This window comes from Vibrio splendidus (genome assembly GCF_001557875.1).
Lineage (GTDB): Bacteria > Pseudomonadota > Gammaproteobacteria > Enterobacterales > Vibrionaceae > Vibrio > Vibrio splendidus_F.
In genome coordinates, this window is the sequence record NZ_LNRF01000007.1 from 170,773 (window position 1) to 228,443 (window position 57,671).

Here is a 57,671-nt window from a genome sequence, read left to right on the forward strand (position 1 = left end):
CATCACTTTCTTATCGAAGCCACCGCACTTACCGTGCATGCCTTTGTGGTCGCCTTTATCGCCACCGCCGTATGCGTATGCACTTGCTGTACCTAAAATAAGTGGGAGTGCTGCAGCTGCTAGTACAATTTTCTTAGTCATTTTCATAATCTTTGCCTCAATTCGGTATAATAAGTCATGTGTTGCGTCTGTTTCTCAGCGCTTGAATATAGATTAGTCTTTTCCTCGTAAAGTGACGTTTAGAAAGCGTAAAGAATCGTAAAGAGTGAAAGCTGACCAATAATTAGCAGTATTATTAACCTAACTAAATGATTAAGGCTTCCCAATGGCGAACATTCTTCTTATTGATGACGACACCGAGTTAACTAGCTTACTCAAAGACATTCTGAGCTTTGAGGGCTTCACTGTTTCCGAAGCCAATGATGGCTATGCAGGGCTTGAAGCTATCAATGATGAGATTGACCTGATTCTTTTGGATGTGATGATGCCGCGTCTTAATGGCATGGAAACGCTAAAGAAACTGAGAGAAAATTGGGAAACGCCAGTGCTGATGCTGACAGCCAAAGGCGAAGAGATCGACCGCGTTATTGGTCTTGAACTTGGCGCTGACGATTACCTACCTAAGCCTTTCAGTGACCGCGAACTGTTAGCGCGTATTCGAGCTATCTTGCGTCGAACGCAAACCACCAGCGTGCCTAAAGCCGTCAGCGATAAGGTTCAATATCAAGACATTGAGGTATTCCCTGGCAAACAAGAAGCTTACTGTAATGGCCAGATTATCGACCTAACTACTACCGAGTTCGCCTTACTAAGTCACCTAATCCAGAACCCAGGGCAAGTGATCACCAAAGAAACGTTGAGTTTAGATGTGCTCGGTAAAAGACTAGCAGCATTTGACCGTGCGATAGATATGCACATCTCCAACCTACGTAAAAAGATTCCTGAACGCAGTGACGGTAAACCTCGCATTAAGACCTTGCGTGGTCGTGGTTACTTATTAGTAGAGGAAGATTAATGCGTATACCTAAAATCACCAGCTTATATGGACGTATCTTTGCTATTTTTTGGTTCACCATGTTACTGGTGCTTTTGTCGGTACTGTCGCTTCCCCATTTAGACCCGCGTGTAGCACGCGATGTGCCCGCGGATCATCTCAATAAATTAGAGCGTATCGCTAAATTCACAGAGAAACGCTACGCCAAAGAACCGAATCTGGGCAAAATTGTATTCCAACTTGAGGCACCACGTAGCCGCAAGGACTCACGGGCTCGCATCTACTTAACCGACCTTGAAGGAGCCGTCCTTACCTCTAAGAGACATTCAGACTACAAGTTGAAGGCAATTCGCAACTTTGTGACCTCAATTGAGAACCCTGAAGTGCCGAAACAAAAGCTCTACGGACATTACATGGTGGCCGGTCCAGTACCGATCAAACTGGCAGGTGAAGAGTTGTTAATGTATGCCGGAGTGAAATGGAATCAACCACCGCCATTCTTGTTACGCCTGTTTGATAGACCTTTACAGCTATTGCTTGCTGTCATGTTAGCGAGTACTCCGCTATTACTTTGGCTAGCTTGGGCACTGAGTCAACCAGCTCGCAGGCTAGAACGCGCTGCGCAACGTGTAGCGAAAGGCCAGTTTGAGGTCGACCCAACACTTGAAAAAGGTACCTCTGAATTCAGACAAGCGGGTGAAAGCTTTAACCAAATGGTCGAAGCGGTAAACCAGATGATTTCGGGGCAACAGCGACTGCTCTCTGATATATCACACGAGCTCCGCTCACCACTGACTCGCCTACGCATGGCCAATGCACTTGCAATTCGTAAGCAAGGTGAGAGCCAAGAACTTGAACGTATTGATACCGAAGCACAACGTCTTGAACAGATGATCAGTGAGCTACTGACGTTATCTCGTATGCAAGTCGACAGACACATTACTCGTGAGGTTCAGCCTATCTCGAGCCTATGGGAAGAGATCTTGAAAGACGCACAGTTTGAAGCCGAACAGATGGGCAAACAACTGACGTTCTCAGAGATCCCTGAGCGTTCTATTTCGGGTAACCCTAAGCTGCTGATGAGCGCGCTAGACAATATTACGCGTAACGCTATCTACTACGGCAAAGACCAAGTGGATGTGCAATTCCATGTGGTTCAGGATCAGCTAACAATTTGCGTCAATGATAATGGTGATGGTGTACCAGAGGATGAACTGGATTCTATCTTCAGGCCTTTCTATCGTGTTTCCACTGCTCGTGATCGTAATACCGGAGGCACAGGGCTTGGGTTAACCATTACTGAAAGTGCGATTCGCCAGCACAGCGGAACCATCACTGCAAGCCGCAGCCAGCTCGGTGGATTACAACTCGAAATAACCCTGCCTATCTTACCAGTGTAATACCCCCACAAAGATCGCAGTTGATAATGATTACCACTATCATTATGGTAAATCCTCTAATTACGGAGGATTTACCATGTCTCACATTTTCCCTGAACTACCCTATGCTTACGATGCTTTAGAACCGTACATCGATGCTAAAACGATGGAAGTGCACTACAGCAAACACCATAGAACCTACTACGATAAGTTTGTTGCTGCGGTATCGGGCAGTGAACTTGAGCAGCAATCTCTGACCGAGATCTTCGCTAATATTTCTCAGCACAGCCCTGCTGTTCGTAACAATGGTGGCGGCTACTATAACCACATCTTATATTGGAACTGCATGTCACAAGACGGCGGTGGCGAACCCACGGGCCAGCTTGGCGAGGCTATCAAGAGTACATTTGGAGATTTCGAAGCCTTCCAAGATAAGTTCGCTCAAGCGGCAATAAACACCTTCGGTTCGGGCTTTGCTTGGTTAGTGGTAGAAGACGGACAACTGAATATCATCTCGACCTCGAACCAAGATAATCCGTGGATGGATACAGTGGCGAGTGATGGCGAACCGATTCTTGCGCTCGACGTTTGGGAACACGCTTACTACATCAGCTACCAAAACCGTCGCCCAGACTACATCAACGCCTGGTGGAACGTGGTCAACTGGAATACCGTGTCTGAAAACTACACACAAGCACTCGCCAACCAAGCCTAAGCTGATGGTGGTGAACTGTACTCACTCAGCTTGCCACCGTATACTCTGTCTATCTTTGATTATTCTTGTGAACCAACATGTTTGATATCGCTCTATACGAACCAGAAATTGCACCCAATACGGGTAACATCATCCGCCTATGTGCTAACTGCGGCGCAAACCTGCACCTTATCGAACCACTTGGTTTTGATTTTGAAGAGAAGAAAGTTCGTCGTGCTGGTTTGGATTATCACGACCTAGCGCGTGTGAAGCGTCACAAGAACTTAGAAGCCTTCCTTGAGTATCTAGAGAATGAACGCGAGGGTGGCTTCCGCATCTTTGCTTGCACCACTAAAACGACAGGTCACCACGTTGATGCGAAATTCCAACAAGGTGATGTATTGATGTTTGGCCCTGAGACTCGCGGCCTACCTGCTGAGTTCATCGAAAGCATGCCAATGGAACAACGTATTCGTATTCCAATGATGCCAGACGCGCGCAGCCTAAATCTGTCTAACGCAGTGGCAATCATTGCTTTTGAAGCATGGCGACAAATGGGTTTTGAAGGCGCGGTATAATACCAATCGCAGTAAACAACCGCTCATCCGCCCTGTTATCTATTACTTGATATCACGAGTAAGTAATACTCAATAAAAAAGGCTGTTACCGTTATCACTTTCTTACGAAGGATAAAAGTAACAGCCTTTTCTGTTTTCCCCTCTATATAAAGAAGAGGAAAAGTGGATTAGTTTAATCGGTTACGATCGTTATCGTCGTCTTTCTTCTCAAACTCACCTTCAAAGGTGTTGCCATCTTTTGACTGGTCAAATGGGTCGCGATTGAATGGGTCTTGTCCAAAATGGCTCTGACCAAAGCCGGTTTGTCCACCCGCATGGAAACCACCAGACATATTTTTAACCACCATTTTTTCCATCATTTTCTTGGCAATCATCGCTCTTGGTGCTGGTAGCAACACCAACATACCCAGCGCGTCTGTCATGAAACCCGGAGTCAGTAGTAATACGCCTGCAACCGCAAGCATCACGCCTTCAAGAATCTGTTGTGCCGGCATTTCGCCTTGTTGCAATCGACCTTGAACAGACATAAGTGTCTGAATACCTTGGCTACGAACAAGAGATGCACCAACAAATGCAGTAATCAAAACCAACGCAATAGTTGGCCACAATCCTAAGAAGCCACCAACTTGAATAAATAGCCCAATCTCAATGATGGGTACGAAGATAAATAGTAATAATAAGATAGGAAACACACGCCCTCCTTTGTTACTTCCAGTTTACGCTGAAAGCCCTACCAATCTCAAATTTATCCTGTAAATAAGCGTGTTTATTGACCCGGAATAAGTTTGCTGAATATTGACGAAACAAAACCGAAAAAGGTGATCAACTTAATATTTTTATGCGCTAAGTACAGTATCATGTGCCACATAAGTCAGGACGGATTTATCAGCCCAATATTCTAGCGAACGGAGTATTTGCACACAGAATAGGCTAATAACTAACTATATAATCAGAATAATTCTCTAAGGATCCTGTTATGGCTACTCAATCAGAAGCTCAAGTTGAAGCTCCTCAAGCTACTCGTCTCGAAGAAGATCTATTAGGTCAACGTCATGTTCCGGCTGATGCTTACTACGGCATCCACACTCTACGCGCAGTTGAAAACTTCAACATCTCAAATGTAACGATCTCAGATGTACCTGAATTCGTTCGCGGTATGGTAATGACCAAGAAAGCGGCGGCTTTAGCAAACAAAGAGTTAGGTGTAATCCCAAGCGAAGTGGCTAAATACATCATCCAAGCTTGTGACCTAATCCTAGACACGGGCAAGTGCATGGATCAGTTCCCATCGGACGTTTTCCAAGGTGGTGCTGGTACTTCTGTAAACATGAACGCGAACGAAGTTATTGCGAACGTGGCACTTGAACTTATGGGCAAAGAAAAAGGCCAATACGAGTTCATCAACCCAAATGACCATGTAAACCGCAGCCAATCTACAAACTGTGCTTACCCAACTGGCTTCCGTATCTCTGTTTACAACAGTGTTCGTAAACTGATCGACGCTATCGAATACCTAAAAGGCGCATTCGAGCTTAAGAGCCAAGAATTCAATACAATTTTGAAGATGGGTCGTACTCAACTTCAAGACGCAGTTCCAATGACGGTTGGCCAAGAGTTCCATGCTTGGGCAGTAACCATCAATGAAGAAATCAAAAACCTAGAATACACTTCAAAACTACTGCTTGAAGTAAACCTAGGCGCAACAGCTATCGGTACCGGTCTGAACGCAGCACCGGGTTACCAAGGCCTAGCAGTGAAACACCTAGCAGAAGTAACAGGCCTAGAGTGTGTTGCGGCTGAAGATTTAATCGAAGCAACGTCTGACTGTGGCGCATACGTAATGACGCACGGCGCACTTAAGCGTCTAGCGGTTAAACTGTCTAAGATCTGTAACGATTTACGTCTACTTTCTTCTGGTCCTCGTACTGGCCTGAACGAACTGAACCTACCTGAACTACAAGCTGGCTCTTCAATCATGCCTGCTAAAGTAAACCCAGTTGTACCTGAAGTAGTAAACCAAGTTTGCTTTAAAGTTCTAGGTAACGACAACACGGTTTCTTTCGCTGCAGAAGGTGGTCAACTGCAACTGAACGTTATGGAACCTGTAATCGCACAAAGCATGTTTGAGTCTCTAGATATCCTAACAAACGCATGTGTGAATCTACGCGACAAGTGTGTAGACGGCATTACTGTAAACAAAGAAGTATGTGAATCACACGTATTTAACTCTATCGGCATCGTAACTTACCTAAACCCATACATTGGCCACCACGAGGGTGACATTGTCGGTAAGATCTGTGCTGAAACAGGTAAGAGTGTGCGTGATGTGGTTCTAGAGCGCGGTTTATTAACCGAAGAAGAGCTTGATGACATTTTCTCTGTTGAAAATTTAATGCATCCTCAGTATAAAGCAAAACGCTACGAATAACGTTAGCGAAAAAGGGCTCCAAGCGGAGCCCTTTTTTAGGCTCCAATACGGTTAACCCTGCTTATTATGTGGATTTCCATTGGTTGCGTTTTTGCTAAATTGAATCTAAATCATAGAACTATTATGTGAACATTCCATCGGCGAATGTTCACATAATAAAATCTAAATGAGGTGTTACTTATGATTGCAGTAGAACTATTTATCGTCCTGCTCTTTATCTTTTTGGGGGCCAGAATTGGCGGTATCGGTATTGGTTTTGCCGGTGGTGCTGGTGTTATTGCCCTTTCACTTATTCTTGGCGTTCCAACAAGCCAATCTTTCATCCCGATCGACGTAATCTTGATCATCATGTCGGTTATTACCGCTATTGCTGCAATGCAAGTTGCTGGCGGTATGGACTGGTTGGTGCAAATTGCAGAAAACTTTTTGCGTAAACACCCTGAACGCATCACCTTTTACGCGCCGATTGTGACCTTTGTAATGACACTAATGGCGGGTACTGGTCACACAGCATTCTCTACGCTTCCTGTTATTGCAGAAGTAGCGAAAGGCCAAGGTGTTCGTCCTTCGCGTCCACTGTCTATCGCGGTTGTCGCTTCTCAAATTGCTATCACAGCTTCGCCAATCTCGGCTGCAGTTGTCGCTTTCGCAGCAATGCTGGCACCATTTGGTGTTGATTACCTAACGCTATTGATGGTTTGTATCCCAACAACCTTCATCGCTTGTATGGTTGGTGCTGTTGTTGCGAACTACATGGGTAGCGAACTGAAAGACGATCCTGTTTACCAAGAACGTCTAGAGAAAGGTCTAATCAAACTGGCGACAGAAGAGAAACGCGAAATATTGCCAACAGCGAAGAAAGCAACGTACATCTTCCTAGCTGCGATTGGTTTCGTGGTTTGTTACGCAGCGGCTATCTCTAGCTCTGTTGGCCTAATTGAAAACCCAGCGCTAGGTCGTAACGAAGCGATCATGTCTGTGATGCTGGCAGCAGCAGCGGCTATCGTGATGTTCACTAAGATTGATGCAGCGAAGATCTCTTCAGCGCCAACGTTCCGCTCTGGCATGACAGCGTGTGTATGTGTACTTGGTGTGGCTTGGTTAGGTTCAACGTTTGTAAACGCACACGTTGCTGAAATCAAAGACGTAGCAGGCGCTCTACTGGCTGATTACCCATGGATGCTGGCTCTTGTTCTGTTCTTCGCTTCTATGCTGCTTTACTCTCAAGGCGCAACAACGGTTGCACTGATGCCTGCAGCACTAGCGATTGGCGTAGCACCACTAACAGCCGTTGCTTCTTTTGCTGCGGTAAGTGCGCTGTTTGTACTGCCAACTTACCCTACGCTACTAGCGGCAGTTGAAATGGATGACACAGGCTCAACACGTATCGGTAACTACGTATTCAACCACCCATTCTTCATTCCAGGTGTGGTAACAATCAGTACTGCGGTAGCACTAGGCTTCGCATTCGGCGGTTTGTTTATCTAACATACGCTGGCGTATTGAACATTTAAAAGGAGGCTTCGGCTTCCTTTTTTGTTTTCTGCTAAATGTATTATTTGATACGCATCAAATAACCATTATAAAATTCAAAAACGGCTTAAAAATAAAGTTTGAATAAAATTCCAAGATTATTCTAACCGTTCATAAACAACACCTACCAAATCAATCCTCCCCCACTTACCCTTAATCCACAACGAATATTAATCCAAGCTAACTAACCAAAAAACCTTGCCATTTTTTTACCATTTTCTAACCCATTCATTAGCCATTATTTTTGTGAACAGCACCAAACTTAAATTCCAACGTAAGGAATAAAATAACCGCAGCTAAAATAAATCTAACTTCATTTGGATTGGTAAATATAAAAACATTAAATTAAAACATCCAACTTTATATCGTTGAATATTTTATAAGTGTCAAGGTATTTACAATCTATAAATCATTAGTCGCTAATTCACATCACTTCTATTGAAGATGATGTAAGGAGATAGCCATGACAACTCAAACGATACCAAGCGAGAAAAAAAAGGGCGGCTTCTTTGCCAACTTTAAATTCCCTTCTGCCTATACCATTCTATTTATTCTCATTGCGTTCGTCGCTCTGCTTACCTGGATTGTTCCAGCAGGCCAATACGACCGCGCAATGAATGAAGAGCTAGGTCGAGAAGTACCCGTAACCGGCACCTATCAAGCGGTAGAAGGTAACCCTCAAGGCGTGATTGATGTACTGCTAGCGCCTATTGATGGCTTCTACGACCACAATAGCTATGAAGCGGCAGCTATCGACGTTTCACTATTCATCTTAATCATCGGTGGCTTCTTAGGGCTAGTAACCAAAACAGGCGCCATTGATGCAGGTATCGAACGCGTTACCGCCCGCTTAGAGGGGCGAGAAGAGTTGATGATACCAATACTGATGGCACTGTTTGCCGCTGGCGGTACTGTCTATGGCATGGCGGAAGAGTCACTGCCCTTCTATACATTGCTGGTGCCTGTAATGATGGCTGCTCGCTTTGACCCTCTTGTTGCAGCTGCGACCGTACTACTTGGTGCAGGGATTGGGGTACTGGGCTCAACGATTAACCCATTCGCAACCGTGATCGCTGCTAACGCCTCTGGTATTCCATTTACAGACGGTATCGTGTTGCGTATTGCGATGTTGATTATTGGTTGGGGGATTTGTGTTGCCTACGTGATGCGTTACGCAAGAATGGTTCAAGCCGACCCAACAACATCGATTGTCTACGACAAGTACGAAGAGAACAAAGCGCACTTCTTAGGTAATGCAAGCGGCGAAAAACTTGAGTTCACGGCAACTCGCAAACTGATTCTGACCATTTTTGCTGGCTCCTTCGCTGTAATGATTTACGGTGTATCTGTTGCTGGATGGTGGATGGCTGAGATCTCAGCGATGTTCCTAGCAGCGACCATCATCGTCGGTATTGTCGCTCGTATGAGCGAAGAAGAGTTTACCACCAGCTTCATTGACGGTGCCCGCGACCTACTTGGTGTAGCGCTTATCATAGGTATTGCACGTGGTATCGTAGTTGTGATGGACCGCGGTATGATCACCGATACGATTCTCTTTTCTGCAGAACAAATGGTGACTGGCCTTTCTTCAGTTATCTTTATTAACGTTATGTTCTTCTTAGAGATTCTACTGTCATTCTTAGTACCGTCGACGTCAGGCTTGGCAGTGCTCACTATGCCAATCATGGCACCGCTGGCTGACTTTGCAGGTGTAGGTCGTGACCTTGTTATCACGGCTTACCAATCGGCATCTGGCTTGGTGAACCTAATCACCCCAACCTCTGCGGTGGTAATGGGTGGCTTGGCCATTGCTCGTGTCCCTTATGTACGCTGGGTTAAATGGGTAATGCCATTAGTCGGTATCTTAATGGTGTTCTGCATTGTTGTACTGAGTATTGGTGCGCTGATCTAATTCAAAACACCCTATCCCATTATCATCCCAAGCCGCTTCTATAGCGGCTTTTTTTATTAGTACTTCTTGATGTAGTCCCCATCATTCAAACACCCCTCAAAGCTGTACAGTCGATATTTAAGGCATGTTTCCTTAGTAGCAAAGTTCAACTAAACCCAAAACACTCGCAATAGAAGAATCTATCCTATTTTTAAACATCAAATTAGCTTGATGAAATAACACTCTATTTTCAGCCATGATGTTTAAAAAAATAGTTAGTCACTTATTAGAGTTAATTATATTTAAAGTAATTTACAGTCTAATAAATAGATGAGGGTTAATGCCATTTTTTATCAAAAAACACTCTTAAACAGCCGATTTTAAAATGTGATCACAACAGCTTTATTCGCATTTACTTTGTTAATAAATAATTAATTCCACATTCAAAATTAAATATCTAAATAGAAACATTGCATACTTCCAAACTAAGTACACTCTTATCAATAAAATTATTCTGCATATAATCCCTAGCAAATTAGATTCTAGGAAGCTTCATCAAAAAAGCGTGCATAAAGTTCCCTATCAGCTAACTATTTAGAATGTAATCGTCATGACTAAAAGTGCATAAAGTTTGTTAAAACCCTTAATTTCAAAGGGCTGCAGGATAAAAATTGATTTGTGATAGATCTCTAAGAATACCTGACTAGCAGGCGTAATATTAATTCCAGACAAGAGACATGAATAAAATAATTCATTCTTCTCAACTGAAAATAAATAATTACTCTTAGCGATAAAAGTAATTCAAATATATAAGAGAGAGACGATCATGAGTAAGTTCTATGTAGGTTCTGAAATAGGTCAATTACGCCGCGTTCTAGTTCACCGCCCAAGACGTGCACTGACTCACCTAACACCCTCTAACTGTCACGATTTGCTATTTGATGACGTACTGGCTGTTGAGCGTGCAGGTAAAGAGCATGATGCATTTACTAAAACACTACGTGATCAAGGTGTTGAAGTTCTTCTTCTTACTGACCTACTAGCAGACACACTAGCAGTGCCAGAAGCAAAAGATTGGCTTTTGAATCATCAAGTTTCTGATTACCGCTTGGGTAAAACTTTTGCTAACGATGTGCGTTGCTACTTAGGCGACTTACCGAACCTTGATCTAGCAAAAATCCTAACGGGTGGTCTGTCTTACGCTGAGATGCCAATGAAATCATCTTCAATGATGCAAGGCATGCACGCACCGACCGACTTCATTATCGAACCGCTACCAAACCACCTATTTACTCGTGACACATCTTGCTGGGTATACGGTGGCGTATCTATCAACCCGATGGCGAAACCTGCTCGCCAACGTGAAACCAACCACGTTCGCGCTATTTACCGCTGGCACCCAACATTCGCTGGCCAAGACTTCATTAAATACTTTGGTGATGAAGAAAATATCAGCTACGACAACTCAACGATTGAAGGTGGTGACGTTCTTGTTATCGGTCGTGGCACAGTTCTTATCGGTATGTCTGAGCGTACAACAGCACAAGGTGTTGAGCACTTAGCGTCTAGCCTATTCAAACACGGTCAAGCGAAACAAGTTATCGCAATGCAACTACCAAAACACCGCTCTTGCATGCACTTAGACACCGTTATGACTCACATGAACGAAGATACCTTCTCTGTTTACCCTGAAGTTGTAAGTAAAGACGTGCAGTGCTGGAACCTAACTGGCGATGAGTCTGGCGCAGTGAAAGTAAAAGAAGAGGGCTACTTCGTAACGGCTATCGAAAAAGCACTTGGCGTAGACAAGCTAAACCTAATCACGACCGGTGGTGACAACTTCCATGCAGAACGCGAACAGTGGAACGATGCGAACAACGTTCTTACCGTTAAACCAGGCGTTGTTATTGGCTACGAAGGCAATACATACACCAACGAAAAATACGACAAAGCAGGCATCACGGTTCTTCCTATCCCTGGAGATGAACTTGGCCGCGGTCGCGGTGGCGCACGCTGCATGAGCTGCCCAATTGAGCGTGATGGTATCTAATCACTAAGACGAAACGGCCAAGTTGAACAACCTTAAATAATCTCAGCTTGGCCAAATGAGAGAACACAATTATGACTAAGCAAACTGTTGTTGTCGCACTCGGTGGAAACGCCCTACTTCGTCGCGGTGAGCCGTTAGAAGCCGATGTTCAGCGCCGTAATATTGAAACAGCTGTTAAAACCATCTCTGAAATCGCGAAAGTGTACAACGTGGTTTTAGTTCACGGTAATGGTCCACAAGTTGGTTTACTTGCTCTGCAAGGTTTGGAATACAAAAAAGTAAATCCGTATCCGTTGGATGTGTTGGGCAGTGAGACTCAAGGCATGATCGGCTACATGTTGATGCAGGAGTTCAAAAACTATCTGCCTAACCGCAACATCTCATGCATGTTGACGCAAATGACAGTTGATCCAAACGATCCTGCGTTCGCAGATCCAACCAAGCCGATTGGCCCGATCTACGAAGAAGCTGAAGCGCGTGAATTGGCAGAGAAATTCCACTGGATCGTTAAACCAGACGGCCAACACTTCCGTCGCGTGGTGCCAAGCCCACGCCCTACTGGCATTGTTGAGCACGAAGCAATCACCCAACTTATCGATGCAGGCCACCTAGTGATTTGTACTGGCGGCGGTGGCATCCCAGTCAAAAAAGAAAACGGCAAATTAGTCGGTGTTGAAGCGGTTATCGACAAAGACATGTCAGCGGCTTTCTTAGCGAAACAACTGGATGCGGATGCGCTGCTTATTTTGACCGATGCTGACGCTGTTTACCTTGACTGGGGAAAAACGACTCAACACGCACTGCGTAGCACTACACCAAGTGAACTGGCGCAATTCGAATTTGATGCAGGCTCAATGGGGCCAAAAATTGAAGCGTCGTGCGAATTCATCCAACAAGGCGGCAAGGTCGTCGGTATCGGTGCGCTCGAAGATGGTTTGCAAATCCTGCAAGGCCTGGCGGGCACCAATATCACCAAAGATTAATCCACTCGCGAGCTTTTCAAGCCTTGCGAGAAAACTGAATCACCGTTTGAACTGAAATTAATACACAAAAATTGAATCGCGCTTTCTTGAATTTTCTTTCCCTGTAACAGGAAAGCGCCTAAATCTAAGAAGGAATACATCATGGCTTTTAACCTACGCAATCGTAACTTCCTAAAACTACTAGATTTCACTCCACGCGAAATTCAACACTTGTTAGATCTTTCTATGGAGCTAAAAAAAGCGAAGTACAACGGTTACGAACAGCCAACACTGACTGGCAAAAACATTGCACTTATCTTTGAGAAAACCTCAACTCGTACTCGCTGTGCATTTGAAGTTGCGGCATTCGACCAAGGTGCTCGCGTGTCTTACTTAGGCCCATCTGGCTCTCAAATTGGCCACAAAGAATCAATGAAAGATACCGCTCGCGTTCTTGGCCGTATGTACGATGGCATTGAATACCGCGGCTTCGGTCAAGAAATCGTTGAAGAGCTAGGCGCTTACGCTGGAGTTCCAGTATGGAATGGTTTGACTGACGAATTCCACCCAACTCAAATCTTGGCTGACTTCCTAACCATGACGGAATACGGCCGTGGTAAACAACTGCATGAAATCAGCTTTGCTTACCTAGGCGATGCTCGTAACAACATGGGCAACTCTCTGATGGTTGGCGCAGCGAAAATGGGTATGGATATCCGCCTTGTAGCTCCAAAGCAATTCTGGCCACAAGAAGAGCTACTAGCTCAATGTCGTGAAATCGCAGAACGCACTGGCGGCAAAATCACGCTAACAGAAGATGTTCAAGAAGGCGTGCAAGGTTGTGATTTCCTATACACCGATGTTTGGGTATCCATGGGCGAAGCGAAAGAAGCATGGGCTGAGCGTATCAACCTAATGATGCCTTACCAAGTGAACATGGAAATGATCAAAGCAACAGGCAACCCACATGTGAAATTCATGCACTGCCTACCGGCTTTCCACGGCGAAGATACAACAGTCGGTAAGCAACTTGCTGCTGAATATCCGCAACTTAAAGATGGCGTAGAAGTGACAGATGAAGTAGTCGAGTCTGAATACTCAATCGTATTCGATGAAGCAGAAAACCGCATGCACACCATCAAAGCAGTCATGGTTGCGACACTAGGCAGCTAATAAGTTAATAAATTAAAAAGTTAAGCACTCACTTGTTCGCAAGACATTGACAAGTTAAGTGCAATAACAGGGAAATGCGGGTGGCGTTCTTGGGATTTTGACCTTGGATAAAACCCGCATTTTTTTTCATGTACTAAAAAAGATTATTACCTGAAAAACCCTGAGATTCGCAGTTCCGACAAAGGCTTAAATGAAAGCTATAAACGGACGTAATTTCGCATAAAAATCCATTAAATGAATACTTTACAGAAAGTATTGCATGGCCTTTTTATCTGAGTATAATCCTCCGCAATTTGTCTAAAGAGAGCAAAAAATGAACCGCAATTCTGTCGCACATAATTGTCAAACTACACGCCAAAGAGTGGCGTTAGTGTCATTTTTATTTTGCTCTATTGATCGTTTTGAAGCCTCCTATTTTTAGGGGGCTTTTTTTTGTCCGCAATTTGGCTGTATGCATAGAAAAAGGAAGACCCGTTATGGCGCATTCGTTATTTAACAAGCACATCATCTCCATTCCAGAGCTCTCTCGTGATGAACTGGAGCTTATCGTCGATACTGCAGCAAGACTCAAAGCAGAGCCAAACCCAGAGCTGCTGAAAAATAAGGTGGTTGCGAGCTGCTTCTTTGAGCCTTCAACTCGAACTCGCCTTTCATTTGAAACCGCAGTTCAACGCCTAGGTGGCACGGTCATCGGTTTTGATAATGGCGGTAACACGTCATTGGCGAAAAAAGGCGAAACACTTGCCGATTCGGTGCAAGTTATCTCTTCTTACGTTGATGCCTTTGTGATGCGTCATCCACAAGAAGGCGCAGCACGTTTAGCCTCTGAGTTCTCTAACGGTGTGCCAATTGTGAATGGTGGCGATGGTGCCAATCAGCACCCAACGCAGACCTTGTTGGATCTATTCTCGATTTACGAAACGCAAGGCACGCTCGACAACCTCAATGTGGCATTCGTTGGTGACCTAAAATATGGCCGCACCGTGCACTCATTGACGCAAGCACTATCAAAATTCAATAACGTACGTTTCTTCTTTATCGCGCCAGAAGTGTTAGCGATGCCTGATTACATCTGTGAAGAACTGGAAGAGATGGGTATCCAATACAGCACCCACAGCAGCATTGAAGAAGTGGTGCCTGAGCTGGATGTGCTGTACATGACTCGCGTACAGAAAGAGCGCTTTGATGCATCAGAATACGCGCACATGAAATCGGCTTACATTCTAACGGCTGATACGCTGAAAGATGCACGCCAAAACATGAAAGTGCTTCACCCACTACCACGTGTCGACGAAATCACAACCGATGTAGATAAAACGCCACACGCTTACTACTTCGAGCAAGCTGAAAATGGTGTGTATGCTCGCGAAGCCCTATTAGCCCTAGTTCTAAACGACACTTTATAAGCAGGAGAAACAGTCATGGTTAAACAAACTCAGCTACAAGTAGAAGCCATTCGTAACGGCAGCGTCATTGACCACATCCCTGCTCACCTTGGGATCAAAATCCTCAAGCTGTTTAAATTGCACAAGACCGAGCAACGCATCACCATGGGGTTAAATTTGCCATCATCAGCACTGGGTCATAAAGATCTGATCAAGATTGAGAACATCTTTCTAACCAAAGAACAAGCCAACCAATTAGCTCTGTATGCTCCGCAAGCGACGGTGAATCAAATTGAAGAGTACAAGGTGGTCAACAAGCTAACACTGGTACTGCCAGACCAAATCAATAGTGTGTTCGCTTGCCCAAATAGCAACTGTATTTCGCATGGTGAGCCTGTTGAAAGTAGCTTTAAAGTGCAGCTTAAACAGGAAAACGTGCAGCTAAAATGTCACTACTGTGAAAAAGTATTCTCTCGCGAGATCATGAGTGAAATTCGCTAAGCCTTAGCGCCATTATCTCGGCCTCCAAAGCACCCTAATATTAATGGATATTTATGCCAAACTCGGAATAAATATCCATTCCACAAAAGAATAAAACTCCAAAATAAAAGCGATTAACTAGAATTTTATTTGGTGATCCCCTTCAAAAAGATAACTATCCTTTAGTGGTAGACTAAGTGAATAGACGATCATATATCACGCATACCTTACCTCTTCATTTCGAGGTTCATCGGTAAGCCTAATTGACAATCGTACTCTACGGCTTTGGGAGTACGCTCAGCGCTATGGACAAGCGATATTCACATGTTGACCTTAAGGAGTTGTTCATGAACCCAATCACTGAGCACGGTTGCTTGTATTCAGCTGAAGATAAAACACTGACTGCAGCGTGCAAACGTTTACTACAACAACAAAGCTTCTCAACCCAGAATCAACTGCGAGAGAAACTCGTCGACATTGGCTATACAGGCATTAGCCAATCGACCGTATCTCGGATTTTGTCACAGCTTGGCGTTGTCAAAATTCAAAACGCTTGCGGTAAAAAGGTTTATTGCATCACCGTAGAAAGTGCACCGGTACGTGTCGATGCCTCCATCTCATCACAAATCGAATTCATTACTCATAACCAAGCAATGGTGATCGTAAAAACAAACCCTGGTTGCGCGCAACTAGTGGCAAGGTTAGTTGATATCGACCCACATACCGAGATTATCGGTACCGTTGGCGGCAATGACACTGTGCTCATTATTCCGAAAGACACAATGAACATTGATGCTTGCGAACAAGTAGTAAGAGCACGCTTAGGTGTTGCTTAAATGTCTTATTGGCAAGTGCTATTCACTGCAGTAGCGCTGCTACCCCTCTCTCGACAGCCTAAGAAAGTGGCTCACCCGCCCTAGCGGATATTTGCTGGTCGATGAAACTAATCACAAACTATTACGGTCTGATTGAGTTAAGATACCTTCAACTCCATTTTGATGACTAAACAGTATGCGACGACTTGCCACATTACTTTTTGTTTGTGTTTCCCTGTTCACCCAGCCTGCGTGGGCGCTTTTTGGGAATGACAACGCCGAGCCAAGCTTCGGAGGCAATAACAATGGTTTTGTCCCTGTAGACCAAGCTTTCCCTTTCAATTACTACCAGCAAGACGGTAAAGTCCTTCTTGATTGGCAAGTAAAAGAGGGCTACTACCTCTATCAACATAGCCTCTCGTTCACCGGGCAAAATCTCGCTATCGGTAATGTTGAATTAGAAGATGGTAAGCCACACCAAGATGAATTCTTCGGTGAGGTGAGCATTTATACTCAGCCGTTATTCGTGCAAGTTCCTCTACAGAGTTACCAAGATGGCTCACGGCTGATCGTTAAGTATCAAGGCTGTGCAGACGCAGGGTTCTGCTACCCGCCAGAGATTCGAGTGATCGACATTGAACCGTTTACAGCAACAGGTTCTGCTAATTCGCAAGGTAGTGACTCACAAGCTTCACCTTCTGCTAGCAACGAGACCGGTGTCTCTACGCAAACAACATATCCGGAAGCAGACGTTGTAAGTAACACCACTCAACAGCCAAGTGCCCCTGTTTCAAAAGAAGCAGGATTAGCCGATAAGCTTGGTGATAGTTGGTGGACCCCTCTATTATTCTTAGCACTCGGTGTTGGTTTAGCCTTTACGCCGTGTGTGCTACCTATGTATCCGATTCTAACGGGTATCGTGTTAGGTGGTGGCAAGCTCAGCCAAGGTCGCGCTTTGATGTTGTCCTTCATCTATGTGCAAGGCATGGCGTTAACCTACACCTTATTAGGTTTAGTGGTTGCTTCTGCAGGCATGCAGTTCCAAGCTGCTATGCAGCACCCTTACGTGTTGATCGCGCTGAGTGTTCTGTTCGTGGCGTTAGCGATGTCGATGTTTGGCGTTTATAACCTGCAACTGCCAAGCAGCATCCAAACTTGGCTTAACAATCAAAGCAACAAGCAGCAAGGTGGCAATAGCTTGGGCGTGTTCGCGATGGGCGCTATCTCTGGCTTGGTGTGTTCACCTTGTACCACCGCACCACTATCTGGTGCGCTGCTGTATGTGGCTCAGAGTGGCGACCTATTTACCGGTGCGATTGCTCTGTATGCGTTGGCTATGGGTATGGGTATTCCGCTGATTTTAGTTGCGGTATTTGGCAACAAGTTACTGCCAAAAGCGGGCAGCTGGATGGACAAGGTGAAGATCGTATTTGGCTTTATCTTGCTTGCCGCGCCTATCTTCCTGCTAGAGCGTATTATTCCTGAGCTGTGGGCAACCGTGCTTTGGTCTGGCCTTGGCTTCATCGCCTTTGGTTGGCTTTACCACAGCAAAAATGCACTGCCATTTGGTGGCTGGAAGCAGAGTGCTGTGGGTATCATCGCGATGCTTGGCCTGTTCGCATCAGCTCAACCTGCGCTAAATTACTGGTTTGCAGAAAAGAGCATAACGGTAGAACAGCACATCCAATTTGCACGCATCAATACGGTTGAAGAGCTCGAAATCCAGCTCATCGAAGCCAAGAAACTCGGTAAGCCTGTGATGCTCGATTTCTACGCCGATTGGTGTGTGGCGTGTAAAGAGTTCGAGAAGTACACCTTCCATCAAGCTGATGTGGAAAACAAGCTTTCTGACTTCGTACTGCTACAAGCGGATGTAACGAGAAACATGCCTCAAGACATTGAACTGCTTAAACAATTACAGGTACTTGGCTTACCGACGATTGAGTTCTGGGATGGCGAGGGTAACCATGTTCCAAATGCTCGTGTAACCGGTTTTATGCCTGCCGATGTATTCTTAAAACACATGCAAAACCACCAGCTATAACGACAATATTCACTAAAATATAGCCGAATCGAAAGCCGCACCGCCCCTCCGTAACGAGATGGCAGTGCGGCTTTTTTGCTATTCAGAGTAATGATTTCTTATTCCGGGGATAAAAGTCGATATGGTTCAGACTTTTAATGCATAGATATTGTCCACATACTCAATCAGGATGATAATAAATATTAACTAAATTGTTAAAAGTATGAACGTCATGGACTCGACCTATACCATCATCATTGCTGATGACCACCCTCTCTTCCGCAACGCCCTGTTTCAGTCAGTTCATATGGCGATCAGTGGTGCGAACCTGCTTGAGGCCGATTCTCTCGATGCCTTACTGACTCTACTAAAGAAAGAAGACGAGCCGGATCTATTACTGCTCGATCTGAAAATGCCGGGTGCCAATGGCATGTCAGGCTTAATTCAACTACGCGCTGAATACCCAGATTTACCGATAGTGGTGGTCTCTGCCAGTGAGGATGCCAGTGTGGTCACACAGGTGAAGAGCCACGGTGCGTTTGGCTTTATTCCTAAGTCGAGTGATATGCGTGAGTTGGTGAGTGCACTGAATCAAGTGCTAAATGGCGACCCGTTCTTCCCTGAGGGGCTTATCACTAATAATGCAGCTTGTAGCGACCTTGCGGAAAAAATTTCCACACTGACACCTCAGCAGTACAAGGTATTAGGGATGCTTTCTGACGGCTTGCTTAATAAGCAAATCGCCTATGAATTGAATGTTTCGGAAGCGACCATCAAGGCACATATGACGGCCATCTTCCGTAAACTGGATGTGAAAAATCGTACTCAAGCGGTTATCTTGCTACAAGAAGTCCACAATTAAGCTTCACTGATATCCTCTTCTAAAGTCGTCTTAGGTAAACATAAGCCCAACCTGACGACTTTATGATCATCTATCTCTGCAACCACCCAAGTGATGTCATGCCACTCGAAGCTATCGCCCAATACAGGGTGTGCGCCAAGCTCTTGAGCAACTAATTGTTTTAGAGTCATTTCTCGCTCTTCTTGCAAGCCAAGTTCAATACCATAACAATCACTCACTGCAGCAACCGATAGCTCAACATCCAAGAAGAAATCACCAAAGAATCGAGCCGCTTCTTCTGCTAGAGGTGCCTCACTGAACAACGCACTTAAGCTGTCCAAATCTTTGTCTTGACCAAGCACACATAGGATATCGTTCGCCTCTAACACAGTGCTGCCTGATGGGTGAAGCATGGCATCTTGTCGAAACAGTGCCGTAATCCGCGTCCCTTCTGGCATAGATAAACGCTTAAGCGGCTCGCCGACACACCACTTCTCGTCTTTCAATTTGTAAACAAACATCTCCCACTCACTGGTCGGATAAATCTCCATACCGGTACGAGAAATCGGTGTTGGCGTCGGGGGTAAAGTCACTTGAGCGAGTCTTGCGACTTTCATCAAGCTACCGCCTTGAACAATCAACGAAACCATAACCACGAAGAAGGCGATATTGAAATACAACTGAGCATTAGGCAGGCCTGCCATCATCGGGAATACAGCCAAAATGATCGGTACTGCACCACGCAAACCCACCCAAGAAACAAACCAGCGTTCCTTGGTGGTAAAGCTTCGAAATGGCAGTAAACCTAACCAAACCGACAGCGGACGAGCAAACAAAATCATACCGAAGGCCAGTGCTAGCGCAGGCAGAGCAATATCCATCAGCGTCGATGGCGTCACCAATAAACCCAACACCAAGAACATCACGATCTGGCTTAGCCACGTCATGCCATCAAGGACATTAAGAATCGAGTGTCGAGAGCGTGTCGGACGATTACCAATGAACAAGCCCACTAAGTAAATCGATAAGATACCGCTGCCGCCAAGCATGTTAGAGAAGGCAAACAGAGCTACACCGCCACTAAGCACTAGAATCGAATACAGGCCATCAGCCAGCTGCACTCGATTGATTAAGCTCCACAGCACCCAACCACCACCAAGGCCGATAAGCGTGCCGACACCAAACTGCATCGCGAAACTTTTCAGTAGGAAGTTCATTCCCATCTCGGCATCTGGGGTGCCAAGTAGCGCAATTAAGGTCACTGTCAGGAAGACTGCCATTGGGTCGTTGGTACCCGATTCGATCTCTAAGGTTGAGCCCACACGCTCATTGAGGCTTTGCCCTTTCAACAAAGAGAATACCGCTGCCGCATCGGTGGAGCCAACAATCGCGCCCACCAAAATGCCCTGCATCAGTGACAGGTCGAACAGCCAAGCAGCCATAAGTCCGGTTAAGGTCGAAGTACAGGCCACGCCTATTGTGGCTAGTGAGAGCGACGGCCAGAAAGCGACCTTAAAGCTTGCAACCTTGGTTCGCATACCGCCATCAAGCAGGATCACGGCAAGTGCAAGATTACTCACCAAGTAAGTGAGGGAGTAGTCGTCGAAATTGATGCCACCGGGCCCATCTTCACCGGCTAACATGCCAACGAAAAGGAAGATCAAAAGAATAGGAACGCCCAATCGAGAGGACACTTGCGAAAAAAGCACACTGATGGCGATGAGTACGGCACCAGTTAAAAATAAGTGGTTGATGGTTATTGCGTCCAATTCGTCCCCCCAAAGAATAAAACCCGAGTTTTAAGCATGTTGAACTTCTGCCGCCAAGCAAGGTGCGGTCGGTAAAAGTGCCGCAGATACTATAACAAACTTATGTTTCGCTTCGTGTCATATGCAGGACTAAATACCGTTTCTCGGTCATTTAGTTGTTAAATTTTATGACTCGCCCCCTAATTCATGCGTTTTTGTTAGACCTTAGGCTAATTTAACAACATTGTAACATCACATTTTTCTATGGTTATACCTTCTAACTCCCATATTTCAGTGAATTAGCGCTAGTAGCGTCCCGACTAAAGTTGCACAGATCCCTTTACTTATCCTTGCTACATTCTAAATCGTAACATTACGTTAACACGGTAATTTTCTACAGAAACAGTTTCTACGGAAACGAAATAAAGGAGAAGGCAATGGCGTTCGAATCTACGGAACATGCTCAAGCCTACTGGAAGGAAAACTTGGGAATTATGGGAACACTGCTCGCGGTCTGGTTTGCAGTGTCTTACGGCGCTGGCATCTTATTTGTGGATGCCCTCAATACCGTTCAGTTTGGCGGGTTCAAGCTAGGGTTTTGGTTCGCTCAGCAAGGTTCGATATACACCTTCGTGGCGCTGATATTTATTTACGTTGTTCGCATGAATGCGCTCGATAAAAAATACAACGTACAGGAAGACTAGAGGCTAGAACATGGATATTCAAACTTGGACGTTTATTCTCGTCGGTATTACTTTCGCGGTATATATCGGCATCGCAATCTGGGCTCGTGCAGGGTCTACTAGTGAGTTCTACGTTGCTGGCGGTGGTGTACACCCAGTAGCAAACGGCATGGCGACCGCCGCTGACTGGATGTCGGCAGCATCATTCATCTCAATGGCAGGTATCATCTCATTCGTTGGTTACGACGGTGCGGTTTACCTAATGGGTTGGACAGGTGGTTATGTACTACTTGCGCTATGTTTAGCACCTTACCTACGTAAGTTTGGTCAGTTTACGGTTCCTGATTTCATCGGTGAGCGTTACTACTCGAAAACAGCACGTATGGTAGCGGTATTCTGTGCAATCTTCGTATCGTTTACGTACGTTGCAGGTCAGATGCGTGGTGTGGGTGTTGTATTCTCTCGTTTCCTAGAGGTCGACATTAACCTAGGTATCATCATTGGTATGGGTATTGTGTTCTTCTACGCAGTACTTGGTGGCATGAAAGGCATCACTTATACGCAGGTAGCTCAATTCTGTGTCCTCATTTTCGCCTTCCTTGTTCCAGCAATCTTTACCTCAATCATGATGACAGGTAACCCACTTCCACAAGTTGGTATGGGCTCTACGCTATCAGGCACGGATGTTTACCTTCTTGATAAACTGGATGGACTGACCGAAGAACTCGGATTTACCGCCTATACCGAAGGTAACAAGAGCATGGTGGATGTATTCTTCATCTGTGCGGCTCTAATGGTAGGTACTGCGGGTCTTCCACACGTAATCATTCGTTTCTTCACTGTACCAAAAGTACGTGATGCTCGTATCTCAGCGGGTTGGGCACTATTGTTCATCTCATTGCTATACACAACAGCACCAGGCGTTGCAGCATTCGCTCGTGTAAACATGATCGAAACAATCAACGGCCCTGACATGCAAGGTGTCGCAGCAGCAGACGCACCAAGCTGGTACAAAAACTGGGAAAGCACTGGTCTAGTAGGTTGGGAAGACAAGAACGGCGATGGCAAAATGTTCTACTCGGGCGATGAGCGCAACGAGATGAAGATCAACCGTGACATCATCGTACTGGCTTCTCCAGAGCTAGCGAAACTACCAAACTGGGTTGTAGCACTACTTGCAGCCGGTGGCCTAGCAGCCGCACTATCAACTGCCGCAGGTCTACTACTGGTAATCTCAACGTCGATTTCACATGACTTGTTGAAGAAAGGCTTCAGACCAAACATGACCGACAAGCAGGAGCTGTTAGCCGCTCGTTTGGCAGCTATGGTCGCGATTGTCGGTGCAGGTTACTTGGGTATTAACCCACCAGGCTTCGTAGCACAGGTAGTAGCGTTTGCCTTCGGCTTAGCTGCAGCATCCTTCTTCCCAGCGATTATCCTAGGTATCTTCTACAAGAAGATGAACAAGGAAGGTGCAATTGCAGGTATGTTGTCAGGTATTGCCTTCACAGCAAGCTACATCATCTACTTCAAGTTCATTAACCCAGCAGCAAGCACACCTGAAAACTGGTGGTTTGGTATCAGCCCAGAAGGCATCGGTACGCTAGGTATGTGTCTAAACTTCGTAGTATCAATTGCTGTAAACAAAGTAACTGCTGAAGTGCCACAAGATGTACAAGATATGGTTGAGAACATTCGTTACCCGAAAGGTGCTGGTGAAGCTCACGACCACTAAGCAGAGATGTTTAGCAAAAAATGAATCAGTACTTACATTGTAGGGATTAGGTACTGAATCTCAGAAAGCCGATACGTTATGTATCGGCTTTTTCTTTTCCCGTTTCATTTTATAAAAAGACAAACAAAGGGTTGTTTTTAATAATCTCATTTGATAATAATTATCATTACCATCAAGTAAAGAGATGCAGATGATGATGAAAGAACAGCAGGGTCTCTATTCAAAGTTTTACAAAGCACAAGATCGCTTTGCTTCATTAGAACAAGTTCAAGGCCATGAGCCATTTGTGATTCGAGACTACATCGAGTGCGCACTCACGCTTTCCTCTTACTATGAAAAGCACGCCGCCCAAGAAAACATCTTGTTGTGCGAGCTGTACCTGCGCCAAGTTTTCTTTCATTTGATTGAAGCGATTGAGTCTCCTGAGCGCAGTTTCGCCTTTCGTCATATCTGCCTAGACTCAATTCACTCACCACTATTTTATTTGAAACGCCACTACTGCCAGCAGCCTCAAGGCCAAGCGCGTTTTTTGAATCTCAGCCAAACACTACAACAAGTCCAAGCCCCACTTGGCTAACAAGGATAGAACATGACCCTACAATATCGAATTGAAAAAGACAGCATGGGCGAAGTAAAAGTCCCTGCTGATGCGCTCTACCAAGCACAAACCCAACGTGCCGCAGATAACTTCGCATTTAGCTCCCACAAAATGCCCACCAGCTTTATCCAAGCACTGGCGCTAATCAAACAAGCTGCTGCTGACACCAATGCTCAACTAGGCTTATTGGAAGGCGATATTGCCAATGCGATCGCCAATGCGAGCCAAGAGATCATTGATGGCAAACACCTCGATCAATTCCCGATCGATGTTTATCAGACCGGCTCTGGTACTAGCTCCAACATGAATGCCAACGAAGTGATTGCGACACTCGCTTCAAGAAGTTTGCAAGGCGACGTGAACCCGAACGATCACGTCAACATGGGCCAAAGCAGTAACGATGTGGTGCCAACCGCGATTCAAGTCAGTGTCGCACTCACTGCGGAAAACAAACTGCTACCAGCACTAACCCACCTGACTGAAGCCCTGACCGTTAAACAGCAAGATCTCGCTAAAGTAGTAAAAACAGGCCGTACTCATCTAATGGATGCGATGCCAATTACCTTTGCTCAAGAGCTTGGTGGCTGGAAGTTCCAGATTGAACACGCCAAGCAAGCCATTGAAAGCACCCTGCCCGCTATCAAGGCGCTCGCTCAAGGTGGAACAGCGGTAGGAACCGGGATCAATGCCGACCCACGCTTTGCCGATAAGTTTGCAAGTAACCTATCTCAATCGACAAAGATCAGTTTTAACTCGAGTGAGAACTTCTTTTTCAACCTCAGCAGCCAAGATGCGATCGTTGCCTTTTCAGGGCAGCTCAAAACTGCAGCAGTTGCGATCATGAAGATCTCAAACGATCTTCGCTGGATGAACTCAGGCCCGCTAGCAGGTTTAGGTGAGATCGAATTGCAGGCGCTACAGCCGGGCTCTTCTATCATGCCGGGCAAAGTGAACCCTGTGATTCCAGAAGCCGCAGCGATGGCAGCAGCACAAGTGATTGGTAACGACACAACGATTACTGTGGCAGGCCAATCAGGCAACTTCCAATTGAATGTGATGCTGCCAGTGATTGCTCATAATGTGTTAGAGAGTATTGAGCTATTGGCTAATAGCTCAGTCGCTTTAGCGGACAAAGCCATCGCGACCTTCACGGTACGCCAAGATAACCTCGACTTAGCGCTGTCAAAGAACCCGATTCTGGTGACAGCGCTCAACCCTGTAATTGGTTACCTAAAAGCGGCGGATATCGCCAAGAAAGCCTACAAAGAGGGATTACCTATCCTTGATGTTGCCGAACGAGAAACGGACCTCAGCCGGGCAGAGCTCAGCAAGCTGCTTGATCCAACCACATTGACGCAGGGTGGGATTGCCGGTTAATTAGAAAACTGACAGGCATTTGCTGAAACTCGCTGAAATAGCAGAGACAAAAAAGGCCTCACCCGAGGCCTTTTCGCTAATCCGAACGTGTTAATCCAAACTAGCTCACTCGATTCAAAACCGCTCTTAACTTGAGTGGCTTCACAGGCTTAGCAATAAAGCTAAAGCTGTTGGCCTTTATCGCAGCCAACATGTCATCGGTTCTATCGGCACTGATGATTACCCCTTCAAAAGAGTCTCCAAGGCGCAAACGACACTGTTGCAACACTTCCAGACCCGTTCGACCATTGTCGAGACGATAATCCGAGAAGATAACATCCGGCTGCCAACCATCGTCTAGACACTTCAAGCTTTCAACCAGATCAACCGCCGTCTTAACCTCACAACCCCAACGACCGATCAGGTTCTCCATCCCGACCAAAATCTCACGCTCATTATCGACACATAATATTTTTAGATGTTCGATGTCGCTGGTCGCCATTGGCGCTGAAGCTTGCACAACTGGAACCACTTTTTCCGCTCGAGCTAAGGTGATGGAAAAGACGCTACCTTGACCCGGCCATGAGCGCATCGAAATTTGATGACCAAGTACATGAGCAATACCTTTCGAGATAGCTAACCCTAACCCCAACCCTTGATCAGAACGCACTTGGCTGCCACGAGTAAATTCTTCGAAGATCTCTTGTTGCTTGTCTTCATCGATACCGGTTCCGTTATCCCACACATCGATTCGTACCTGGCCGTTCACTCGCCTTGCACCCAGTACCACTTTTCCTTCCGGGTTATAACGGAAAGCATTGGTCAAAAAGTTCTGAATCACACGCCTTAATAACTTAGGGTCTGAATGAATGAACAATGACGACGGAATCATCTGAAACTCAATTTTTTGTTGTCTCGCTAAGGCGCTAAATTCCGCGTTCAAGTTGGTTAGCACATCGTGCACGGCAATCGCGTGAATGTTGGTTTCTAATTTCCCTGACTCCAAGCGAGAGATATCCAACAAGTCGCCGATCAGATCTTCTGCAGCCCCTAGCGCACTCTCGATATGAGATGAAAGTTGTTTCACCTCTTGCTCTTTTGCCACCTCAGACAGTGACGAAGCAAATAGACGTGCGGCATTGAGCGGCTGCATCAAATCGTGGCTTACCGCGGCTAGAAAGCGACTCTTGGATTGTGATTCTTGATCCGAAATCTGAGTTGCTTTTACCAAGCGATGGTTCAGTTTTTCGAGCTCTTGAGTTCGCTCATGTACTCTCGACTCCAAGCTTTCATTAGCATCTTTTAGCGCTTGCTCTGCTTGTCGGAATACCGTGATGTCGGTAAAACTCATGACGAAACCACCACTTGGCATCGGGTTACCTTGCACCTCAATCACTCGACCATCAGGACGAATACGAGAAGAGGTGTGTCGAGTGCCTTGTTCAAGGTGATAAACACGGCGGCGAACGTGATCTTCTGGGTCACCTGGGCCACATAAACCTTGCTCGGCATTATGGCGGATCACATCAGAAATGGGGCGCCCAACCTGAATCAAGCCAGCAGGGAACTCAAACAGTTCTAAGTAACGTTGATTCCACGCCACCAGCCTCATTTGTTTATCGATCACTGCGATGCCTTGGCCAATATGTTCAATTGCACCTTGCAACAAACCACGGCTGAAATCGTACAGCTCAGAGGCCTCATCAACAATGGTCGCCACTTCTTCAAGCTGCATGTTCCTTCCCTGCAAAGCGGAAGTAAGTACTAACTTAGCAGACGATGCACCAAATACACCGGCGAGTACGCGCTCTGCATGACGAATCAAACTCGCAGGCGCTTGTTGATTAGGAAGCAGCGGTTGACCGTGTTGTTGCCAATAGCTGTGTAAGGCACTTTTTGCACGCTTACGACCGACAAAACGCGACGCCAACATCTCTAATTCAGCGACTGTCACACGGTTCTGATAGAGGCTGATATTTTCGTTTTCAGGTAGTGGCGTACCAACAAATGCCGCTGATTGTAAGCGCTCACTTAGGCTTGGGCGAGTTGTCATCGAAACTACGGCATAGCACAAGGTATTGAGCACAATACTCAACACAATTCCCCAGTTTGAGCTACTGATATCCCAACTGCTGAGCAACTCTGGTGGCGTGATAATCCACAGTAAAAGGTTACTTTGGCTGTCGCCTGCCAACATGCTAGTTTGGCTCATTAGGGTGATAAGCCAAATCAACGAGCCCACCATTAAGCCAACATACACACCCTTGCGGTTACCCGGGCGCCAGTACAACCCACCGATAAGTGCTGGCGCGAATTGAGCGATTGCAGCAAAGGAAAGAAAACCAATCGCTGACAGTGAATGAATGGTATCGAGTGCCTGATAAAACAACCAAGCACCAAGTAACAGCAGTAAAATTAGCCCACGGCGAATCACCAATAACAGGCCAGAAAAGTGTCGATGTGTTCTTTGGGTTAGGCGCATACGACGCAGCAGCAATGGCATCACTAAATCATTCGACACCATGATCGCCAATGCGATAGTCGAAACAATCACCATGCCGCTCGCCGCCGAAGTACCACCAAGGAAAGCCAGTAAGGCAATGTGATTAGCACCTTCAGCCATTGGCACACTGATCACGTAGGTATCCGCAGGCATGTCGGTGAGTAGTCCTTGTCCTGCCCAAGCTATTGGCAGCACGAACAGTCCCATTAAAATCAGGTAAAGCGGAAACAACCAGCGAGCGGTATGCAAATCTTGAGGACGCTCGTTCTCTACCACCATGGTGTGGAATTGACGCGGCAGACAAACAATCGCCAACATGGTTAAAACGGTATGAATAATTAATGTCGGAATATTGGGCGATTCGTAGGTGGAAGCTGCCACATCAAGCAGGTCGATTTTGTCACTGCTCATCGCCAGATACATGATGAACAGACCAACAATCAGGAATGCAGCGAGCTTAACGATGGATTCAAACGCCACCGCCATCATCATGCCACGGTGATGCTCTGTGTTATCAATGTGCCTGGTACCAAACAGCATGGTAAAAATGGCCAAAGCACCGACCACGAACCAAGATACGTGATAGTCCTGATAACCGAAATCAGCTGCTAGGTTTGGCGCAACAATATCGAGCCCCATGGTGATACCACGCAATTGCAGAGCGATATAAGGAAGGATACCGACCACTGCAATAACGGTCACTGCTACCGCTAAGCCCTGAGATTTTCCGTAACGAGCCGCGATAAAGTCGGCAATGGAGGTGATGTGTTCGCGCTTCGCAATCAAGATCAACCGCGCCAAGATCCGCCACCCTAGTGTAAAGACCAGAATCGGGGCGAGATAAATGGGTAAAAAAGACCAAGGGTTATTACTCGCCTGCCCGACCGTTCCATAGAAGGTCCAAGAGGTACAATACACGGCAATCGAAAGGCTATAGATCCACGGGCGCCAACGCGATAGCCAACGAACCTGCCGGTCTCCATACCAAGCAATCAGAAATAACACGCCCAAATAGGCTAAAGAGACTGGAATTACTATCCATCCTTGCATTGAAAACCCTTTTTTCATCCATAAAAAAACCTCTCCATAAGGGAGAGGTTTCATTTAACTAAGGATGGGGGATTAACTCAATCGCATCGCTTAAATTCTGTGCTTTAGACTCTAATTATCAGCATTTGCTGTGAGACTCTGACTGTTCCGAATCTGATTGATTAATCTCAACCACTGAACTTCTTTCATCCAACTTAATGAACAGAGCAAGAGCCCCCATTGCAGCCATACCCCAGAAGATATTTGCGCCCCAAAGCTCATAACCCCAACCACTTAAGGTGGTCATTAGTGCAATAAATGCACCCAATGGAATCGCGTTATACAGGGCTTGTAATGCAACCATCTTGTTCTGTTCTTCAGATTGGATGTATTGAATCGCTGCAATGTGTGCCATCGCAAAGGTCACGCCGTGCAGCAGCTGCACCATAACCAGTGCGAAAATCGCTGTGGTTGATGCGGTAATACCCCAACGCGCCATCACTCCAATAGCTGCGACGACAAACAAAGTCCGCAGTGACCAGCCAGAGAATAATCGCTTACTCAGAGCAAATACTGCCACCTCAGCGACCACACCTAGGCTCCACAAATAACCGATGATCGCTTCTGAGTGACCCGCTTCTTTCCAATAAATCGCACTAAAACTGTAGTAAGCCGCATGACTACCTTGCAGCAACGCCATCAAGGCCAAAAATTTTACCACTGACGATTCATGCAGCAGTTCGCCTAATTTTGGTCGCGCCGCTTGTTGCTCAGATTGCGTTACTGGCATCACGTTGGGATTTCTCATCGCTAGAATCAATGACAGCAACACACCTGCAAGTGCAGTATACAAAATCATGTCGGTGCCAAATTGTGCCACCAAATAACCGACAACCGTTGAACCCGCGATAAAGGCAATTGAGCCCCAAAGGCGAGTTCGGCCGTAGTCGAGCATTTGCAAGCGACTATAGTGATTAGCCATGGCATCAGAAAGAGGAATGATCGGCCCACAACAGAGATTAAACAGAACCGTGGCCAACAACATCAATATAAAGCTGCCACCGGTGAAGAAGTGGAAACCGACAAACAGCAGTGCAGCGAAACTCAAACAGCGCAGAGCTGGCATCAAGTGTTCAACTTTATGGATACGCGGTGTAATCACTAGGTTAGCCACACAACGAGTCGCAAAGCCGATACCAATCAATACGCCAATATCACCAGCAGACACGCCTTGGTCTTCAAACCACAACGCCCAAAATGGCAAGTACACGCCATACGCAAAAAAGAAACCAAGAAAATACTGAGAGATCCAGCCATAGGGTGAAGGGCTAAACATAAATAACCTATAAAGTGTGCAGAAAAAGGCAGCACCAATTATGCCTATCTCACATACGATGAAAAAGGGAATAATTACGGGGATAGTATTCCTATATTCAATTAGTTTGGATATCGCATTTAGACTAAAGTCGTCTGGAGCTTCGCTGGTATTTTGTCAGACTGATTAAAGACTCCCATTTCTTCTTGTGATGCTTATGCCTGACAAATTTAATATGCAGCACCCACCCTTCGATAGCCTGTCCGACACCGAGCAGTTGAAGCTGCGCTCTTCATTAGACGTAGTGTATTACCGTTCTCAAGAAGTGATACTGGAAGCTGATAGGCCGAGCCGACACCTGCACATTTTGATCAAAGGGGCTGTTGAAGAGCGCGCGAGCAGTGATGGCGAGATTTACGCACACTATGCCAATGACGATATTTTTGATGTCCGCAGCCAGTTTGAACCTCACACCAAACACCAATATATCGCACTCGAAGACACATTAAGCTATCTGCTGCCCACCGATATTTTCCTTGAGCTTTACCACGCCAATGGCCAATTCGCTGCCTACTTTGATAGCAACCTCTCGACAAGAAAAGCTTTGATAGAAGCCGCTCAGCAGCAACAGAATCTTGCTGAGTTTATCTTGACCAAAGTGGATGACTCTATCTACCACCCACCACTGATACTTGAACCAAGCCAACCTATCAACCAAGTCACTCAAACCCTTAAAGAACAAGGGTTAGACTCGGCTCTAGTTCATTTGGAACATGATGATCCAAGAGCTTTTGGATCATCATGTTCCTTGCCGTATGGAATCGTCACTCGAACCAATTTATTGCATGCTGTGATGCTCGATAGTTTTCCACTGGATGCGCCCGTCGGCGAGATCGCAACGTTTCCAGTAATGCACGTAAACCAAGGCGATTTCTTATTTAATGCCATGATTACCATGACCAGAAATCGGGTAAAAAGGTTGATGGTTTGTGATGGTAAAAATGCGGTCGGCATGGTGGATATGACACAAATCCTCAGTGCATTCTCCACACACTCCCACGTTCTCACTTTGCGTATTGCGCGCGCCACCAGCGTTGAAGAATTGGCAATGGCATCCAACAAACAACGTCAACTGGTCGAGAGCTTGCTCAGTAATGGGATTCGCACACGCTTTATCATGGAGCTGATTTCTGCGGTCAACGAACAGATCATAGAGAAGGCTTTTGAGTTGGTGATCCCACCTGCACTGCATAATCATTGCTGCCTCATCGTGTTGGGTTCTGAAGGGCGCGGGGAGCAAATTCTCAAAACCGATCAAGACAACGCTCTGATTATTCAAGATGGCTTGGAGTGGCATCAATGCCAAAGTGCCATGAACGACCTCACCCATACCCTTCAACAATTGGGTTACCCACTGTGCCCGGGCAACGTGATGGTCAACAATCCGAAGTGGGTGCATTCAGAACAAGAGTGGAAACAAACCCTCACCCATTGGGTAAAAAAAGCCACGCCAGACACCGTGATGGATATCGCGATCATGGCGGATGCACACGCAGTGGCCGGTAACAGAGAGTTATTAAAACCAGTAAAACAGCACCTCAGTGATTTAATGCTCGGACAGGAATTGATTCTGACGGAATTCTGCCGCCCTGCGCTGAACTTCTCAGTTCCCCTCACTCTATTTGGCAATGTGAAGCAATCCAAGTCAGGGCTCGATATCAAACAAGGTGGCATTTTCCCTATCGTGCATGGTGTGAGAGCACTTTGTCTTGAGCATGGTGTCACGGTCAACAACACCTTCGAACGCATTGAACAGTTGGTCAAAAAGAAAGTGCTTGAGCAAAGTACCGCCGATAACCTCAGTGAGGCACTCAAGCAATTCTTTAAGTGGCGCTTAGCCCAAAGGCTTTCTCAACAGCACAGCAGCAACAAGCTTAATGTCAAACTGATGGAGCGAGCAGACCGGGACTTACTTCGTCATAGCTTGCACGTGGTGAAGAAATTCAAGCAATGGCTCGGCTACCACTATCAGATACGGGATTAGGCAATTGAACGATGAATAGGTTGGTTCGCTATTACTGGCATCACAAGCTCAAAGGCTCTCTCTATCAGCCTCTGTTTACTGCGCCTATTGATCATGAATATGTATCGCTCGATTGTGAAACCACCAGCCTAGACCCCAATCAGGCAGAATTAGTCACTATTGCCGCGACCAAGATCATCGGTAACCGAATCATTACCAGCCAACCTTTTGAAGTCCGATTGCGCGCCCCTCAATCGCTCGATTGCAATTCAATAAAAATCCACCGCATTCGTCATCAAGATCTAAAGCACGGTATCGAAGAAAAACAGGCTTTAGTTGAGCTACTGAACTTCATTGGAAATCGTCCTTTAGTCGGCTATCACATCCGTTATGACAAAAAAATTCTCGACCGCGCCTGTTTAAAACAGCTTGGATTTCCACTGCCTAACCGATTAGTCGAAGTGAGCCAACTCTATCAAGATAAGCTCGAAAGACAGCTGCCCAATGCCTATTTTGATCTCAGTATGGACGCCATCTGTCGCCAGCTCGATTTACCTATTCCGGTCAATAAACATGATGCATTACAAGACGCTATCTCCGCTGCGCTGATCTTTGTGCGCCTGAAACATGGTGACCTGCCCCGTTTCAACTCCTCTTATTCTTAATTCAACCACTGGCGCTTCACATAGAGAGCAACATCTCAAAAATGAACTTAACTCGCTATTTTGTAAGTGAAAAGCAGCGTCTCATCCTAAAGTCTAATTGTGGAAGTCGCCGTCCTAGCCGAGAGTGATAATACAAAGACGGTTCTGTAATAGACCTAGAAACTGAACACAAAGGAAGTTGCCAGTTCATTAGGAATGTAGGCACAAGGAGAGATGCAATGAGTGAAGCCCACGTTTATCCGGTAAAAGAAAATATTAAATCAACCACACACGCGGATAATGACACTTACCTAGCCATGTACCAGCAATCTGTTTCTGACCCTGAAGGCTTTTGGGGTGAACACGGAAAAATCGTTGATTGGATCAAGCCTTTCACACAAGTGAAAAATACCTCTTTCGACCCTGGCCATATTGATATTCGCTGGTTTGAAGATGGCACGCTTAACGTTTCGGCTAACTGTATCGACCGCCACCTTGCTGAGCGCGGTGATGAAGTCGCTATCATCTGGGAAGGCGATGACCCAGCTGATGATAAAACTCTAACTTTTAATGAACTACATAAAGAAGTGTGCCTGTTTTCAAACGCTCTGAAAGAGCAAGGCGTACGCAAAGGTGATGTGGTTTGTTTATACATGCCGATGGTGCCAGAAGCAGCAGTAGCAATGCTGGCATGTACCCGTATCGGTGCGGTGCACACGGTAGTATTTGGTGGTTTCTCACCAGAAGCACTGTCTGGTCGTATTATCGATTCAAATTCTAAAGTCGTTATCACTGCCGATGAAGGCGTGCGTGGCGGCCGTGCGGTTCCACTGAAGAAAAACGTCGATGAAGCTCTGACTAACCCTGAAGTTAAGAACATCGAGAAGGTTGTGGTATTCAAACGTACTGGTGGCGATGTTGCTTGGCATGAACACCGTGATGTGTGGTGGCACGATGCTATTGCTAATGTATCTGCAGATTGCCCACCAGAAGAGATGAATGCAGAAGATCCACTATTCATCCTTTATACGTCAGGCTCAACAGGTAAACCTAAGGGGGTTATGCACACCACTGGTGGCTACCTTGTTTATGCAGCGATGACATTCAAATACGTATTCGACTATCAAGAAGGCGAGACTTTCTGGTGTACAGCGGATGTGGGTTGGATTACGGGTCACACATACCTTGTTTATGGGCCACTAGCTAATGGTGCAAAAACTATTTTGTTTGAAGGCGTGCCAAATTACCCGAACACCAGCCGCATGAGTGAAGTGGTCGATAAGCACCAAGTTAATATTCTTTATACTGCGCCAACTGCTATTCGTGCATTGATGGCGAAAGGCAATGAAGCCGTTGAAGGCACCTCTCGTGACAGCCTAAGAATCATGGGCTCAGTGGGTGAACCTATCAACCCAGAGGCGTGGGAGTGGTACTACAAGACAATCGGTAATGAGCAGTCTCCAATTGTTGATACATGGTGGCAAACAGAAACGGGTGGTATCTTGATTGCACCGCTACCAGGCGCAACAGACCTCAAACCCGGCTCTGCAACTCGTCCATTCTTCGGTGTGCAACCGGCGTTAGTTGATAACATGGGTAATATCATTGAGGGTGCAACAGACGGCAACCTAGTGATTCTAGATTCTTGGCCAGGCCAAATGCGTACCGTTCATGGCGATCATGACCGCTTCGAACAGACTTACTTCTCGACCTTTAAAGGCATGTACTTCACCAGTGATGGCGCTCGTCGTGATGAAGACGGTTACTACTGGATTACAGGCCGTGTTGATGACGTACTTAACGTCTCTGGTCACCGTATGGGTACTGCTGAAATTGAATCGGCTCTAGTAGCGTTCGATAAGATTGCAGAGGCCGCGATTGTGGGTATCCCTCATGATATTAAAGGCCAAGCAATTTACGCGTACATCACGCTGAATGATGGTGAGTTCCCAACCGCAGAGCTTCATAAAGAAGTGAAAGACTGGGTACGTAAAGAGATTGGCCCAATTGCAACGCCAGACGTACTGCACTGGACTGACTCATTACCAAAAACTCGTTCCGGTAAAATCATGCGTCGTATCCTGCGTAAGATTGCTACCGGAGATACAGGTAACCTAGGTGATACCTCGACACTGGCCGACCCAAGTGTGGTTGATAAGCTAATTGCCGAGAAAGCCGAATTGGCATAAGCAATCAGCCACACTCTAAATTACTGTTTAAAACAGACCTTACCTAAACCGTCACCTATGTGGCGGTTTTTTTATGGCTGATCTTGATCTCAAATATCCTCGACAGAATTAAGGTTATGACGCTTTTTTGTTAAGTTGGTAACAATTCCACACTGTATCAATAGGAGATTAGACCAGTAAATTGCTGCGATTTGCGCTGAATTAGCTATAATCTGGTTCTAATTTTTAAATTTGGGTTTTTCTCACTGGAAATTAACCGCAAATTTTCAATAAAATGGCAACATTCACGTTCGTAAACACGATAAAGGAAGATAGCCCCACGATGTCTACAAAGTTTCGCATTCTAGTTTTAAATGGCCCAAACCTTAACCTGTTAGGCCTTAGAGAGCCTGCACACTACGGTTCTCAAACACTTGACCAGATTATTAGCTCACTGACCGAGCAAGCGAAAGCACACGATGTTGAGCTATCTCACTTACAGTCAAATCGTGAGTATGAACTGATTGAAGCTATCCATAGTGCATATCAAAGTGTTGATTTTATTATTATCAACCCAGCAGCCTTTACACATACCAGTGTGGCACTGCGTGATGCACTACTTGGAGTTGCAATCCCCTTTATTGAGGTTCACCTATCGAATGTTCACGCACGTGAACCATTCCGTCACCACTCTTACCTATCTGATAAAGCAGAAGGTGTGATTTGTGGCTTAGGTGCCCAAGGTTATCAATTTGCTTTGACCGCTGCGCTCAGCAAGCTCAACTCAAAGTAAACATAAACAACGAACTATTACTAACCTACTCAGTCAAAGAGTAAGTTCAATTAACAGATAAAGAGAAAGAAACAATGGATATTCGCAAAATCAAAAAGCTAATCGAATTGGTTGAAGAGTCTGGTATTTCTGAGCTAGAAATCTCTGAAGGTGAAGAGTCAGTACGAATCAGTCGTAACAGCACTGCACCTGTAGCACCTGTTCAATATGCAGCAGCTCCAGCTCCTGTAGCAGCGGCAGCAGCTCCTGCGGCGGCACCTGTAGCAGAAGCAGCGGCTCCTGCAGTTCCAGCTGGTCACCAAGTTCTTTCTCCAATGGTTGGTACTTTCTACGGCGCTCCAAGCCCAGACGCAAAACCATTCGTTAAAGTTGGTCAATCTGTAACTGCTGGCGAAACTCTATGTATCGTTGAAGCAATGAAAATGATGAACCAAATCGAAGCTGATAAATCTGGTGTTGTAACAGCTATCCTAGTTGAAGACGGTCAACCAGTAGAATTCGACCAAGCTCTAGTAATTATCGAATAATAGAGAGCACTCATTATGTTAGATAAATTAGTAATCGCGAACCGTGGTGAAATTGCACTACGTATTCTGCGTGCATGTAAAGAGCTTGGCATTAAAACGGTAGCGGTTCACTCAACTGCTGACCGTGATCTTAAGCACGTACTGCTTGCAGACGAAACCATTTGTATCGGTCCAGCTCGTGGTATCGATAGCTACCTAAACATCCCTCGTATCATCAGCGCAGCTGAAGTTACAGGTGCAGTAGCTGTCCACCCTGGCTATGGCTTCCTATCTGAAAATGCAGACTTTGCAGAACAGGTAGAGCGCAGTGGCTTTATCTTTGTTGGCCCTAAAGCTGAAACCATTCGCATGATGGGTGACAAAGTGTCAGCTATCACATCAATGAAGAAAGCTGGCGTACCTTGTGTACCAGGTTCTGACGGTCCTCTTGACGACGACGAAGCGAAAAACAAAGCGCACGCTAAGCGCATTGGCTTCCCAGTTATCATCAAGGCATCTGGCGGCGGCGGCGGCCGTGGTATGCGTGTTGTTCGTTCTGAAGCAGAACTAACAGAAGCTATCGCGATGACTCGCGCTGAAGCAAAAGCATGTTTCAACAACGACATGGTTTACATGGAGAAATTCCTAGAAAACCCACGTCACATTGAAGTACAAGTGCTTGCAGATGGTCAAGGCAATGCTATCCACCTAGGTGAGCGTGACTGTTCTATGCAGCGTCGTCACCAGAAAGTTGTGGAAGAAGCGCCAGCTCCAGGTATCACTGAAGAGATGCGTAAGTACATCGGCGAACGCTGTACTCGTGCATGTATTGAGATCGGTTACCGCGGTGCAGGTACATTTGAATTCCTATACGAGAACGGTGAGTTCTACTTCATCGAAATGAACACTCGTATCCAGGTTGAACACACGATTACTGAAATGGTAACGGGTATCGACCTAGTGAAAGAACAGCTACGTATTGCAGCTGGTCAGCCTCTATCATTCACTCAGGATGATATTAAGCTGCGCGGCCACTCAATTGAATGTCGTATCAATGCTGAAGATCCAGTTCGTTTCCTACCTTCTCCAGGTAAGATTGAACGTTTCCACGCACCAGGCGGCATGGGCGTACGTTGGGAATCTCACATCTACACGGGTTACACAGTGCCACCACACTACGATTCAATGATTGGTAAGCTGATCACTTACGGTGAGAACCGTGATGTTGCTATCGCTCGTATGAAGAACGCATTGGGTGAAATGATTGTTGAAGGTATTAACGTTAATACTGAGCTTCAACTGTCTATTATGAACGACGAAAACTTCCAACACGGTGGTGCAAACATCCACTACCTTGAGAAGAAACTTGGTTTGTCATAACCCGTTCGTTTAAGAACAGTCAAAATGCTCACTTCGGTGAGCATTTTTGTTTTTGAGCCGCCGAAAAAATCAATCTTTAATCCCCATTATATTCCGTGGGGTTTTGGTGAATTTGCTCATATTTTCTGCTAGACTCGCCATCCAATTTTTCTCATATAGAAGATGCAGCCATGCCTTGGATTCAAATCAAGCTTAATGCTACCAATGAAAATGCCGAACAAATCGGCGACATGTTAATGGAAGAGACTGGTGCTCTTTCTGTAACTTTCCTGGATGCACAAGATACCCCTGTATTTGAGCCTCTGCCGGGCGAAACTCGCCTTTGGGGTGATACTGACATTCTCGCGCTTTACGACGCTGAGACTGATACTGGTGTCGTTCTAGCGCAGATTAAAGCAAGCAACATGTTCCCTGCAGACTTTGCTCATAAAGTAGAGCAAATTGAAGACAAGGATTGGGAACGTGAATGGATGGACAACTTCCACCCAATGAAGTTTGGTGAGCGTTTATGGATCTGCCCTAGCTGGCGCGATATCCCTGAACCTGACGCTGTCAACGTAATGCTAGACCCAGGCCTTGCATTTGGTACAGGTACTCACCCGACAACGGCATTGTGTCTTGAGTGGCTTGAAGGCTTAGACCTTGCAGGCAAAACCGTGATCGACTTCGGTTGTGGCTCAGGCATCCTAGCGATCGCTGCGATCAAACTAGGCGCGGCAAAAGTTATCGGGATCGATATTGATCCTCAAGCTCTGCTTGCATCAAAAGACAACGCACAACGCAATGGCGTTGCTGAGCAACTAGAGGTGTTCTTACCACAAGATCAACCGGAAGGTTTGCTAGCAGACGTTGTTGTTGCCAACATTCTTGCGGGTCCATTACGCGACCTTTCTGGCATCATCAAAGGCCTAGTTAAGCCAAATGGTGTACTTGCGATGTCGGGTGTTTTAGATACACAAGCAGAAGATGTTGCGACTTATTATCGTGATGAGCTTCACATTGATCCGATCATTGAGCAACAAGAATGGTGTCGAATCTCAGGTCGCAAGCAAGGCTAGACAAGACTTTGGTCGCTAATTGACTGAAATTTAAACAAATTACAAAAACAAATTGTAAATGCTCAAATATTAGTCTTTTCACGCAGCGAAAAAATGCGTAAAATGCGCGCCCTTGCTGGTACAGAACTGTGATGACATTTTTGAAAATCGGAAATTATCAACTTAAGAACAATCTAATCGTCGCTCCTATGGCTGGCGTAACGGATAGACCATTCCGTGAGTTGTGTCTTCGCTACGGTGCGGGGATGGCAGTCAGTGAAATGATGTCCTCCAATCCGAAAGTTTGGAAAACGTCAAAGTCTCAGCAGCGTATGGTACATGAAGGCGAATCGGGCATTCGTTCAGTACAAATCGCTGGTGCAGATCCACAGCTTATGGCCGAGGCTGCTCAATTTAATGTCGATAACGGTGCGCAAATCATCGATATCAACATGGGTTGTCCAGCCAAAAAAGTGAACAAGAAGCTTGCGGGCTCAGCCTTACTGCAGCATCCAGAACTCATTGAAGACATTCTGAAAGCGGTGGTAAACGCTGTCGACGTTCCAGTAACGTTGAAAACGCGCACAGGCTGGGATACAGACAATAGAAACTGTGTCCAAATCGCGAAAATAGCCGAAGACTGCGGCATACAAGCTCTTGCGCTCCATGGAAGAACTCGCGCTTGTATGTACAAAGGTGAGGCAGAATACAAACACATTAAAGCAGCGAAACAAGCAGTATCTATTCCGGTTATCGCTAACGGTGATATCGATAGTCCGGAAAAAGCGAAGTTTGTGCTGGAGTACACCGGCGCTGATGCTTTAATGATAGGTCGACCTGCCCAAGGACGTCCTTGGATTTTTAACGAAATCCTACACTATTTGGAAAACGGCACCACGATGGACCCACTCCCGATTTCGGAAGTGAAAGACATCATGCTTGGTCATGTGCACGCTCTACATGAATTTTATGGAGAGTTTTTAGGCCCTCGCATCGCTCGTAAGCATGTGGGTTGGTATCTAAAAGAACATGAACAAGCGAGTGAGTTTCGCCGTACCTTCAACGCATTCGAAGCAGGTGATCTGCAGCTTGAAGCGCTAGAAGGTTTTTTTGATAACGTTGCACCATAATTACGAGAAGAGCTAGACCGAATATGTTCGAACAAAATCTGACTTCAGAAGCATTGACAGTAACTACAGTTACATCACAAGACCAAATCACGCAGAAGCCACTACGTGACTCAGTTAAAGCATCATTGAAAAATTACCTTGCTCAATTAAACGGTCAAGAAGTCAGCGAGTTATACGAATTAGTATTAGCTGAAGTTGAACAGCCACTACTAGACACTATCATGCAGTACACTCGCGGTAACCAAACTCGCGCAGCAACCATGATGGGTATTAACCGCGGTACTCTTCGCAAGAAACTTAAAAAATACGGCATGAACTAATCATTCTTTCGTAATTTATTGAATTGAAAGCCAAGCTCATTTTTGAGTTTGGCTTTTTTTTGGCTTGTATAACCCTGCTCGTGGCTGACTACTCCCCAGAGCGACAACAGCGCCCTTTGTCGACGTTTGCAGAATCCAAGGCTGCCAGAATCGAACAATGGCTTGCATCGTCGTCTACATGGCCACAACACGCATCATTAATCTTTTTAAGTGCGGTGCGAATCTTAGTTAATTCGGTAATCTTCTCATCAATCATCTCTAGCTTTGCTGAGGTAATCGACTTCACTTCAGCGCAACTGTGCTGTGTAGCCTCGAGGCGAATCTCAAGCAATTCTTTAATCTCGTCCAAACTCAGTCCCAACGCTTTAGATTTAAGAATAAACGTCACCTGTTTCTGGTTATTTTCATCATATAAGCGATAACCCGACTCACTGCGACTGGCTGGCGCGATCAGGTTATTCTTCTCATAAAATCGCAAGGTATCGGCTGTCACACCGCATCGTTTCGCTAATTCACCGATCTGAAACATGTTTTTTCCTACTGTTTCGTCCATTCCACAATTAACCTTATCGTTACTTTTCAGGCTGAAACGGCACTTTTCATAATTAATTTTGAGATGCCAAACGATTGCGCGAGCTTTTTTGTAATAAATTAGTTAGAATCTGCGCCATCAAATTTGGAGTTGGTTATCTTATAGCTTAATCATAAGACTGACCCAAAAGGTCTTTACCAAAACTGGCCAATATTTTATCTCTTACTGGTATCTAAGATAATCCACGCTAAGAAGATAGAGACAAGTTCTTTTTTGGCAAATATCTTTATTTTAACCCCATGAATTTGAGGAAGATGGAAGCATGAATAACGCTCGTCCAATTCGCCGCGCTCTAATCAGCGTATCAGACAAAACTGGTATCGTTGAATTTGCACAAGCTCTTGCTAACCGTGGTGTAGATATCCTATCTACCGGTGGCACTGCTCGCCTGCTTGCTGAAAAAGGCATCTCTGTTACAGAAGTATCTGACTACACTGGTTTCCCAGAAATGATGGATGGCCGTGTTAAGACTCTGCACCCAAAAGTTCATGGTGGTGTTCTAGGCCGTCGTGGTCAAGATGATGACGTGATGGAAACTCACGGTATCAACCCTATCGATATGGTTGTTGTAAACCTATACCCATTCGCAGAAACCGTTGCTAAAGAAGGTTGTACCCTTGCTGACGCTGTTGAGAACATCGACATCGGCGGTCCTACAATGGTTCGCTCTGCAGCGAAAAACCACAAAGACGTGACTATCGTTGTTAACGCACACGACTACGAGCGTGTTGTGGCTGAAATGGACGCGAACGAGCAATCTCTAACGCTAGAGACTCGCTTCGACCTCGCTATCGCAGCATTCGAACACACCGCTTCTTACGACGGCATGATTGCAAACTACTTCGGCACTATGGTTCCATCATACGGTGAGAACAAAGAAGGTGACGAAGAGTCTAAATTCCCTCGCACATTCAACCAACAGTTCGAGAAAAAACAAGACATGCGCTACGGTGAGAACAGCCACCAAGCAGCCGCATTCTACGTTGAAGCAAACCCTGAAGAAGCGTCAGTATCTACTGCTCGCCAAATTCAAGGTAAAGCCCTTTCTTACAACAACATCGCTGACACTGACGCAGCACTTGAGTGTGTGAAAGAGTTCGACCAGCCAGCATGTGTGATCGTTAAGCACGCTAACCCATGTGGTGTTGCACTAGGTGAAGACATCCTAGAAGCTTACGACCGTGCATTCAAAACAGACCCAACGTCTGCATTTGGCGGCATCATTGCTTTCAACCGTGAGCTAGACGCTGCAACAGCAACGGCTATCACTGAGCGTCAATTCGTTGAAGTTATCATTGCACCTTCTGTTTCTGCTGAAGCAGTAGAAATCGTAGCGGCTAAGAAAAACCTTCGTCTACTTGAGTGTGGCGAGTGGACAACGAAGACAACCGGCTTTGACGTGAAACGCGTTAACGGTGGTTTGCTAGTTCAAGACCGCGACCAAGGCATGGTGTCTGAAGATGACCTTAAAGTGGTTTCTAAACGCCAACCTACAGCTGAAGAACTAAAAGATGCTCTATTCTGCTGGAAAGTAGCGAAGTACGTTAAATCTAACGCTATCGTTTACTCGAAAGGTGACATGACAATTGGTGTTGGCGCCGGCCAAATGAGCCGCGTTTACTCTGCGAAAATCGCAGGCATCAAGGCGGCAGACGAAGGTCTACAGGTTGAAGGTTGTGTGATGGCATCAGATGCATTCTTCCCATTCCGTGACGGTATCGACGCGGCAGCAGAAGCGGGCATCAAGTGTGTTATCCAACCGGGCGGCTCTATGCGTGATGACGAAGTTATCGCAGCAGCAGACGAACACGGCATGGCGATGATCTTTACGGGCATGCGTCACTTCCGCCACTAATTTCCTGTTTATCTAAACGATTAGTAATTATCAAGCCTCTCAACTTTGAGGGGCTTTTAAGAATTAAAGACTTAAGGATTGAAACATGAACGTATTAATCATCGGTGCTGGCGGTAGAGAACATGCTTTGGGTTGGAAAGCAGCACAAAACCCAAATGTTGAAACGGTATTCATCGCTCCAGGTAACGCAGGTACTGCACTTGAGCCAAAACTTGAGAACGTAAACATCGGCGTTGAAGACATTGCTGGTTTAGTAGCGTTTGCTCAAGAGAAAAAAATCGAACTGACTATCGTTGGCCCTGAAGCGCCATTAGTTATTGGTGTAGTTGACGCATTCCGCGAAGTAGGTCTTCCTATCTTTGGTCCAACTCAAGCAGCAGCACAGCTTGAAGGTTCAAAAGCATTCACTAAAGACTTCCTAGCTCGTCATGACATCCCAACGGGTTACTACGCAAACTTCACTGAGATTGAGCCAGCTATCGCTTACGTCCGTGAGCAAGGCGCTCCAATCGTAGTAAAAGCAGACGGTCTTGCGGCAGGTAAAGGCGTTATCGTTGCGATGACTCTTGAAGAGGCTGAAGACGCAATCAAAGACATGCTAGCAGGCAACGTATTTGGCGAAGCTGGCAGCCGCGTGGTTATCGAAGAGTTCCTTGAAGGCGAAGAAGCAAGCTTCATCGTAATGGTTGACGGCTCTAGCGTGCTTCCTATGGCCACCAGCCAAGATCACAAACGTGTTGGTGACAAAGACACAGGTCCTAATACTGGCGGTATGGGTGCTTATTCTCCAGCTCCAGTTGTAACGCCTGAAATCCACAACCGTATCCTTGAGGAAGTTATCTACCCAACGGTACGTGGTATGGACGCAGAAGGGGCACCTTACACGGGCTTCCTTTACGCTGGCCTAATGATCGATGCTGACGGCACACCTAAAGTTATCGAATACAACTGCCGCTTCGGCGATCCAGAAACGCAACCTATCATGATGCGTATGGAGTCAGACCTTGTTGAGCTTTGCCTAATGGCTATCGACGAGAAACTAGACGAAGCAGAATCAAAGTGGGATCCACGCGCTTCTATCGGTGTTGTTCTTGCGGCTGGCGGTTACCCTGCTGACTACGCAAAAGGTGACGTTATTTCACTACCAACAAGCGAAGTTGAAGGCCAAAAGGTTTTCCACGCGGGTACGACAAATAACGAAGCTGGCGATGTGGTGACAAACGGTGGTCGCGTACTTTGTGCAACGGCACTGGGTAACACTGTTTCTGAAGCTCAAGAGCGCGCTTACGCGTTGACGAAGCAAGTTAGCTGGAATGGTATGTTCCACCGCAATGACATTGGTTACCGTGCGATTGCGCGCGAGCAAGAGCAGTAATCAATCTTGTTACTCGCTTACTTTCCATAAGAGTAAGCAAATGACAGTAACCGAATAACAGCAAAAGGCGCCTCGATAGGCGCCTTTTTTATTACTCAATCTCTACTAAGAATCTGTACCTGTACAGACAAATTAGCACTTGGCCTACAGTAAGCCAAATGCTCTCAACCCTTTGATTACTCGCTATTCTTTCAACAATGATGGCCTAACGACACAATCATGGCTGTCTTCAGCCAGCATCAGTAACTCTTCAACGCTCATCTTACCCAGTGAATCACTACCAAGAAACGCCGCATAGCTTTCCACTGATGCCAATCGGTCGATCACGAAGCTTGGTAAGGTCTGGTTAAATTCAATGCGATCAAATTCACCACCAGCGCACGTTTTAAAAGAGCTGCCATCCCAGTAACCCTGAACCAGTCTGAGCCCTTCGTCATTCTGCTTCAACGTAGTCTCTAGAACCGACTTAGCTTCTTTCTGGTAGTTTTCGAGCTGCTTGGCTTGAATAGGTAAGATTTTGCTATCAATACGATACTGTTGATACACAGCTTCGCCTGACTTATTAAAACGAACATGGACACGATAAGGAACCAGCTCATTAGAAGAGTTACGCTGCTCGCCTTCACGAATAAATTCACGAAGCACGCCTTCTGACCAAGCATAGTCAGTTTGGTACCAGCCGTAATCGCCGACAGTGACGTAGTCAGCTGAAGTATGAGGTTGTGTGAGCTTGTTTGTAACCCAGTAGAAACTTGTCGCGTCGCCCATGACTTGGCCGCCGGTGTGAGTTTCAAATTGCTCTAGGTTTTTGCGAGGGCTTGTTGAAGAACAGCCAATAAGAAATGTAGATAATAGTGAAACGAGAAGAAATGCTTTTTTCATAAAAACCTGTACCGAGGTGGAATACGACTACCTCGGTACAGTTTAGATTATTTCACTGAATCTTTCAGCGCTTTACCTGCAACAAATGCTGGAACATTTGCAGCAGCGATTTGGATCTCATCACCAGTTTTTGGGTTACGACCAGTGCGAGCTGCACGGTGGTTTACTTTAAAAGTACCAAAACCAATTAGCTGAACTTGATCGCCATCTTTAAGAGCATCTGTAACACCGCCAAGAGTCGCTTCTAGAGCAGCTTTAGCTTGTGCTTTAGAAAGGTCCGCTTTTTCAGCAATAAAGTCGATTAATTGAGTCTTGTTCATTTTAGGTTTCCCTTCTTTGTATTTTTGAATTCAATTCACTCTAAAACATAAATGCCCCATCTGGCAAAGGTTTGTCGTCGATCTTTAGCTCTAATGCCGTAGTTTTAGCCATAATATGAGTAATAACTCACAATTTGTTACTGATTTTATTAAGCAAGCCCTTGTTTAAAAGGGGCTGAGAGCAAAATTAATGATGACCTAGCCACTACTTTTTCACTATAATCCACGCTGAATCGCTGCTAAAGCGTACAATTTAATTTAAGGGCAAACATGCTGCTGCTAACTATTTACGTCTCCATTGCTATTGGAGTTTCTTTCATTTGTTCTGTTTTGGAAGCTGTACTTTTGAGTATTAGTCCGAGCTACATTGCTCAACTAAAACAAAATGGGCACCCTGCAGCAGAGTCTTTAGACAAACTGAAAACAGATATTGACCGCCCGCTTGCGTCAATTTTAACGCTCAACACCATCGCGCATACTATCGGTGCTGCGACAGCAGGTGCACAAGCGGCTGTCGTTTTTGGTAGCCAATGGTTAGGTGTCTTCTCTGCCGTGCTAACGCTGGGTATCTTGGTATTGTCTGAGATTGTTCCAAAGACCATTGGTGCAACCTACTGGCGTCAACTTGCTCCTGCTTCGGCAAGCGTGCTTCGTTGGATGGTGTTCTTCCTAACACCGTTTGTATGGTTCTCAGAACAGATCACCAAACGTCTTGCTCGTGGCCACCAAGCACCAAAAATGCGTGATGAGTTATCTGCAATGGCGATCTTGGCAAAAGAGAGTGGCGAGTTTGCAGAAGGCGAATCAAAAATCCTGAGCAACCTACTGGGTATTCAAGATGTACCCGTGACTCAGGTAATGACGCCGCGCCCAGTGGTATTCCGTGTTGATGCGGAAATGAGTGTGAATACGTTCCTAGAGCAACATAAAGACACGCCATTCTCACGTCCGTTGGTTTACAGTGAGCAGAGTGACAACATCATAGGTTTTGTTCACCGCCTAGAGCTGTTTAGATTGCAGCAAGCCGGTTGTGGTGAAAAAGCTCTGGGTGAAGTAATGCGCCCTATCCACGTGTTGCTGAACAACATGGGCTTGGCTAAGGCCTTTGACCAGATGATGGCAAACCGCCTGCAACTGTCTTTAGTTGTGGACGAATACGGCACTATTCAGGGCATCATCACCTTAGAAGATATCTTTGAGCACCTTGTAGGTGAAGAGATCGTCGACGAAGCGGATAAAACCACCGACATGCAAGAACTGGCGTTTCAACGCTGGGAGAAGTGGAAAGAGACACACGGTGTTATCGAAAACCGCGATGAAGAGGACGAGCTAGAGGAAGAAACTCCAACAGACAACGATGCCTCAGACGCAAAATCAACGGATGACGACGACGCCTCAAAAGATAAGGCATCAAAAGACAAAGCGCAGAACGAAGACAAAAAAGACACTTAATCTAAATTTGATACCGTCAGATACAACAAAGGCTCCCTAGGGAGCCTTTGTTTTTATTCATACCTTGGTGCAATTGCGAATTATAGCGCAACACCAATGTTACTGACTGGGTCTTCACGCAGTTCGTGGCGTAGGTCTTTGATAAGCTCTAAGTCACGCTCAGTCGTTTCACGTAGAGGTCGGAAAATGGCCCACTGAACGTCCCACTCTTCACATACCGCTTCGTTTTCTTTCTGGTTTTCGTTGGTCACTTCTTCAGCGCCTTGAGCAAACTCAAGCTCAGCAACCGTCTTCACCGATTGTTGACTCACTTTAATTACCGCTTCCAACATATGTTCACGGTCAAGCAGGCCATGAATTAGCGTTGCTAGGCCTTGGCATGCGTCCATTGCTGGGTAAACACCATAAAAATCAAAATCATCACCGCTAGGGAATAGTTCTTCAACCTTCTCAAGTTGACGCTCAAAGTTCACCTTTGCTGTTTTAACCGTCAGGATTTCCCAAATACTATCCAAAACATCACGATAGATTCGAGCTTCCGCAAATTCTGTATTCTCACAAAACATGGCATAGTTAGGGTACATACGCTCACATAGACACGCCATAAAGGTAATTTGTTGCCAAGGTTCTAACTTTTCAAGACGAACCTGCAGTGGATTCTGAAGCATAGTCACTCAATAATTGCAGAAAAAGACAGCGAAAGTGTACTTGATAAACCCTGGGGGGAAAAGGTAAGCCGATGAACAATTTTACGAATAAGCTCTATATTCTTACTGAGCATGACGATACCTATACGCAACTGATTCTAAACCAGGATTTACCCGACCTAGAAATCACTCAAAACCCCGAATCAGCACAGATTGTCTTGGCGTCACCGCCTCTAATCGCAGAGCGCCTTGGCGAGTTTAAAGAGCTAGACTGGGTACAGAGTACCTATGCTGGAATCAATAAACTCACTCAGCCAGACCTGCGTCAGGACTATACACTAACCAACGTCAAAGGCATCTTTGGCCCGGCTATCGCAGAATACGTGTTGGGCTACACAATCAGTCACTGTAGACACTTTCCTCATTACCACCAGCACCAACAACAACGAAACTGGCAGCCACAGTTTTATACTAGCCTAACTGACAAAACTATGGTGATTTTAGGAACAGGTTCAATCGGAAGTCATTTAGCAAAAACCGCGGCCGCTTTTGGTATTCATACCATAGGTGTCAACCGTACCGGCATCCCATCCAAACAAGAAACCTTTAAAGAGACGTTCCACATCAATGAAATAGAGGCTGCCCTCAAGCAGGCCGATATTGTGGTCAACACCTTGCCATCAACCGCTGAAACCTATCAGCTGTTGAACCAAACCACGTTAGGCTACTGCTCTAATGTGTTGCTGTTTAATGTCGGTCGAGGAGAGAGCATCGACAATAAAGCCTTGTTGCTCGCCATAAAAAACAGATGGGTAGAACACGCATTTTTAGATGTGTTTGAAAGTGAACCCCTCTCGCAAGAACACCCTTTCTGGAAACTACCGCAAGTCACCATCACTCCGCACATCGCTGCACTCAGTGAGCCAAGACAAGTGGTCGAGATCTTCGCAGAGAATTACCAACAATGGCGAGATGGCTTTACACTTAATCATGTCATCGATTTTGATAAAGGTTACTGATGCCCTCTTCGTTACTTAAAGAGATTCGACAATGCCGAGCTTGTGAACCTCACCTATCACACGGTGCCAACCCAGTAATTCAAGCACACCCAAATGCGCGTTTGCTGATCATAGGTCAAGCGCCGGGTATCAAGGTGCATGAGTCGTCGATCCCTTGGAATGACGCCAGTGGCGAACGATTAAGAGAATGGTTAGGGATAAACAGCGATATTTTTTATGACGAACAAAAGGTCGCGATTGTACCTATGGGGTTCTGCTACCCAGGCAAAGGAAAGAGTGGCGATCTGCCACCTCGCAAAGAGTGTGCGGAGCTTTGGCATAACAAAGTGCTGCAATCTCTACCCAATATTCAAATGACATTGCTGATTGGCCAGTACGCACAAAACCATTATTTGAAGGATAGAACGACCAAAACACTGACCGAGACAGTCAAAAACTGGCAGGCTTGGGCGCCTGAGTTTTTGCCATTACCCCACCCTTCACCACGCAATAATATCTGGCTCAAGAAGAACCCTTGGTTCGAAAGTGAAGTCATTCCTTATATCAGGAAACACATCTCTAAGCATTTGGCCTACCATGATCCAAATGCCTAATTAACTGCACACAACAAGATTAAACCGCCATCAAATGCCAATTTCAGGCAATAAAAAAGCGCCGTTGGTTTCCCAACAGCGCTTTCAATAATCTTACTCAGAATTACTTATGGTAAGGCTTAGATAATTCGTGAACAGCGTCAACGAATACACCAGCGTTCTCTGGCGGTACATCTAAGTGGATACCGTGGCCTAGGTTAAATACATGACCTGTACCACCGTCGCCGAAGCCTTCAAGGATGCTGCCCACTTCTTCACGAATACGTTCAGGCTGAGCGTAAAGCATTGAAGGATCCATGTTACCTTGCAGAGCAACTTTGTCGCCGATGCGAGCTTTTGCATCTGCGATGTTGATTGTCCAGTCTAGACCAACCGCATCACAACCTGTTGCTGCGATAGACTCAAGCCACATGCCGCCGTTCTTAGTGAACAGAGTAACCGGTACTCGACGACCTTCGTTTTCACGGATTAGGCCATCAACGATTTTGTGCATGTATTGCAGTGAGAATAGGTTGTAGTCACGAGGAGTCAGTACACCACCCCATGTATCAAATACCATTACCGATTGAGCACCCGCTTTAATTTGCGCGTTCAAGTATTCGATAACACTGTCAGCCAGCTTGTCTAGAAGCAGGTGCAGCGTTTGTGGTTCTGCGTACATCATCTTCTTGATCTTAGTGAATGCTTTAGAGCTTCCACCTTCAACCATGTATGTCGCTAGAGTCCATGGACTACCAGAGAAACCAATCAGTGGCACTTCGCCTTTCAGATCTTTACGGATCTGACGAACGGCATTCATAACGTATTGAAGCTCACCTTCTGGATCAGGTAGACCAATCTTCTCTACGTCAGCTTTACACGTGATAGGACGCTCAAACTTAGGACCTTCACCTGTTTCAAAGTACAAACCTAAGCCCATTGCATCAGGGATAGTTAGGATGTCTGAGAACAAGATTGCCGCATCAAGCGGGAAACGACGTAAAGGTTGAAGTGTTACTTCTGATGCCAGTTCCGCGTTTTTACACAAAGACATGAAGTCGCCCGCTTCAGCGCGCGTTGCTTTGTACTCAGGAAGATAGCGGCCAGCTTGGCGCATCATCCATACCGGTGTGTAATCAACAGGCTGTTTTAAAAGTGCGCGTAAATAGCGATCGTTTTTTAATTCGGTCATTCCGTTAAATTCCAATTCAATCTTGTCTAGTTTTGATGGCAAGTATTCTAACACTGATTGAAGGGTAAAAGCTGTGTGCTTTGCAACCTAGATCAAGTTATTAACTTTTAAATCAATGCTTAATTTGCACCCAATTGCGGGAGCATGTTAAAAATTTGTTCGCTAGCGAAAATTACAATTATAACATCTGAGTAGTCACTACTCAGCATCTCATAACGACATCTTACTTACCCCCTCCACTTGTGGAGGGTTTTTTTTAGCTTTTGACCACCCATAGGCCAAATACTATTACAGGTAAATTAGTGCTCTAGCATCTGCTCCGTCACACCATCTTTTATCACGTCATCAACAGTTTTCTCAATCAACTGTCTCGCAATGGTTCCAACAGGAGCAACATCAGGCAGGCTGGTTACGTCAAACCATTGGGCATCCGATAGCTCACTGTAGTCAGGCTTAAGCGTACCACCAGCATAATCTGCGAGGAAGCCCATCATCATACTCGATGGAAACGCCCACGGCTGGCTGCCAAAGTAACGAATATTATCGACATCGATACCCGTTTCTTCTTTGACTTCTCTTGCCACACACTTCTCTAGGGTTTCTCCAACCTCTAGGAAGCCCGCTATCACGGTATACATACCTGTTTTATGTCTTGGGTGCTGTGCAAGCAATATCTTGTGGTCGTTTCGTACGGCGACAATGATGCACGGGAAGATACGAGGGTAATGAAGTGTGCGGCAATCTCCACACTGCATCGCCACCTGGTTATGGTTGAGATGATTTCGACCACCACACTGAGGGCAAAAACGCATACTTTGAGTCATATGCCCATATTGGATGGCTTTGCTTGCAGTCAAGAAACTCGCTTCAGGCCAGTGCAGTAACTCTCTTAAGCTGACCATGCTCAGCTCATTCTCGACATCACAATCGTTGAGCCAATACACCTTACGACCTTGATGCTGACCAATACAGATTGCATGCTCAACACTCAGCCCAAGCTCTTCAGCAGAGCCAAATGGAAACTGATCATTATTAACCCAAATATCACTACCAGAAACGACGCACCAATAAGCTTGCTCTGTCATTTTGTTATCACTTTTTTTTAACATCCCTATGCCTCATTGCTTGCAGTTCGTTCATTTTACTGGCAATCTAATTTCATACTAGAGTTGTAGCCGAGAATATTTCAAGCTATTACTTTTAGTAGCTACCAATAAAACGGACCCTGCTTAGGCAATTACTTGATCACAAGGTTGTGATCAGATCATGAGGACATGGTCATGCTAAATAAATTCAAACAAATACAAGAACAATGGGGTGGCTCTAATGAGGTCATCGATCATTGGCTCGAAACTCGACAGTCTCTAATCGTTGAGTATTGTAAGCTTGCCGCTCTACAGCCTTCATCGTCGAAAGCAACTGCAATCACCGAACTGCCTTCTCCAGAAGAGCTCCAAAAATTCAGCCAACATCTTGTTGATTACATCTCCGAAGGTCATTTCAAAATCTATGACATGGTGATGGACAAATGGCAGTCGACTGGCTTCAAAGCAACAGACGAAATCAACCAATCTTATGGTCATATCGTTCTTACCACAGATCCACTGCTCAACTTCACCGATAAATACGCTGCCATTGAAGCGACCGATACATTAGAAAGCTTTGATAGTGAGCTATCACTCGTTGGTGAGATTCTTGAGGCAAGGTTTGCGGTTGAAGACCAGCTGATACAACAAATTGCCGACAGCCTAGCGGTTCCACCAGGAGCTTAATGGGTTAACATCTTCTAAGCTTGCCTCAGTGCAAGCTTTTTGTTTTGTCTGTAGCGTTACCTAAAACATCCAACTCTTCTACCAGAGCCTATTGGTTCGTCCCTACTCAGATGTTTTGCGACAACCAGACGTAACACTTGTCACCAGTTTCATCCTCACGCTCTTCCTGTATACACCCAAAAATGCCTTCGAGAAAGTACTCGCGACTAAGTCCACCAGCCAAGTAATCAAGCAGACCCATCAGATTCTGAACGATAGGCCCTCGTTAAACACCAATACGCCAGATACAAAAAAGGCACCCGAAGGTGCCTTTTTCTTATCTCTTAGAGACTACTCGTAGAGCTTACTCTTCTGAAGAGAAACCAGCGTTTAGAAGTGCTGCTAGATTGTCAGTAGCTTGTTCAGCTGAAGGACCTTCTTGCTCTTCTTCACGTTGCTTTTGACGCTCTTGGTGGTATGCGAAACCAGTACCAGCTGGGATCAGACGACCAACAATTACGTTCTCTTTCAGACCGCGAAGGTCATCACGCTTACCAGAAACCGCAGCTTCTGTTAGTACGCGAGTCGTTTCTTGGAACGATGCAGCTGAGATGAATGACTCAGTTGCAAGAGATGCTTTAGTAATACCTAGTAGGTCTCGTTCGAAACGTACTAGTTCTTTACCTTCAGCTTCTAGCTTACGGTTAGCAATCTTAACATTGTGGTACTCAACTTGTTCGCCAGGTAGGAACGGAGAGTCACCAGAATGAGTGATTGTACACTTACGTAGCATTTGACGAACGATAGTCTCGATGTGCTTATCGTTAATCTTTACGCCTTGTAAGCGGTAAACTTCTTGAACTTCGTTCGCGATGTACTGAGTTACTGCGTGGATACCACGTAGACGCAGGATATCGTGTGGAGTTTCAGGACCGTCGGCGATTACATCACCACGTTCAATCTTCTCACCTTCGAACACGTTCAATTGACGATGCTTAGGAATCATCTCTTCGTAAGCGTCACCGCCTTCACGAGTGATTACTAGACGACGCTTACCTTTCGTTTCTTTACCGAAAGACACAGTACCTGTGTGCTCAGCAAGGATCGCAGGCTCTTTCGGCTTACGAGCTTCGAATAGGTCAGCTACGCGTGGTAGACCACCGGTGATATCTTTGTTTCCGCTCGATTTTTGAGGGATACGAGATAGTGTGTCACCGATGCCAACTTCAGCGCCATCTTCGATGTTTACAATCGCTTTGCCAGGTAGGAAGTAGTGAGCTGGCATATCAGTACCAGGGATCATTACGTCGTTACCTTGCTCATCAACAAGTTTGATAGCTGGACGCATATCTTTACCTGCTGCTGGGCGAGCTGCTGCGTCTGTAACTTCACTTGAAGAAAGACCAGTTAGATCGTCTGTTTGACGAGAAACTGTAATACCATCGATCATATCTACGAATTGGATACGACCTGCCACTTCAGTGATGATTGGCATGGTATGCGCTTCCCAGTTAGCTACAACTTCACCAGCAGTAACTGCTGCGTTGTCGCCTTTGGTTAGCATCGAACCGTAAGGAAGTTTGTGCTTCTCTTTAGTACGGCCGAATTCGTCAATAATCGTCATCTCAGATGCACGAGAAGTGATAACCAGTTTCTTATCTTTGTTAACTACGAACTTAGCATTGTGAAGTTTCACAGTACCAGTTGTCTTAGCTTGGATGCTGTTCTCTGCTGCTGCAGTAGATGCCGCACCACCGATGTGGAACGTACGCATCGTTAGCTGTGTACCCGGTTCACCGATAGATTGTGCAGCGATAACACCAACTGCTTCACCTTGGTTCACTAGGTGACCACGTGCTAGGTCACGACCGTAACACTGTGCACAACAACCGAAGTCTGCATCACAGGTAACAACAGAGCGCACTTTCATGCTATCTACTGAGTTGTCTTCCATGATTTGACACCACTTCTCATCAATCAGAGTATTACGTGGAATCAGTACATCTTCAGTACCAGGCTTAAGAACGTCTTCAGCTACTACACGACCAAGAGCAAGCTCAGAAAGTGCAACTTTAACGTCACCACCTTCGATGTGAGGCATCATGTCGATACCTTCATGCGTGCCACAGTCATGTTCGTGTACTACAACGTCTTGAGCAACGTCTACTAGACGACGAGTTAGGTAACCCGAGTTTGCTGTTTTCAGTGCTGTATCCGCAAGACCCTTACGAGCACCGTGCGTTGAGATAAAGTACTGAAGGACGTTTAGACCTTCTTTAAAGTTCGCTGTGATCGGCGTTTCGATGATTGAACCATCTGGACGCGCCATCAGACCACGCATACCTGCTAGCTGACGAATCTGAGCTGCAGAACCACGTGCGCCCGAGTCGGCCATCATGTAGATGCTGTTGAACGATTCTTGCTGTTCTTCTTCGCCGTCACGGTTGATAACTGTTTCAGAAGATAGGTTATCCATCATTGCTTTCGCAACGCGGTCATTCGTAGATGCCCAGATATCGATAACTTTGTTGTAACGCTCACCCGCAGTAACAAGACCAGATTGGAATTGCTCTTGGATTTCGCGAACTTCTTCTTCAGCAGATTCAATTTCATCGTATTTCGCTTGAGGTACAACCATATCGTCGATACCTACAGAAACACCAGAAAGTGCAGCGTATGCAAAACCTGCGTACATGATTTGGTCAGCAAATACTACTGTATCTTTTAGACCAAGCTTACGGTAACACTCGTTAAGAAGAGTAGAGATCTGCTTCTTACCTAACTTTTGGTTAACGATGCTGTACGGTAGGCCAGCTGGAACGATTTGCCATAGCATTGCACGGCCGACAGTTGTATCAACCATCTTCGTTTCAGTAGTGCTGTTACCATCTTCGTCTACTACAGTCTCGGTGATACGTACTTTAACGCGAGCGTGTAGCTCAGCAGTCTTAGTACGGTATGCCTTTTCAGCCTCAGCAGGGCCAGCAAGGTACATACCTTCGCCTTTCACGTTGATCTTGTCACGTGTCATGTAGTAAAGACCCAATACAACGTCCTGAGAAGGTACGATGATCGGATCACCTGACGCTGGCGACAGAATGTTATTCGTCGACATCATCAGTGTACGTGCTTCAAGCTGTGCTTCTAGAGTTAGAGGCACGTGTACCGCCATTTGGTCACCATCGAAGTCGGCGTTGTATGCCGCACACACTAGTGGGTGAAGCTGAATCGCTTTACCTTCGATTAGTACTGGTTCAAACGCTTGGATACCTAGACGGTGAAGTGTAGGTGCACGGTTAAGCAGTACTGGGTGTTCGCGGATTACTTCGTCTAGGATATCCCAAACGATAGCTTCTTCGCGCTCTACCATCTTCTTAGCAGCTTTGATTGTCGTAGCCATGCCACGAGTTTCTAGCTTGCTGTAGATGAACGGCTTAAATAGCTCAAGTGCCATCTTCTTAGGAAGACCACACTGATGTAGACGAAGGTATGGACCTACTGTGATTACAGAACGGCCAGAGTAGTCTACACGTTTACCTAGAAGGTTCTGACGGAAACGACCTTGTTTACCCTTGATCATATCAGCAAGAGATTTCAGAGGACGCTTGTTAGAACCAGTGATAGCACGACCACGACGACCGTTATCTAGAAGTGCATCAACAGACTCTTGCAGCATACGCTTTTCGTTACGTACGATGATGTCCGGAGCAGCTAGCTCTAGAAGACGCTTCAAACGGTTGTTACGGTTGATCACACGACGGTAAAGGTCGTTCAGATCTGAAGTCGCAAAACGACCGCCATCTAGTGGTACTAGAGGACGTAGATCTGGCGGCAGAACCGGAAGTACAGTCAGAATCATCCATTGCGGATCGTTACCCGATGCAATGAACGCTTCAACTAGCTTCAGGCGCTTAGTAACTTTTTTACGCTTAGTTTCTGAGTTAGTTGTTTCTAACTCTTCGCGCATTTCTTCCACTTCTTGATGAAGGTCCATTGTTGCAAGCAGATCTTTGATCGCTTCAGCACCCATCTTAGCAGTGAATTCGTCACCCCACTCTTCTAGACGATCCAGATACTCTTCTTCAGTAAGCATCTGAGATTTTTCTAGATCAGTCATACCTGGTTCAGTTACTACGTACATCTCGAAGTAAAGAACACGTTCGATATCACGTAGAGGGATATCCATTAGTAGACCGATACGAGACGGCAGTGATTTTAGGAACCAGATGTGAGCAACTGGTGAAGCTAGCTCGATGTGGCCCATGCGGTCACGACGAACTTTAGTTTGTGTAACTTCAACGCCACACTTCTCACAGATAACACCACGGTGCTTCAGGCGCTTGTATTTGCCACAAAGACATTCGTAGTCTTTAACTGGACCAAAAATACGTGCACAGAACAGACCATCACGTTCAGGTTTGAACGTACGATAGTTAATTGTTTCCGGCTTTTTAACTTCACCAAAAGACCATGAACGGATCATGTCTGGTGAAGATAGACCGATTTTGATTGCATCAAATTCTTCGGTCTTATGCTGTGCTTTTAGAAAGTTTAATAAGTCTTTCACATTCAGCTCCTGTAAGGAGTTAAAGGAGCTCACTGCTGTAGCAAGCTCCCTTTTACCAAATAATCCTATCTTCTTTTAAAAAGAGGAGGGATTACTCTTCGTCTTCTAGCTCGATGTTGATACCTAGCGAGCGAATCTCTTTCAACAGTACGTTGAACGACTCAGGCATACCAGGTTCCATGCTATGGTTACCGTCTACGATGTTCTTATACATCTTAGTACGGCCGTTAACGTCATCTGACTTAACTGTTAGCATTTCTTGTAGAGTATATGCAGCACCGTATGCTTCTAGTGCCCATACTTCCATCTCACCGAAACGCTGACCACCGAACTGAGCTTTACCACCAAGTGGTTGCTGAGTTACTAGGCTGTAAGAACCAGTTGAACGAGCATGCATCTTGTCATCAACCAAGTGGTTCAGTTTCAGCATGTACATGTAACCAACAGTTACAGGACGCTCAAACGAATCACCAGTACGACCATCAAACAGTTTAAGCTGACCAGATTCTGGCAGATCACCCAGTTTAAGTAGTTCTTTGATTAGAGACTCAGAAGCACCGTCGAACACAGGAGTAGCAATCGGTAGACCGCCACGTAGGTTCTTGATCAGTGTACGAACTTGATCATCAGACAGTTCAGCAATATCAACTTTCTGACGAGTATCACCAAGATCGTAAACCTTCTGTAGGAACTCACGGAACTTATGCAGTTCTTGTTGTTCCTTAACCATTTGGTTGATCTTGTCACCGATACCTTTCGCAGCCAAACCTAAGTGAACTTCTAGGATCTGACCGATGTTCATACGCGATGGTACACCCAGCGGGTTAAGTACGATGTCTACAGGCTGACCTTTCTCATCGTATGGCATGTCTTCAACAGGGTTAATCTTAGAGATTACACCTTTGTTACCGTGACGACCGGCCATCTTATCACCAGGCTGGATACGACGTTTAACCGCTAGGTAAACTTTAACAATCTTAAGAACGCCAGGCGCTAGATCATCACCTTGAGTGATTTTACGACGCTTAGTTTCAAACTTCTTATCGAAGTCTGCTTTTAGCTCATCCCACTGCTCAGCAAGTTGCTCAAGCTGTGTTTGTAGCGCATCGTCTTCTAGAACTTGCTCTAGCCATTGCTTACGACCGATAGTATCAAGCTTAGCTTCAGAGTAACCACCAGACAGAAGTACAGCTTTAACACGGTTAAGAAGGCCACCCTCAAGAATTTGGAACTCTTCAGTTAGGTCTTTCTTA

General features: G+C 45.8%; 47 protein-coding genes (2 of these 47 only partly in view). 34 read left to right on the plus strand and 13 right to left on the minus strand.

Translation table 11 applies throughout. The features are described 5' to 3' along the window. Positions 1–147: the start of a CpxP family protein gene (locus ATB74_RS16675; protein WP_061019190.1), read on the minus strand. 363 nt of this gene lie to the left of the window's left edge; 147 of the gene's 510 nt are visible here — the first part of the coding sequence; its start codon is at positions 145–147; the stop codon falls past the left edge of the window. A 178-nt stretch (positions 148–325) separates the two neighbouring features. Here ATB74_RS16675 and ATB74_RS16680 point away from each other — a divergent pair, with 178 nt between their 5' ends. From ATB74_RS16680 to trmL, 4 genes are all read left to right on the plus strand, one after another. Beyond that, positions 326–1,015: a response regulator gene (locus ATB74_RS16680; RefSeq protein ID WP_061019191.1), complete on the plus strand. Its 690-nt coding sequence runs from the start codon at positions 326–328 to the stop codon at positions 1,013–1,015. After that, positions 1,015–2,394 (plus strand): envelope stress sensor histidine kinase CpxA, encoded by a 1,380-nt coding sequence (gene cpxA, locus ATB74_RS16685; protein WP_061019192.1) that lies wholly within the window; start codon positions 1,015–1,017, stop codon positions 2,392–2,394. Before ATB74_RS16680 ends, cpxA begins: the two co-directional genes overlap by 1 nt. Positions 2,395–2,470: 76 nt before the next feature. Then, entirely contained in the window at positions 2,471–3,088 is a 618-nt protein-coding gene (locus ATB74_RS16690) for a superoxide dismutase (protein WP_061019193.1), read from the plus strand. Between the two features lie 77 nt (positions 3,089–3,165). Further along, positions 3,166–3,645, plus strand: a complete 480-nt coding sequence (gene trmL / locus ATB74_RS16695; protein ID WP_060983415.1) for a tRNA (uridine(34)/cytosine(34)/5-carboxymethylaminomethyluridine(34)-2'-O)-methyltransferase TrmL — start codon at positions 3,166–3,168, stop codon at positions 3,643–3,645. Between the two features lie 167 nt (positions 3,646–3,812). Here the strand turns inward: trmL and ATB74_RS16700 are convergent, their stop codons facing one another. After that, positions 3,813–4,337, minus strand: a complete 525-nt coding sequence (locus ATB74_RS16700; RefSeq protein ID WP_061019194.1) for an FxsA family protein — start codon at positions 4,335–4,337, stop codon at positions 3,813–3,815. Positions 4,338–4,621: 284 nt separating this feature from the next. Here ATB74_RS16700 and aspA point away from each other — a divergent pair, with 284 nt between their 5' ends. From aspA to ATB74_RS16755, 11 genes are all read left to right on the plus strand, one after another. After that, a complete protein-coding gene (gene aspA, locus ATB74_RS16705) occupies positions 4,622–6,073 on the plus strand; it encodes an aspartate ammonia-lyase (protein WP_048612383.1) in 1,452 nt (483 codons plus the stop codon). 180 nt (positions 6,074–6,253) lie between these two features. After that, a complete protein-coding gene (locus ATB74_RS16710) occupies positions 6,254–7,561 on the plus strand; it encodes an anaerobic C4-dicarboxylate transporter (RefSeq protein WP_017630904.1) in 1,308 nt (435 codons plus the stop codon). Between the two features lie 508 nt (positions 7,562–8,069). Continuing rightward, on the plus strand, positions 8,070–9,518 hold the full coding sequence (locus tag ATB74_RS16715) for a YfcC family protein (protein WP_061019195.1): 1,449 nt from the start codon (positions 8,070–8,072) through the stop codon (positions 9,516–9,518). Between the two features lie 805 nt (positions 9,519–10,323). Then, entirely contained in the window at positions 10,324–11,547 is a 1,224-nt protein-coding gene (arcA, locus tag ATB74_RS16720; RefSeq protein ID WP_060983418.1) for an arginine deiminase, read from the plus strand. A 71-nt stretch (positions 11,548–11,618) separates the two neighbouring features. Beyond that, complete coding sequence (gene arcC, locus ATB74_RS16725) at positions 11,619–12,530, plus strand: carbamate kinase (protein WP_061019196.1); 912 nt, start codon at positions 11,619–11,621, stop codon at positions 12,528–12,530. A gap of 141 nt (positions 12,531–12,671) precedes the next feature. Continuing rightward, positions 12,672–13,682, plus strand: a complete 1,011-nt coding sequence (locus ATB74_RS16730; protein ID WP_061019197.1) for an ornithine carbamoyltransferase — start codon at positions 12,672–12,674, stop codon at positions 13,680–13,682. Between the two features lie 476 nt (positions 13,683–14,158). After that, a complete protein-coding gene (gene pyrB, locus ATB74_RS16735; protein WP_004729720.1) occupies positions 14,159–15,088 on the plus strand; it encodes an aspartate carbamoyltransferase in 930 nt (309 codons plus the stop codon). Positions 15,089–15,103: 15 nt separating this feature from the next. Beyond that, entirely contained in the window at positions 15,104–15,568 is a 465-nt protein-coding gene (gene pyrI, locus ATB74_RS16740) for an aspartate carbamoyltransferase regulatory subunit (RefSeq protein ID WP_060983419.1), read from the plus strand. Positions 15,569–15,894: 326 nt separating this feature from the next. Beyond that, the gene (locus ATB74_RS16745; RefSeq protein ID WP_060983420.1) at positions 15,895–16,383 is read left to right on the plus strand and encodes an arginine repressor; all 489 of its coding nucleotides are present in this window, start codon (positions 15,895–15,897) and stop codon (positions 16,381–16,383) included. A gap of 175 nt (positions 16,384–16,558) precedes the next feature. Continuing rightward, complete coding sequence (locus ATB74_RS16750) at positions 16,559–18,406, plus strand: protein-disulfide reductase DsbD (protein ID WP_061019198.1); 1,848 nt, start codon at positions 16,559–16,561, stop codon at positions 18,404–18,406. Between the two features lie 211 nt (positions 18,407–18,617). Next, positions 18,618–19,247: a response regulator gene (locus tag ATB74_RS16755; protein ID WP_048605445.1), complete on the plus strand. Its 630-nt coding sequence runs from the start codon at positions 18,618–18,620 to the stop codon at positions 19,245–19,247. On the opposite strand, the gene ATB74_RS16760 is transcribed toward ATB74_RS16755, so the two are convergent. Beyond that, complete coding sequence (locus tag ATB74_RS16760; RefSeq protein ID WP_061019199.1) at positions 19,244–20,995, minus strand: potassium/proton antiporter; 1,752 nt, start codon at positions 20,993–20,995, stop codon at positions 19,244–19,246. The genes ATB74_RS16755 and ATB74_RS16760 overlap by 4 nt on opposite strands. Positions 20,996–21,411: 416 nt before the next feature. On the opposite strand from ATB74_RS16760, the gene ATB74_RS16765 reads away from it, so the two are divergent. From ATB74_RS16765 to ATB74_RS16780, 4 genes are all read left to right on the plus strand, one after another. Continuing rightward, on the plus strand, positions 21,412–21,678 hold the full coding sequence (locus ATB74_RS16765) for a DUF4212 domain-containing protein (protein ID WP_010435433.1): 267 nt from the start codon (positions 21,412–21,414) through the stop codon (positions 21,676–21,678). Positions 21,679–21,688: 10 nt separating this feature from the next. After that, positions 21,689–23,392, plus strand: a complete 1,704-nt coding sequence (locus ATB74_RS16770; RefSeq protein WP_017062715.1) for a sodium:solute symporter family protein — start codon at positions 21,689–21,691, stop codon at positions 23,390–23,392. A 190-nt stretch (positions 23,393–23,582) separates the two neighbouring features. Then, positions 23,583–23,969 (plus strand): hypothetical protein, encoded by a 387-nt coding sequence (locus ATB74_RS16775; RefSeq protein ID WP_081090135.1) that lies wholly within the window; start codon positions 23,583–23,585, stop codon positions 23,967–23,969. Positions 23,970–23,981: 12 nt separating this feature from the next. After that, positions 23,982–25,367, plus strand: a complete 1,386-nt coding sequence (locus ATB74_RS16780) for a class II fumarate hydratase (RefSeq protein ID WP_061019200.1) — start codon at positions 23,982–23,984, stop codon at positions 25,365–25,367. Positions 25,368–25,467: 100 nt separating this feature from the next. Here ATB74_RS16780 and ATB74_RS16785 read toward each other — a convergent pair whose 3' ends face one another. Both ATB74_RS16785 and ATB74_RS16790 read right to left on the minus strand, forming a co-directional pair. Beyond that, on the minus strand, positions 25,468–28,899 hold the full coding sequence (locus tag ATB74_RS16785) for a hybrid sensor histidine kinase/response regulator (protein ID WP_061019215.1): 3,432 nt from the start codon (positions 28,897–28,899) through the stop codon (positions 25,468–25,470). 118 nt (positions 28,900–29,017) lie between these two features. Then, a complete protein-coding gene (locus ATB74_RS16790; RefSeq protein ID WP_061019201.1) occupies positions 29,018–30,214 on the minus strand; it encodes a 3-phenylpropionate MFS transporter in 1,197 nt (398 codons plus the stop codon). A 190-nt stretch (positions 30,215–30,404) separates the two neighbouring features. Between ATB74_RS16790 and ATB74_RS16795 the strand changes: the two genes are divergently transcribed. The 9 genes from ATB74_RS16795 to fis all read left to right on the plus strand — a co-directional run bounded on the left by ATB74_RS16795 (position 30,405) and on the right by fis (position 40,194). After that, positions 30,405–32,237 (plus strand): DUF294 nucleotidyltransferase-like domain-containing protein, encoded by a 1,833-nt coding sequence (locus tag ATB74_RS16795; protein WP_061019202.1) that lies wholly within the window; start codon positions 30,405–30,407, stop codon positions 32,235–32,237. A gap of 11 nt (positions 32,238–32,248) precedes the next feature. Then, positions 32,249–32,881 carry a 3'-5' exonuclease gene (locus tag ATB74_RS16800; protein ID WP_048663023.1) on the plus strand — a complete coding sequence of 211 codons (633 nt, stop codon included), beginning with the start codon at positions 32,249–32,251 and terminating at the stop codon, positions 32,879–32,881. Between the two features lie 218 nt (positions 32,882–33,099). After that, a complete protein-coding gene (gene acs, locus ATB74_RS16805; RefSeq protein WP_009844693.1) occupies positions 33,100–35,049 on the plus strand; it encodes an acetate--CoA ligase in 1,950 nt (649 codons plus the stop codon). A 322-nt stretch (positions 35,050–35,371) separates the two neighbouring features. After that, on the plus strand, positions 35,372–35,821 hold the full coding sequence (gene aroQ / locus ATB74_RS16810; RefSeq protein ID WP_061019203.1) for a type II 3-dehydroquinate dehydratase: 450 nt from the start codon (positions 35,372–35,374) through the stop codon (positions 35,819–35,821). A gap of 74 nt (positions 35,822–35,895) precedes the next feature. Then, positions 35,896–36,348, plus strand: a complete 453-nt coding sequence (gene accB / locus ATB74_RS16815) for an acetyl-CoA carboxylase biotin carboxyl carrier protein (protein ID WP_061019204.1) — start codon at positions 35,896–35,898, stop codon at positions 36,346–36,348. A 15-nt stretch (positions 36,349–36,363) separates the two neighbouring features. Further along, positions 36,364–37,707, plus strand: coding sequence for an acetyl-CoA carboxylase biotin carboxylase subunit (gene accC / locus ATB74_RS16820; protein ID WP_017062706.1), 1,344 nt, complete (start codon positions 36,364–36,366; stop codon positions 37,705–37,707). Positions 37,708–37,877: 170 nt separating this feature from the next. Then, positions 37,878–38,765, plus strand: a complete 888-nt coding sequence (prmA, locus tag ATB74_RS16825; RefSeq protein ID WP_017055901.1) for a 50S ribosomal protein L11 methyltransferase — start codon at positions 37,878–37,880, stop codon at positions 38,763–38,765. A gap of 140 nt (positions 38,766–38,905) precedes the next feature. Then, the gene (dusB, locus tag ATB74_RS16830; RefSeq protein WP_032546269.1) at positions 38,906–39,874 is read left to right on the plus strand and encodes a tRNA dihydrouridine synthase DusB; all 969 of its coding nucleotides are present in this window, start codon (positions 38,906–38,908) and stop codon (positions 39,872–39,874) included. 23 nt (positions 39,875–39,897) lie between these two features. Beyond that, positions 39,898–40,194 carry a DNA-binding transcriptional regulator Fis gene (gene fis / locus ATB74_RS16835; RefSeq protein ID WP_004729744.1) on the plus strand — a complete coding sequence of 99 codons (297 nt, stop codon included), beginning with the start codon at positions 39,898–39,900 and terminating at the stop codon, positions 40,192–40,194. Between the two features lie 88 nt (positions 40,195–40,282). Here the strand turns inward: fis and zntR are convergent, their stop codons facing one another. Beyond that, positions 40,283–40,723 carry a Zn(2+)-responsive transcriptional regulator gene (gene zntR / locus ATB74_RS16840; protein ID WP_061019205.1) on the minus strand — a complete coding sequence of 147 codons (441 nt, stop codon included), beginning with the start codon at positions 40,721–40,723 and terminating at the stop codon, positions 40,283–40,285. 325 nt (positions 40,724–41,048) lie between these two features. Here zntR and purH point away from each other — a divergent pair, with 325 nt between their 5' ends. Next, positions 41,049–42,641 (plus strand): bifunctional phosphoribosylaminoimidazolecarboxamide formyltransferase/IMP cyclohydrolase, encoded by a 1,593-nt coding sequence (gene purH, locus ATB74_RS16845; RefSeq protein WP_048605463.1) that lies wholly within the window; start codon positions 41,049–41,051, stop codon positions 42,639–42,641. 85 nt (positions 42,642–42,726) lie between these two features. After that, positions 42,727–44,016 carry a phosphoribosylamine--glycine ligase gene (gene purD / locus ATB74_RS16850; RefSeq protein WP_061019206.1) on the plus strand — a complete coding sequence of 430 codons (1,290 nt, stop codon included), beginning with the start codon at positions 42,727–42,729 and terminating at the stop codon, positions 44,014–44,016. A gap of 183 nt (positions 44,017–44,199) precedes the next feature. Here purD and ATB74_RS16855 read toward each other — a convergent pair whose 3' ends face one another. Then, positions 44,200–44,898, minus strand: coding sequence for a DUF1481 domain-containing protein (locus ATB74_RS16855; RefSeq protein ID WP_061019207.1), 699 nt, complete (start codon positions 44,896–44,898; stop codon positions 44,200–44,202). Positions 44,899–44,945: 47 nt separating this feature from the next. Beyond that, the gene (gene hupA / locus ATB74_RS16860; protein WP_004729753.1) at positions 44,946–45,218 is read right to left on the minus strand and encodes a nucleoid-associated protein HU-alpha; all 273 of its coding nucleotides are present in this window, start codon (positions 45,216–45,218) and stop codon (positions 44,946–44,948) included. Positions 45,219–45,488: 270 nt separating this feature from the next. Between hupA and ATB74_RS16865 the strand changes: the two genes are divergently transcribed. Further along, a complete protein-coding gene (locus tag ATB74_RS16865; protein ID WP_061019208.1) occupies positions 45,489–46,670 on the plus strand; it encodes a CNNM domain-containing protein in 1,182 nt (393 codons plus the stop codon). Between the two features lie 80 nt (positions 46,671–46,750). Here the strand turns inward: ATB74_RS16865 and ATB74_RS16870 are convergent, their stop codons facing one another. Next, a complete protein-coding gene (locus ATB74_RS16870; RefSeq protein WP_017062699.1) occupies positions 46,751–47,338 on the minus strand; it encodes a YjaG family protein in 588 nt (195 codons plus the stop codon). 71 nt (positions 47,339–47,409) lie between these two features. On the opposite strand from ATB74_RS16870, the gene ATB74_RS16875 reads away from it, so the two are divergent. After that, on the plus strand, positions 47,410–48,336 hold the full coding sequence (locus ATB74_RS16875) for a D-2-hydroxyacid dehydrogenase (protein ID WP_061019209.1): 927 nt from the start codon (positions 47,410–47,412) through the stop codon (positions 48,334–48,336). Continuing rightward, positions 48,336–48,929, plus strand: coding sequence for a uracil-DNA glycosylase family protein (locus tag ATB74_RS16880; protein ID WP_061019210.1), 594 nt, complete (start codon positions 48,336–48,338; stop codon positions 48,927–48,929). Before ATB74_RS16875 ends, ATB74_RS16880 begins: the two co-directional genes overlap by 1 nt. 103 nt (positions 48,930–49,032) lie before the next feature. Here the strand turns inward: ATB74_RS16880 and hemE are convergent, their stop codons facing one another. Both hemE and nudC read right to left on the minus strand, forming a co-directional pair. Next, on the minus strand, positions 49,033–50,100 hold the full coding sequence (gene hemE / locus ATB74_RS16885) for a uroporphyrinogen decarboxylase (protein ID WP_017060530.1): 1,068 nt from the start codon (positions 50,098–50,100) through the stop codon (positions 49,033–49,035). A gap of 299 nt (positions 50,101–50,399) precedes the next feature. Further along, on the minus strand, positions 50,400–51,209 hold the full coding sequence (nudC, locus tag ATB74_RS16890; protein WP_061019211.1) for an NAD(+) diphosphatase: 810 nt from the start codon (positions 51,207–51,209) through the stop codon (positions 50,400–50,402). A 165-nt stretch (positions 51,210–51,374) separates the two neighbouring features. On the opposite strand from nudC, the gene ATB74_RS16895 reads away from it, so the two are divergent. Continuing rightward, on the plus strand, positions 51,375–51,872 hold the full coding sequence (locus ATB74_RS16895; protein WP_048605474.1) for an Rsd/AlgQ family anti-sigma factor: 498 nt from the start codon (positions 51,375–51,377) through the stop codon (positions 51,870–51,872). A gap of 343 nt (positions 51,873–52,215) precedes the next feature. On the opposite strand, the gene rpoC is transcribed toward ATB74_RS16895, so the two are convergent. Together rpoC and rpoB are read right to left on the minus strand one after the other, a co-directional pair. Beyond that, positions 52,216–56,418, minus strand: a complete 4,203-nt coding sequence (gene rpoC, locus ATB74_RS16900) for a DNA-directed RNA polymerase subunit beta' (RefSeq protein WP_017060527.1) — start codon at positions 56,416–56,418, stop codon at positions 52,216–52,218. A gap of 91 nt (positions 56,419–56,509) precedes the next feature. Further along, positions 56,510–57,671: the final stretch of a DNA-directed RNA polymerase subunit beta gene (gene rpoB, locus ATB74_RS16905; protein WP_017060526.1), read on the minus strand. The gene runs 2,867 nt beyond the window's last position; the window shows 1,162 of its 4,029 coding nt (coding positions 2,868–4,029); its start codon lies off the right edge, out of view — the gene reads right to left on this strand; its stop codon occupies positions 56,510–56,512.

Coding starts and splice junctions, on each gene's coding strand:
- ATB74_RS16680 (WP_061019191.1), top strand. CDS start 326: ATGGCGAACATTCTTCTTATTGATGACGACACCGAGTTAACTAGCTTA.
- cpxA (WP_061019192.1), top strand. CDS start 1,015: ATGCGTATACCTAAAATCACCAGCTTATATGGACGTATCTTTGCTATT.
- ATB74_RS16690 (WP_061019193.1), top strand. CDS start 2,471: ATGTCTCACATTTTCCCTGAACTACCCTATGCTTACGATGCTTTAGAA.
- trmL (WP_060983415.1), top strand. CDS start 3,166: ATGTTTGATATCGCTCTATACGAACCAGAAATTGCACCCAATACGGGT.
- aspA (WP_048612383.1), top strand. CDS start 4,622: ATGGCTACTCAATCAGAAGCTCAAGTTGAAGCTCCTCAAGCTACTCGT.
- ATB74_RS16710 (WP_017630904.1), top strand. CDS start 6,254: ATGATTGCAGTAGAACTATTTATCGTCCTGCTCTTTATCTTTTTGGGG.
- ATB74_RS16715 (WP_061019195.1), top strand. CDS start 8,070: ATGACAACTCAAACGATACCAAGCGAGAAAAAAAAGGGCGGCTTCTTT.
- arcA (WP_060983418.1), top strand. CDS start 10,324: ATGAGTAAGTTCTATGTAGGTTCTGAAATAGGTCAATTACGCCGCGTT.
- arcC (WP_061019196.1), top strand. CDS start 11,619: ATGACTAAGCAAACTGTTGTTGTCGCACTCGGTGGAAACGCCCTACTT.
- ATB74_RS16730 (WP_061019197.1), top strand. CDS start 12,672: ATGGCTTTTAACCTACGCAATCGTAACTTCCTAAAACTACTAGATTTC.
- pyrB (WP_004729720.1), top strand. CDS start 14,159: ATGGCGCATTCGTTATTTAACAAGCACATCATCTCCATTCCAGAGCTC.
- pyrI (WP_060983419.1), top strand. CDS start 15,104: ATGGTTAAACAAACTCAGCTACAAGTAGAAGCCATTCGTAACGGCAGC.
- ATB74_RS16745 (WP_060983420.1), top strand. CDS start 15,895: ATGAACCCAATCACTGAGCACGGTTGCTTGTATTCAGCTGAAGATAAA.
- ATB74_RS16750 (WP_061019198.1), top strand. CDS start 16,559: ATGCGACGACTTGCCACATTACTTTTTGTTTGTGTTTCCCTGTTCACC.
- ATB74_RS16755 (WP_048605445.1), top strand. CDS start 18,618: ATGGACTCGACCTATACCATCATCATTGCTGATGACCACCCTCTCTTC.
- ATB74_RS16765 (WP_010435433.1), top strand. CDS start 21,412: ATGGCGTTCGAATCTACGGAACATGCTCAAGCCTACTGGAAGGAAAAC.
- ATB74_RS16770 (WP_017062715.1), top strand. CDS start 21,689: ATGGATATTCAAACTTGGACGTTTATTCTCGTCGGTATTACTTTCGCG.
- ATB74_RS16775 (WP_081090135.1), top strand. CDS start 23,583: ATGATGATGAAAGAACAGCAGGGTCTCTATTCAAAGTTTTACAAAGCA.
- ATB74_RS16780 (WP_061019200.1), top strand. CDS start 23,982: ATGACCCTACAATATCGAATTGAAAAAGACAGCATGGGCGAAGTAAAA.
- ATB74_RS16785 (WP_061019215.1), bottom strand. CDS start 28,899: ATGCAAGGATGGATAGTAATTCCAGTCTCTTTAGCCTATTTGGGCGTG.
- ATB74_RS16790 (WP_061019201.1), bottom strand. CDS start 30,214: ATGTTTAGCCCTTCACCCTATGGCTGGATCTCTCAGTATTTTCTTGGT.
- ATB74_RS16795 (WP_061019202.1), top strand. CDS start 30,405: ATGCTTATGCCTGACAAATTTAATATGCAGCACCCACCCTTCGATAGC.
- ATB74_RS16800 (WP_048663023.1), top strand. CDS start 32,249: ATGAATAGGTTGGTTCGCTATTACTGGCATCACAAGCTCAAAGGCTCT.
- acs (WP_009844693.1), top strand. CDS start 33,100: ATGAGTGAAGCCCACGTTTATCCGGTAAAAGAAAATATTAAATCAACC.
- aroQ (WP_061019203.1), top strand. CDS start 35,372: ATGTCTACAAAGTTTCGCATTCTAGTTTTAAATGGCCCAAACCTTAAC.
- accB (WP_061019204.1), top strand. CDS start 35,896: ATGGATATTCGCAAAATCAAAAAGCTAATCGAATTGGTTGAAGAGTCT.
- accC (WP_017062706.1), top strand. CDS start 36,364: ATGTTAGATAAATTAGTAATCGCGAACCGTGGTGAAATTGCACTACGT.
- prmA (WP_017055901.1), top strand. CDS start 37,878: ATGCCTTGGATTCAAATCAAGCTTAATGCTACCAATGAAAATGCCGAA.
- fis (WP_004729744.1), top strand. CDS start 39,898: ATGTTCGAACAAAATCTGACTTCAGAAGCATTGACAGTAACTACAGTT.
- zntR (WP_061019205.1), bottom strand. CDS start 40,723: ATGTTTCAGATCGGTGAATTAGCGAAACGATGCGGTGTGACAGCCGAT.
- purH (WP_048605463.1), top strand. CDS start 41,049: ATGAATAACGCTCGTCCAATTCGCCGCGCTCTAATCAGCGTATCAGAC.
- purD (WP_061019206.1), top strand. CDS start 42,727: ATGAACGTATTAATCATCGGTGCTGGCGGTAGAGAACATGCTTTGGGT.
- ATB74_RS16855 (WP_061019207.1), bottom strand. CDS start 44,898: ATGAAAAAAGCATTTCTTCTCGTTTCACTATTATCTACATTTCTTATT.
- hupA (WP_004729753.1), bottom strand. CDS start 45,218: ATGAACAAGACTCAATTAATCGACTTTATTGCTGAAAAAGCGGACCTT.
- ATB74_RS16865 (WP_061019208.1), top strand. CDS start 45,489: ATGCTGCTGCTAACTATTTACGTCTCCATTGCTATTGGAGTTTCTTTC.
- ATB74_RS16870 (WP_017062699.1), bottom strand. CDS start 47,338: ATGCTTCAGAATCCACTGCAGGTTCGTCTTGAAAAGTTAGAACCTTGG.
- ATB74_RS16875 (WP_061019209.1), top strand. CDS start 47,410: ATGAACAATTTTACGAATAAGCTCTATATTCTTACTGAGCATGACGAT.
- ATB74_RS16880 (WP_061019210.1), top strand. CDS start 48,336: ATGCCCTCTTCGTTACTTAAAGAGATTCGACAATGCCGAGCTTGTGAA.
- hemE (WP_017060530.1), bottom strand. CDS start 50,100: ATGACCGAATTAAAAAACGATCGCTATTTACGCGCACTTTTAAAACAG.
- nudC (WP_061019211.1), bottom strand. CDS start 51,209: ATGTTAAAAAAAAGTGATAACAAAATGACAGAGCAAGCTTATTGGTGC.
- ATB74_RS16895 (WP_048605474.1), top strand. CDS start 51,375: ATGGTCATGCTAAATAAATTCAAACAAATACAAGAACAATGGGGTGGC.